This is a genomic window from Streptomyces sp. NPDC029152, from assembly GCF_055564355.1.
Window position 1 is genome coordinate 64,624 of the sequence record NZ_JBVHWR010000013.1, and the last position, 57,152, is coordinate 121,775.

The 57,152-nt window shown below is 72.8% G+C and carries 47 protein-coding genes, 1 tRNA gene and 1 riboswitch (1 of these 49 running past the window's edge); of the genes, 15 read left to right on the top strand and 33 right to left on the bottom strand.

The features are described 5' to 3' along the window. Positions 1–301: 301 nt before the first annotated feature. Entirely contained in the window at positions 302–1,690 is a 1,389-nt protein-coding gene (locus ACZ4V6_RS25855) for a cystathionine beta-synthase (protein ID WP_467831734.1), read from the bottom strand. Positions 1,691–1,858: 168 nt separating this feature from the next. On the opposite strand from ACZ4V6_RS25855, the gene ACZ4V6_RS25860 reads away from it, so the two are divergent. The 3 genes from ACZ4V6_RS25860 (at position 1,859) to ACZ4V6_RS25870 (ending at position 5,484) form a co-directional block, all read left to right on the top strand. Further along, complete coding sequence (locus ACZ4V6_RS25860; RefSeq protein ID WP_467831737.1) at positions 1,859–2,884, top strand: SGNH/GDSL hydrolase family protein; 1,026 nt, start codon at positions 1,859–1,861, stop codon at positions 2,882–2,884. 305 nt (positions 2,885–3,189) lie between these two features. Then, on the top strand, positions 3,190–4,410 hold the full coding sequence (locus ACZ4V6_RS25865; RefSeq protein WP_467831740.1) for an acetyl-CoA C-acetyltransferase: 1,221 nt from the start codon (positions 3,190–3,192) through the stop codon (positions 4,408–4,410). Positions 4,411–4,704: 294 nt separating this feature from the next. Next, a complete protein-coding gene (locus ACZ4V6_RS25870; RefSeq protein WP_467831743.1) occupies positions 4,705–5,484 on the top strand; it encodes a hypothetical protein in 780 nt (259 codons plus the stop codon). Positions 5,485–5,521: 37 nt separating this feature from the next. On the opposite strand, the gene ACZ4V6_RS25875 is transcribed toward ACZ4V6_RS25870, so the two are convergent. Continuing rightward, positions 5,522–5,833, bottom strand: a complete 312-nt coding sequence (locus tag ACZ4V6_RS25875; protein WP_467831746.1) for a hypothetical protein — start codon at positions 5,831–5,833, stop codon at positions 5,522–5,524. Between the two features lie 104 nt (positions 5,834–5,937). Between ACZ4V6_RS25875 and ACZ4V6_RS25880 the strand changes: the two genes are divergently transcribed. Next, the gene (locus ACZ4V6_RS25880) at positions 5,938–6,165 is read left to right on the top strand and encodes a DUF4287 domain-containing protein (protein ID WP_467831748.1); all 228 of its coding nucleotides are present in this window, start codon (positions 5,938–5,940) and stop codon (positions 6,163–6,165) included. A gap of 100 nt (positions 6,166–6,265) precedes the next feature. On the opposite strand, the gene ACZ4V6_RS25885 is transcribed toward ACZ4V6_RS25880, so the two are convergent. The 3 genes from ACZ4V6_RS25885 to ACZ4V6_RS25895 all read right to left on the bottom strand — a co-directional run bounded on the left by ACZ4V6_RS25885 (position 6,266) and on the right by ACZ4V6_RS25895 (position 9,463). Beyond that, entirely contained in the window at positions 6,266–7,177 is a 912-nt protein-coding gene (locus tag ACZ4V6_RS25885) for a Bax inhibitor-1/YccA family protein (protein WP_467831751.1), read from the bottom strand. Between the two features lie 158 nt (positions 7,178–7,335). After that, complete coding sequence (locus tag ACZ4V6_RS25890; protein ID WP_467831753.1) at positions 7,336–8,520, bottom strand: 4-hydroxybenzoate 3-monooxygenase; 1,185 nt, start codon at positions 8,518–8,520, stop codon at positions 7,336–7,338. Between the two features lie 859 nt (positions 8,521–9,379). Beyond that, positions 9,380–9,463 (bottom strand) — tRNA-Leu (locus ACZ4V6_RS25895). Positions 9,464–9,891: 428 nt separating this feature from the next. On the opposite strand from ACZ4V6_RS25895, the gene ACZ4V6_RS25900 reads away from it, so the two are divergent. Beyond that, positions 9,892–10,662 (top strand): ABC transporter ATP-binding protein, encoded by a 771-nt coding sequence (locus tag ACZ4V6_RS25900; RefSeq protein ID WP_467831756.1) that lies wholly within the window; start codon positions 9,892–9,894, stop codon positions 10,660–10,662. A gap of 74 nt (positions 10,663–10,736) precedes the next feature. Continuing rightward, positions 10,737–13,268 (top strand): ABC transporter permease, encoded by a 2,532-nt coding sequence (locus ACZ4V6_RS25905; RefSeq protein ID WP_467831759.1) that lies wholly within the window; start codon positions 10,737–10,739, stop codon positions 13,266–13,268. Between the two features lie 76 nt (positions 13,269–13,344). Here ACZ4V6_RS25905 and ACZ4V6_RS25910 read toward each other — a convergent pair whose 3' ends face one another. From ACZ4V6_RS25910 to ACZ4V6_RS25975, 14 genes are all read right to left on the bottom strand, one after another. Beyond that, positions 13,345–14,661: a class I SAM-dependent methyltransferase gene (locus tag ACZ4V6_RS25910; protein ID WP_467831761.1), complete on the bottom strand. Its 1,317-nt coding sequence runs from the start codon at positions 14,659–14,661 to the stop codon at positions 13,345–13,347. A gap of 240 nt (positions 14,662–14,901) precedes the next feature. Next, positions 14,902–16,305 carry an NAD(P)/FAD-dependent oxidoreductase gene (locus ACZ4V6_RS25915; protein ID WP_467831763.1) on the bottom strand — a complete coding sequence of 468 codons (1,404 nt, stop codon included), beginning with the start codon at positions 16,303–16,305 and terminating at the stop codon, positions 14,902–14,904. Between the two features lie 418 nt (positions 16,306–16,723). After that, on the bottom strand, positions 16,724–17,665 hold the full coding sequence (locus ACZ4V6_RS25920; RefSeq protein ID WP_467831766.1) for a Ppx/GppA phosphatase family protein: 942 nt from the start codon (positions 17,663–17,665) through the stop codon (positions 16,724–16,726). Next, positions 17,662–18,201, bottom strand: coding sequence for a DUF501 domain-containing protein (locus ACZ4V6_RS25925; protein WP_467831768.1), 540 nt, complete (start codon positions 18,199–18,201; stop codon positions 17,662–17,664). Before ACZ4V6_RS25925 ends, ACZ4V6_RS25920 begins: the two co-directional genes overlap by 4 nt. 29 nt (positions 18,202–18,230) lie before the next feature. Next, positions 18,231–18,713 (bottom strand): FtsB family cell division protein, encoded by a 483-nt coding sequence (locus ACZ4V6_RS25930; protein WP_467831771.1) that lies wholly within the window; start codon positions 18,711–18,713, stop codon positions 18,231–18,233. Between the two features lie 122 nt (positions 18,714–18,835). Beyond that, a complete protein-coding gene (gene eno, locus ACZ4V6_RS25935; protein ID WP_467831774.1) occupies positions 18,836–20,125 on the bottom strand; it encodes a phosphopyruvate hydratase in 1,290 nt (429 codons plus the stop codon). 265 nt (positions 20,126–20,390) lie between these two features. Next, entirely contained in the window at positions 20,391–21,146 is a 756-nt protein-coding gene (locus ACZ4V6_RS25940; RefSeq protein WP_467831777.1) for a transglycosylase family protein, read from the bottom strand. Between the two features lie 3 nt (positions 21,147–21,149). After that, positions 21,150–21,315, bottom strand: a riboswitch (cyclic di-AMP (ydaO/yuaA leader). Positions 21,316–21,492: 177 nt separating this feature from the next. Further along, entirely contained in the window at positions 21,493–22,542 is a 1,050-nt protein-coding gene (locus ACZ4V6_RS25945; RefSeq protein WP_467831780.1) for a transglycosylase family protein, read from the bottom strand. Positions 22,543–22,686: 144 nt separating this feature from the next. Continuing rightward, on the bottom strand, positions 22,687–23,997 hold the full coding sequence (locus ACZ4V6_RS25950) for a cytochrome P450 family protein (protein WP_467831781.1): 1,311 nt from the start codon (positions 23,995–23,997) through the stop codon (positions 22,687–22,689). After that, positions 23,994–24,980, bottom strand: coding sequence for a nucleoside triphosphate pyrophosphohydrolase (locus ACZ4V6_RS25955; protein ID WP_467831783.1), 987 nt, complete (start codon positions 24,978–24,980; stop codon positions 23,994–23,996). The genes ACZ4V6_RS25950 and ACZ4V6_RS25955 overlap by 4 nt, the downstream gene beginning before the upstream one ends. Before the next feature lie 70 nt (positions 24,981–25,050). Next, positions 25,051–25,698 (bottom strand): SurA N-terminal domain-containing protein, encoded by a 648-nt coding sequence (locus ACZ4V6_RS25960; RefSeq protein ID WP_467831785.1) that lies wholly within the window; start codon positions 25,696–25,698, stop codon positions 25,051–25,053. Positions 25,699–25,901: 203 nt separating this feature from the next. Continuing rightward, positions 25,902–27,392 carry a serine/threonine protein kinase PkaE gene (gene pkaE / locus ACZ4V6_RS25965; protein ID WP_467832015.1) on the bottom strand — a complete coding sequence of 497 codons (1,491 nt, stop codon included), beginning with the start codon at positions 27,390–27,392 and terminating at the stop codon, positions 25,902–25,904. A gap of 38 nt (positions 27,393–27,430) precedes the next feature. Then, positions 27,431–28,090 carry a hypothetical protein gene (locus tag ACZ4V6_RS25970; RefSeq protein ID WP_467831788.1) on the bottom strand — a complete coding sequence of 220 codons (660 nt, stop codon included), beginning with the start codon at positions 28,088–28,090 and terminating at the stop codon, positions 27,431–27,433. A 124-nt stretch (positions 28,091–28,214) separates the two neighbouring features. Beyond that, positions 28,215–30,248, bottom strand: coding sequence for an N-6 DNA methylase (locus ACZ4V6_RS25975; protein WP_467831791.1), 2,034 nt, complete (start codon positions 30,246–30,248; stop codon positions 28,215–28,217). 189 nt (positions 30,249–30,437) lie between these two features. Here ACZ4V6_RS25975 and ACZ4V6_RS25980 point away from each other — a divergent pair, with 189 nt between their 5' ends. Both ACZ4V6_RS25980 and ACZ4V6_RS25985 read left to right on the top strand, forming a co-directional pair. Then, positions 30,438–31,115, top strand: a complete 678-nt coding sequence (locus ACZ4V6_RS25980) for a hypothetical protein (RefSeq protein ID WP_467831794.1) — start codon at positions 30,438–30,440, stop codon at positions 31,113–31,115. 143 nt (positions 31,116–31,258) lie between these two features. Next, positions 31,259–32,053, top strand: a complete 795-nt coding sequence (locus tag ACZ4V6_RS25985; RefSeq protein WP_467831796.1) for a hypothetical protein — start codon at positions 31,259–31,261, stop codon at positions 32,051–32,053. Between the two features lie 31 nt (positions 32,054–32,084). Here the strand turns inward: ACZ4V6_RS25985 and ACZ4V6_RS25990 are convergent, their stop codons facing one another. Continuing rightward, positions 32,085–32,828, bottom strand: coding sequence for an N-acetyltransferase (locus ACZ4V6_RS25990; RefSeq protein WP_467831799.1), 744 nt, complete (start codon positions 32,826–32,828; stop codon positions 32,085–32,087). Between the two features lie 70 nt (positions 32,829–32,898). Further along, complete coding sequence (locus tag ACZ4V6_RS25995; protein ID WP_467831802.1) at positions 32,899–33,687, bottom strand: HNH endonuclease family protein; 789 nt, start codon at positions 33,685–33,687, stop codon at positions 32,899–32,901. Between the two features lie 133 nt (positions 33,688–33,820). On the opposite strand from ACZ4V6_RS25995, the gene ACZ4V6_RS26000 reads away from it, so the two are divergent. Next, positions 33,821–34,018 (top strand): antitoxin, encoded by a 198-nt coding sequence (locus ACZ4V6_RS26000; RefSeq protein ID WP_467831804.1) that lies wholly within the window; start codon positions 33,821–33,823, stop codon positions 34,016–34,018. A gap of 93 nt (positions 34,019–34,111) precedes the next feature. Here ACZ4V6_RS26000 and mfd read toward each other — a convergent pair whose 3' ends face one another. Then, the gene (mfd, locus tag ACZ4V6_RS26005) at positions 34,112–37,645 is read right to left on the bottom strand and encodes a transcription-repair coupling factor (protein WP_467831807.1); all 3,534 of its coding nucleotides are present in this window, start codon (positions 37,643–37,645) and stop codon (positions 34,112–34,114) included. A 457-nt stretch (positions 37,646–38,102) separates the two neighbouring features. Between mfd and ACZ4V6_RS26010 the strand changes: the two genes are divergently transcribed. From ACZ4V6_RS26010 to ACZ4V6_RS26020, 3 genes are all read left to right on the top strand, one after another. Then, on the top strand, positions 38,103–38,864 hold the full coding sequence (locus ACZ4V6_RS26010) for a DeoR/GlpR family DNA-binding transcription regulator (protein WP_467831809.1): 762 nt from the start codon (positions 38,103–38,105) through the stop codon (positions 38,862–38,864). Further along, positions 38,861–39,808: a 1-phosphofructokinase gene (gene pfkB / locus ACZ4V6_RS26015; protein WP_467831811.1), complete on the top strand. Its 948-nt coding sequence runs from the start codon at positions 38,861–38,863 to the stop codon at positions 39,806–39,808. The genes ACZ4V6_RS26010 and pfkB overlap by 4 nt, the downstream gene beginning before the upstream one ends. A gap of 292 nt (positions 39,809–40,100) precedes the next feature. Next, on the top strand, positions 40,101–42,170 hold the full coding sequence (locus ACZ4V6_RS26020; RefSeq protein WP_467831813.1) for a PTS fructose transporter subunit IIABC: 2,070 nt from the start codon (positions 40,101–40,103) through the stop codon (positions 42,168–42,170). 73 nt (positions 42,171–42,243) lie between these two features. Here ACZ4V6_RS26020 and ACZ4V6_RS26025 read toward each other — a convergent pair whose 3' ends face one another. From ACZ4V6_RS26025 to ACZ4V6_RS26040, 4 genes are all read right to left on the bottom strand, one after another. Continuing rightward, positions 42,244–42,990 carry a DUF6227 family protein gene (locus ACZ4V6_RS26025; protein ID WP_467831816.1) on the bottom strand — a complete coding sequence of 249 codons (747 nt, stop codon included), beginning with the start codon at positions 42,988–42,990 and terminating at the stop codon, positions 42,244–42,246. A 187-nt stretch (positions 42,991–43,177) separates the two neighbouring features. Next, positions 43,178–44,407 carry a L,D-transpeptidase gene (locus tag ACZ4V6_RS26030; RefSeq protein ID WP_467831818.1) on the bottom strand — a complete coding sequence of 410 codons (1,230 nt, stop codon included), beginning with the start codon at positions 44,405–44,407 and terminating at the stop codon, positions 43,178–43,180. A 181-nt stretch (positions 44,408–44,588) separates the two neighbouring features. Continuing rightward, positions 44,589–45,632 (bottom strand): P1 family peptidase, encoded by a 1,044-nt coding sequence (locus tag ACZ4V6_RS26035; protein ID WP_467831819.1) that lies wholly within the window; start codon positions 45,630–45,632, stop codon positions 44,589–44,591. Positions 45,633–45,726: 94 nt separating this feature from the next. Then, the gene (locus ACZ4V6_RS26040; RefSeq protein ID WP_467831821.1) at positions 45,727–46,959 is read right to left on the bottom strand and encodes a low temperature requirement protein A; all 1,233 of its coding nucleotides are present in this window, start codon (positions 46,957–46,959) and stop codon (positions 45,727–45,729) included. 63 nt (positions 46,960–47,022) lie between these two features. Here ACZ4V6_RS26040 and ACZ4V6_RS26045 point away from each other — a divergent pair, with 63 nt between their 5' ends. Further along, entirely contained in the window at positions 47,023–47,199 is a 177-nt protein-coding gene (locus ACZ4V6_RS26045; protein WP_077800077.1) for a hypothetical protein, read from the top strand. Between the two features lie 40 nt (positions 47,200–47,239). Here ACZ4V6_RS26045 and mscL read toward each other — a convergent pair whose 3' ends face one another. The 6 genes from mscL to ACZ4V6_RS26075 all read right to left on the bottom strand — a co-directional run bounded on the left by mscL (position 47,240) and on the right by ACZ4V6_RS26075 (position 53,065). After that, entirely contained in the window at positions 47,240–47,710 is a 471-nt protein-coding gene (mscL, locus tag ACZ4V6_RS26050) for a large conductance mechanosensitive channel protein MscL (protein WP_467831824.1), read from the bottom strand. A gap of 111 nt (positions 47,711–47,821) precedes the next feature. Beyond that, positions 47,822–48,328, bottom strand: coding sequence for an RcpC/CpaB family pilus assembly protein (locus ACZ4V6_RS26055; RefSeq protein ID WP_467832017.1), 507 nt, complete (start codon positions 48,326–48,328; stop codon positions 47,822–47,824). 302 nt (positions 48,329–48,630) lie between these two features. Next, a complete protein-coding gene (locus ACZ4V6_RS26060; RefSeq protein WP_467831826.1) occupies positions 48,631–49,473 on the bottom strand; it encodes an S-methyl-5'-thioadenosine phosphorylase in 843 nt (280 codons plus the stop codon). Positions 49,474–49,559: 86 nt separating this feature from the next. After that, positions 49,560–49,883, bottom strand: a complete 324-nt coding sequence (locus ACZ4V6_RS26065) for an FmdB family zinc ribbon protein (RefSeq protein WP_467831829.1) — start codon at positions 49,881–49,883, stop codon at positions 49,560–49,562. Positions 49,884–49,950: 67 nt separating this feature from the next. Next, on the bottom strand, positions 49,951–51,261 hold the full coding sequence (locus ACZ4V6_RS26070) for an MFS transporter (RefSeq protein WP_467831831.1): 1,311 nt from the start codon (positions 51,259–51,261) through the stop codon (positions 49,951–49,953). 244 nt (positions 51,262–51,505) lie between these two features. Beyond that, on the bottom strand, positions 51,506–53,065 hold the full coding sequence (locus ACZ4V6_RS26075) for a potassium/proton antiporter (RefSeq protein ID WP_467831834.1): 1,560 nt from the start codon (positions 53,063–53,065) through the stop codon (positions 51,506–51,508). Positions 53,066–53,287: 222 nt separating this feature from the next. Here ACZ4V6_RS26075 and ACZ4V6_RS26080 point away from each other — a divergent pair, with 222 nt between their 5' ends. Then, the gene (locus ACZ4V6_RS26080) at positions 53,288–56,065 is read left to right on the top strand and encodes a penicillin acylase family protein (RefSeq protein ID WP_467831837.1); all 2,778 of its coding nucleotides are present in this window, start codon (positions 53,288–53,290) and stop codon (positions 56,063–56,065) included. Positions 56,066–56,137: 72 nt separating this feature from the next. Here the strand turns inward: ACZ4V6_RS26080 and ACZ4V6_RS26085 are convergent, their stop codons facing one another. Further along, the gene (locus ACZ4V6_RS26085) at positions 56,138–56,692 is read right to left on the bottom strand and encodes a 5-formyltetrahydrofolate cyclo-ligase (protein WP_467831841.1); all 555 of its coding nucleotides are present in this window, start codon (positions 56,690–56,692) and stop codon (positions 56,138–56,140) included. Between the two features lie 152 nt (positions 56,693–56,844). Here ACZ4V6_RS26085 and galU point away from each other — a divergent pair, with 152 nt between their 5' ends. Then, positions 56,845–57,152, top strand: the start of a protein-coding gene (gene galU / locus ACZ4V6_RS26090) for a UTP--glucose-1-phosphate uridylyltransferase GalU (RefSeq protein ID WP_467831843.1). Its footprint extends 595 nt past the window's final position; only the first 308 of its 903 coding nucleotides appear in the window; its start codon is at positions 56,845–56,847; its stop codon lies off the right edge, out of view.

Genomic DNA, 57,152 nt, shown 5'->3' on the forward strand with positions numbered 1-57,152 from the left:
CAAACCCCCACCCCCCCGTAATGGGGGGGAAAAACAAAGATGCCCCGCGTACACCCCCCCCCCCCCCCCCCCCCCCCCCCCCCGCGTCCGTGGCGTCCGTGGAGGTCCGGGAGCCGCTCCGGAAGGTCCTCGACGCCGTTCGGTGCCGGCCGGGGCGGGAAGCCTCCCCCAGTGCTCAGCGCCTGGGAGGCACCCCCACCGCCCTTGCCGACACCCCTTACTGTGCCGACCTCGTGTTAAGGGTGTGCTGCGCGGACGTGACGCGCGCGTACCACTTCCGCGAAGACCGGACGGAACCCTTCTACTTGCCCCCCTTGGCGAGGAAGGCCAGCAGGTCCTGACGGCTCACCACGCCCGTGGGCTTGCCCTCGACCAGGACGATCGCCGCGTCCGCCCTGCCGAGCACGGACATGAGGTCGGCGACCGGCTCGCCGGAGCCGACCTGCGGCAGCGGGGACGACATGTGCTTCTCCAGCGGGTCCTGGAGCGAGGCGCGCTTGGCGAACAGGGCGTCCAGCAGCTCGCGCTCCACGACCGAGCCGACGACCTCGGCGGCCATCACGTCCGGGTGGCCGGCGCCGGGCTTGACGATCGGCATCTGCGAGACGCCGTACTCGCGCAGCACCTCGATGGCCTGGCCGACGGTCTCGTCCGGGTGCATGTGGACGAGGGAGGGGATGGAGCCGCCCTCCTTGTCGTTCAGGACGTCGGCGACGCGGGCGCTGGGGCCGGCGTCCTCCAGGAAGCCGTAGTCGGCCATCCACTCGTCGTTGAAGATCTTGCTGAGGTAGCCCTTGCCGCTGTCCGGCAGCAGGACGACGACGACGTCGTCCTCGCCGAGCCGCTGGGCCACCTCCAGCGCCGCGACGACGGCCATGCCGCAGGAGCCGCCCACCAGCAGGCCCTCCTCCTTGGCGAGGCGGCGGGTCATCTGGAAGGAGTCCTTGTCGGAGACGGCGACGATCTCGTCCGCGACGTCGCGGTCGTAGGCCGTGGGCCAGAAGTCCTCGCCGACGCCCTCCACGAGGTACGGGCGTCCGGAGCCGCCGGAGTAGACGGACCCCTCGGGGTCGGCGCCGATCACCTTCACCCGGCCCTCACTGGCCTCCTTCAGGTAGCGCCCGGTGCCGGAGATGGTGCCGCCGGTGCCGACGCCGGCGACGAAGTGGGTGATCCTCCCCTCCGTCTGCTCCCACAGCTCGGGGCCGGTCGAGTGGTAGTGGGAGAGCGGGTTGTGCGGGTTGGAGTACTGGTCCGGCTTCCAGGCGCCCGGCGTCTCGCGGACCAGGCGGTCGGAGACGTTGTAGTAGGAGTCCGGGTGCTCGGGGTCGACCGCCGTCGGGCAGACGACGACCTCGGCGCCGTACGCGCGCAGCACGTTGATCTTGTCCGTGGACACCTTGTCGGGGCAGACGAAGATGCACTTGTAGCCCTTCTGCTGGGCCACGATGGCGAGGCCGACGCCCGTGTTGCCGCTGGTCGGCTCGACGATGGTGCCGCCGGGCTTCAGCTCCCCGCTCTGCTCGGCGGCCTCGATCATGCGCAGGGCGATGCGGTCCTTCACCGAGCCGCCCGGGTTGAAGTACTCCACCTTGGCCAGGACGGTCGCCCTGATGCCCTTGGTCACGCTGTTGAGCCGCACCAGCGGGGTGTTGCCGACGAGGCTGATCATCGAGTCGTGGAAATGCACCGTGGTCTCCGGATGCCGCAAAAGATGTGGTCGTGATTGGTTCCGCCAGCCTAGGGCCTGCCGGGCCGCCGATGTCCTGCGTACGTCGTTCACTCCCCGTCGAGATTGGGCGACCGTCCGTACGGGGCAAGCAGTGGGTGTACGGCTCGATGGAGGTGGCGGCGACGTATGACGAGCATGTCGAGGGCGAGGGTGGCCCGGCGGATCGCGGCCGGCGCGGCGTACGGCGGCGGCGGGATCGGAGTGGCCGGTGCGGCCGCGGTCGGTCTGCTGCTGGCGGAGGTGCAGCTGGCCAGGCGCCGGGTGGGCATCGGCACGCCCGACCGGGTGCCGAACGCGGCGGGACTGTACGGCGGCACCCTCACGACGGCCGGTGAGGCGCCGCTGCGGCTGGTGATGCTGGGCGACTCCACGGCCGCCGGGCAGGGCGTGCACCGGGCCGGCCAGACGCCGGGCGCGCTGCTGGCGTCGGGGCTCGCGGCGGTGGCCGAGCGGCCGGTGGAGCTGGCCTCGGTCGCGGTGCCGGGGGCGCGTTCGGACGACCTGGACCGGCAGGTGTCGCTGGTGCTCGCCGATCCGGGCCGGGTGCCCGACATCTGCGTGATCATGGTCGGCGCGAACGACGTCACCCACCGCATGCCGGCCACCCGCTCGGTGCGGCACCTGTCGACGGCGGTACGGCGGCTGCGCACGGCCGGCGCGGAGGTGGTGGTCGGCACCTGCCCGGACCTGGGCACGATCGAGCCGGTGCCGCAGCCGCTGCGCTGGCTGGCCCGGCGGACCTCGCGGCAGCTGGCGGCGGCGCAGACGATCGGCGTCGTGGAGCAGGGCGGGCGCACGGTGTCGCTGGGCGACCTGCTGGGCCCGGAGTTCGCCGAGAACCCGCGGGAGCTGTTCGGCCCCGACAACTACCACCCGTCCGCGGAGGGCTACGCCACGGCGGCGATGGCGGTCCTGCCGTCGGTCTGCGCGGCGCTCGGCCTGTGGCCGGCGGAGGAGGAGCGTCCCGACGTCGCACGCCGGGAGGGCTTCCTGCCGGTGGCCCGGGCGGCGGCCGAGGCCGCGGACGAGGCCGGCACGGAGGTCGCGGCGGCGACGCCCGCGGGCCCGCGGGGCCCCTGGGCCCTGCTCAAGCGCCGGCGGCGCCGGAGGGTGACGGAGGCGGAGCCGGTGACGTCGGCGCAGCCGAGGTAGGCCGGGGCGTGCCGCCCGGGGGGTGCTCCCGAGGCGTTCGGACACCGGGGGCCCGCCCGCCCGCGGCCGCACCGGCGGCGTCGTGCCCCGAGGGGGCGCGGGGAACCGCGCGACCAGCCGCACGCGCCCCGCACCCGGCCACGGCCGCACCGCCCCGCCGCACCGTGTCCGCGGAACCGCCACAGGCCCAAGCAAGCGCTTAGAAAGTTGCGGTCCATGTCACACCGCCGCACCCGTGACCCGGGCCATACGTCCGGGTAACTTCCCAACCAGCCGCCCGTTCCCGCGACGCCCCTGGAGCCGTGATGCCCGAAGCCGTGATCGTCTCAGCCGCCCGCTCCCCCATCGGCCGCGCCTTCAAGGGCTCCCTGAAGGACCTGCGCCCCGACGACCTGGCCGCCACGATCATCCAGGCCGCCCTCGCCAAGGTCCCCGAGCTGGACCCGAGGGACATCGACGACCTGATGCTCGGCTGCGGCCTGCCCGGCGGCGAGCAGGGCAACAACCTCGGCCGGATCGTCGCCGTCGAGATGGGCATGGACCACCTGCCCGGCTGCACCGTCACCCGGTACTGCTCGTCGTCCCTGCAGACCTCCCGCATGGCCCTGCACGCCATCAAGGCCGGCGAGGGCGACGTCTTCGTCTCGGCGGGCGTCGAGATGGTCTCCCGGTTCGCCAAGGGCAACTCCGACAGCCTGCCGGACACCCGCAACCCCCTCTTCGCCGAGGCCGAGGCCCGTACCGCCGAGGTCGCGCAGCAGGAGGGCACCACCTGGCACGACCCGCGCGAGGACGGCCTCGTCCCCGACCCCTACATCGCGATGGGCCAGACCGCCGAGAACCTCGCCCGCTGGAAGGGCGTCACCCGTCAGGAGATGGACGAGTTCGGCGTCCGCTCCCAGAACCTCGCCGAGGAGGCCATCAAGAACGGCTTCTGGGAGCGCGAGATCACCCCGGTCACCCTCCCCGACGGCACCGTCGTGTCCAAGGACGACGGCCCGCGCGCCGGCGTCACCCTGGAGGGCGTGGCGGGCCTCAAGCCCGTCTTCCGCCCCGACGGCCTGGTCACCGCCGGCAACTGCTGCCCGCTCAACGACGGCGCCGCCGCCCTCGTGATCATGAGTGACACCAAGGCCCGCGAGCTGGGCCTGACGCCGCTCGCCCGCATCGTCTCCACCGGCGTCTCCGGCCTCTCCCCCGAGATCATGGGCCTCGGCCCGGTCGAGGCGAGCAAGCAGGCGCTGTCCCGCGCCGGCCTGACCATCGACGACATCGACCTCGTCGAGATCAACGAGGCCTTCGCCGCGCAGGTCATCCCCTCCTACCGGGACCTGGGCATCCCGCTGGAGAAGCTGAACGTCAACGGCGGCGCCATCGCCGTCGGCCACCCCTTCGGCATGACCGGCGCCCGCATCACCGGCACGCTCATCAACTCCCTCCAGTGGCACGACAAGCAGTTCGGCCTGGAGACGATGTGCGTCGGCGGCGGCCAGGGCATGGCCATGGTCATCGAGCGCCTCAGCTGAACCGGGAACGGCCGCCGGGAAGCGGTCGGTAGCCCCCCGGAGACCCAGCGTCACCTCTCGGCCCGGAACCCCGCGGACAGCGGGGCTCCGGGCCGTTTCGTGACCCAAACTCCCCCAGGATGTGACCTACCTCTCCCGCCACCCCGGTCTACGCAGGTCAGGCCATTCCCACCGGCACCTCGCGGGTCCAAAGTCCTGCCCGTTTCGTGACGTTACGCACTGACAGACGGACAGGGCGCCCTTCAAGCTGAGGTAGGAAGTCCGGGGGTCTGACTTTGAACCGGGAGTACGTCCGTGAGCGCCATGCCGATCGCCCTGCTGCTCACCACGGCCGCCACCGGCGCCGTGGGCGTCGCCGTCCTGCGCGCCGTCCTCGTGCTGCGCCGCCAGGTCGCGGCCCTGCGCACCGAGCTGGCCGAGAGCCGCGCCGCCGCGCGGAGCCGGGTCCCGGCCGCCCGCACCACCAGCGACGCCGAGGAGATACGCGCCGCCGTCGCCGAGGCGCTCGCCGAGGAGCGCGAGCGGGAGCTGGCCGAGGCGCGTGCCTTCTGGGCCGCCCAGGAGTCCCGCGACGCCTCCGACGCCCCCCTGCTGCTCGGCCTGTCCGACAGCGAGCTGTTCCTGCCCCGGCAGGCCGACCTCGTGGGCCTGGAGCCGGTGGCCGAGCCGGGCGCGGACGCCGACGAACCGGCCGGGGAGTCCGCCGAGCTGGCCGCGGCCCGGCGCCGGCACCCCTCGCACCCGGACTTCGTGCCGAACCCGGCGCCGGCCGTGAACGACCACGAGCGCACCGTCGCCGCGCTGGAGGAGCTGGCCGCCTCGCACGTCGCGCTGGCGGACGTCCGCCCGGGTCCGCTCGGCACGCTCGACGTGTACGTCTTCGCCGACGGCACCACCCTGTGCATGACGCCGGGCCACCGCGAGACCGCGGAGCGCCTGGCCGCCGCCCTGCACGCGGGGCGGACACCGTACCTCCTGGGCGGCTCGGGCATCTCCGGCGCCTACACGCTGACCTTCGCGTGCGGCGAGGAGAACGTCTACATCCTGGCGGACCGGGTCATCGCGTCCCTGTAGTCCCGGTGGCCCCTGCGGCCCGGTGCTCCCGCCGTCCTCACACCCCGGCCCGCTTGCGGGCCTCCTCCACCAGCAGCACCGCCTCCCGGACCTGCTCCGGGTCCGTCAGGACGACGGCCAGGTCGTGCGCGGCGACGGCGATCTGGTCGGCGGCGGCGAACATCCCCGCGTCCGGCATCCGGCGCGGCTCGGCGTCCGGTTCCTCGGCGAGCTGGGCGCGCCGGGACAGTTCCCTGGCCAGCTCCAGCGCCTCGGCGGCGGCCCCGCGTTGCAGTCTGCTCTGCGGGGCGGCCCGCAACCGGTCGGCGAAGTCGTCCACGGCACGGGTCAAAGGCGTCGTATCAACCACGGCGCGAGCGTACGCGGCGCTCCGGGACCGTCGCCAACGGGCGGACGCTCAGGCACGGTGACCCGAAGGACCGGCTCCGCGTCCCCTTCCGCCCAAAGGCGCCGATGTCCCGCGTCTCCTCCGAGGAGACCCGTCGCCATCCGCTCGTCCGCGCCCCCCACTGCACCGGCCGCGCGATCTCCGACCGGCTGCGCACCGTCGAGGACGGACCCGCTCCCCGCCTCGAGGAGAGGGCCGGCCGGCTCCGTCGCGAACAGGGCCTCGCCCACGGTCACGCCGAGGCGGTCATCCGCGAGTACGGACCGAGGAGGGCCGCGCGCCGGCTGCCGTGAGCGTGCGCCGTCCCGTCGGCGGTGACGACGAAGGGGCCCCGGGCACGGTGCCCGGGGCCCCTTCACGCGGCGCTCCGACGTGCGGTGCGCGGCGGCCGCGTCAGTCGCTGCTGTTGAGGATCGAGATGAGCCGCAGGAACTCCATGTAGATCCACACCAGCGTCAGCGTGAGGCCGAAGGCGGCGAGCCAGGCCTCCTCGCGCGGGGCACCGTAGGCGATGCCGTCCTCGACCTGCTTGAAGTCCAGGGCGAGGAAGCAGGCGCCGAGGATGACGCCGATGACGCCGAAGACGACACCGAGGGCGCCGCTGCGGAAGCCGAGGCCGTCGCCGCCGCCGAAGACGGCGAACAGCACGTTCACCAGCATCAGGAAGACGAAGCCGAGCGTGGCCGCCATCACGAAGCCGTAGAAGCGCCGGTTGACGCGGATCCAGCCGGCCTTGTAGGCGATCAGCACACCGGCGAAGACCGCCATCGTGCCGATCACGGCCTGCATGGCCGCGCCGTCGGCGATGCGGTTGTCGACGACGCTGGAGACGACGCCGAGGAACACGCCCTCGAACGCCGCGTAGGCCAGGATCAGCGCGGGCGACGCCTTGCGCTTGAAGGACTGCACGAACGCCAGCACCATGCCGATCAGCGCGGCGCCGATGCCGATGCCGTACGACCGGGTGATGTGGGCGTCGTCGACCGGCAGCAGCGCCCAGGCGAGCGCGGCGGTGACGATGAGGACACCGAGCGTGGATCCGGTGCGGACGACGACGTCGTCGATCGTCATCCGGCCGGTGGTCGCCGGCGCCTGCGGCGGCGCGCCGTACTGCTGGCCCTGCTGTGCGTACGGGTTCTGCGCGTAGGGGTTGCCGGCGGGCTGGGCGTACGGGGTGCCCTGCGCGTACGGGTTGCCCTGCGTGGCGACGGCGGGACCCCCGGCCTGCGGCGCGGCGTCGAAGCCCGCGTAGCCGTTGTCGCGGCTGAACCCCCGTCGCGAGAAGACCGGGTTTCTGCTCCTCATTTCACTCCTCCATGGCCACACTGCGCAGCCTTGGCCTAAGAGTAATAGAACGGCAAAGGATTGACCCTACTGCTTGGGGAGGATCTTTCCCTCGTCCTGTCGCGCAACACGCCAAGGAGAACGGTGATTCCCCTCACGGGCGGGGCCGCACCCGGGATTCACCCGATCGGGAAGCCGGTGTAGGCCTCGGCCAGGTCGGTCTCGGCGGCGCGGGAGGAGGCGATCCGGTCCAGGCGCGCCACCTGGAGGCGGTCGTCGAAGGGCGTGGCGTCGGGGGCGCGGTGCAGGAGGGTCGTCATGTCGTACGAGAACCGCTCGGCCTGCCACACCCGGCGCAGGCAGGTGGCGGAGTAGGCGTCGAGCAGCTCGGCGGAGCCCGTCTCCCGCTGGTGCGTCAGGGCGCGGGCGAAGGTGACGACGTCGCCGACGGCGAGGTTGAGGCCCTTGGCGCCGGTGGGCGGCACGATGTGCGCGGCGTCGCCGGCCAGGAAGAGGCGGCCGTGCCGCATGGGCTCGTGGACGTAGGAGCGCATGGGGGTGACGGACTTCTGGGTGATGGGGCCGCGCCGCAGCGTCCAGTCGTCGTCCGTCTCGAAGCGGCGTTCCAGCTCGTCCCAGATCTCCTCGTCGCCCCACGCCTCGGCGTCGGTGCCCTCGGGCACCTGGAGGTAGAGGCGGGAGACGGACGGGGAGCGCATGGACAGCAGGGCGAAGCCGCGGTCGTGGCGGGCGTAGACCAGCTCGTCGTGGGAGGGGGCCACGTCGGCGAGGACGCCGAGCCAGCCGAAGGGGTACGTCCGCTCGAAGGCGCGGCCCCGTCCGGCCGGGACCGCCTGGCGGGCCACGCCCCAGAAGCCGTCGCAGCCGACGACGTAGTCGCACTCCAGGACGTCCTGCGCGCCGTCCGCGCCGCCGTGCCGGAAGCGGACGCGCGGGTGGTCGGTGGCGGCGTCCTCGACGGCCAGCGCCTCCGTCTCGAACAGCAGCGGGCCGCCCTCCTCCAGCTGGAGCGCGATGAGGTCCTTGCAGACCTCGGTCTGGGCGTAGACCATCACGGACCGGCCGCCGGTGAGGGCGGGGAAGTCGACGCGGTGGCGCCGCTTGTCGAAACGCAGCTCGATGCCGTCGTGGCGCAGCCCCTCGCGGTCCATCCGCTCCGCCGCGCCGGCCGCGCGCAGGACGTCCACCGTGCCCTGCTCCAGGATCCCGGCGCGCTGACGCCGCTCGACGTAGGCGCGGTCGCGGCTCTCCAGGACGACCGAGTCGATCCCGGCGTTGTGGAGCAGCCGGGCGAGCAGGAGTCCGGCGGGGCCGGCCCCGATGATGCCGACGGTGGTGCGCATCGGTCGTTCCCTTCGATTGGCGTCGTCGCGGGGGCTGTTCGCATGTTGTTCGCGTGGTGAAAATTCCTTCACGGATTTCCGCGCTGAGTCTCGACCCCCCGCCGCCCGCTGTCAACGGTTGCGGACCGGTTCACGCGGAAGACCCCGTCACCGCGGGCTGCCGCCCCCGCCTCGACCGACGCCGGCGGCAGCCCGGTGCCCTCCGGTGTCATCGCCGGGGGACCGCCCTCCCGGCGGCGTTCACCCCGGGCGTCGCCCGCTCCCGCGGCGTCCCGGCCGACCGCTCGGCGCCCGCCTCCGGCGCCCGCGGTCTCGACGGTCTCCACCCGGCGCCCTCGCCGCCCGCGGCGCTGCGGGCGGCGGCCCGGAACCGGCCACGGGCGTGCCGGGCGCCACGACGGCCGCCCACTCGCGGCGCTCGCCCCCCGCCGTGTACGTCACCGGGCGCGACGACGAGGCGCCGCGCCGCGGACTGCCGCGGCGGGCGTGACCGTGTCCGGCCCGGTCGAAGTGATCCCTCCGGCGCACCGGCTGCGGGTCTGCGCCGTGCTCGCGGCGGTCGCCCTCCTGGAGCCCTCCGCGGCCGTGACGCCCTCGAAGTCAGCGGCTCCGTTCCGGGCAAGCAGGCCGAGGTGCCGCAGGCGGCCGGTTACGCGACCGTGCGCAGAACCTCCGTGAACTCCCGCGTCCGCGCCTGGCTCGCCCTGACCGGGACCGGCCGGCAGGCGCTCGCCGGTCACCTCGCGCAACCGCGCCGCGAAGCCGTCCTCGCCGGCCCGGCCGCACGACGGTGACGTCCCGGTGTCCGGCGTGACCGCCCCCACCAATCCCCTCGCCGGGGATGCGGCATCAAGGTGAGTGCCCGGAGCCGGACTTGAACCGGCACGCCCGCGAAGGGGCAGCGAGGTTTAAGCTCGCCGTGTCTGCATTCCACCATCCGGGCAGGCCATGGGCACCGCGTCGAGTGTCCCGACCCTATCGGGACGCACCCCTCCGGCAGTGGTCGGGCGGACCGATGTTGTCTTATTTTATTGGCGCCTGAGGGGGCATCAGCTCTGTGGGCAGGCCATCCGCACTTGCCAGCAGCCTTGCGCGCGACGGCCGGCCGCACGTGCGGAATGACGGAATTTCACCGTCTCTACAAGGACGCCCGCCCTGTTCTCGCGCCCACGTGCGACGACGGGCCGCCGGGGCCCCGCCGGAAGCGCCCGTCAGGGTGGCCCGTCATCCGCAGGTATGACACCGGCCGCGGCCGTCCGACCTCAGTCGCCCCCCGAAACCGGAACAGCGGCTGACTACACGGCGGCCCCCGGCCGGGACGATGGATGACGTCCCCGAGCACATCGCCGTACCGACAGGAGCACCCTCCCCGTGACCACCGCACCCACCGCCGACCGGTCCACCACCGTGGCCGCGCGCGCCACGGAGCTTTCCAAGATCTACGGCCAGGGCGAGACCCAGGTGGTCGCCCTCGACCGTGTCTCCGTCGACTTCCGGCAGGCCGAGTTCACCGCGATCATGGGCCCCTCCGGCTCCGGCAAGTCCACGCTGATGCACTGCGTCGCCGGGCTGGACACCTTCTCCTCCGGTTCGGTGCGCATCGGTGACACCGAGCTGGGCTCGCTGAAGGACAAGCAGCTCACCAAGTTGCGCCGGGACAAGATCGGCTTCATCTTCCAGGCGTTCAACCTGCTGCCGACGCTGACCGCGCTGGAGAACATCACCCTCCCGATGGACATCGCGGGCCGCAAGCCGGACAAGCAGTGGCTGGACTCCGTGATCCAGATGGTCGGCCTGTCCGGCCGGCTCGGCCACCGTCCCTCCCAGCTCTCCGGCGGCCAGCAGCAGCGTGTCGCCGTGGCCCGGGCACTGGCCTCCCGGCCGGAGATCATCTTCGGTGACGAGCCGACCGGGAACCTCGACTCCCGCTCGGGCGCCGAGGTGCTGGGCTTCCTGCGCAACTCCGTGCGGCAGATGGGGCAGACGGTCGTGATGGTCACCCACGACCCGGTGGCCGCCGCCTACGCGGACCGGGTGGTCTTCCTGGCCGACGGGCGCATCGTCGACGAGCTGTACGGGCCGACGGCCGACTCGGTGCTGGACCGCATGAAGCGGTTCGACGCCAAGGGCCGCACCAGCTGACACCCGGCTCCGCGCACCGCGCCGGCTGACGCCCCACCGCCTCCCACTTCCGTACGTCTGGACGAAGTAGACCCATGTTCCGTACCGCCTTGCGCAACGTCTTCGCGCACAAGGCCAGGCTGTTGATGACCGTGCTCGCCGTGATGCTCGGCGTGGCGTTCGTCTCCGGCACCCTGGTCTTCGCCGACACCCTCTCCAACGCCTTCCGCAACCAGTCGGCGAAGAGCTACGACGACGTCGCCGTCGCCGTCACCTCGTACGCCGACGCGGACGCCTCCGAGGAGGAGTACGGCCTCTCCGGCGAGGTCCTCGAACGGATCTCCGCCGTCGACGGCGTCGCCGGGGTGTACGGCCGCGTCGAGGGCTTCGCCGGGGTCGCCGACCCCGACGGGAAGCTGATCGGCGTCGGCTGGTCCAACAAGGGATCCAACTTCGCGCCCGGCAAGGACGGCAAGGACGCCGCCTACACCTTCACCGACGGCTCCGGCCCGGTGAGGGACGACCAGATCGCCCTGGACGAGGACTCCGCCGCCAAGGGCGAGTACGAGGTCGGCGACCGGGTGCGCGTGGCGACCAACGGCCCGGTGAAGGAGTACACCCTCAGCGGCGTGTTCACCACCGAGGACGGCGCCGTCAACGCCGGCGGCAGCCTCGTCCTCTTCGACACCGCCGTCGCCCAGAAGCAGTACCTCCGGCCGGGCTACTTCGAGAGCGCCACCGTCACCGCCGCGCCCGGCGCCGACGACGCGAAGATCCTGGACGCGGTCGAGCCGCTGCTGCCCGGCTCGGCCGAGGCCCGGACCGGCGCGGCGCTCGCCGACGAGCAGGCCGAGCAGATCGAACGGGGCCTGGGCAACCTCAAGCAGGTCCTGCTCGGCTTCGCGGGCATCGCGCTCTTCGTCGGGATCTTCCTGATCTCCAACACGTTCACGATGCTGGTCGCCCAGCGCACCAAGGAGATCGCCCTGATGCGCGCCGTCGGCGCGTCCCGCCGGCAGATCACCCGCTCGGTGCTCGCCGAGGCCTCGCTGGTGGGTCTGGTCGCCTCGGCCGTCGGCTTCGTCCTCGGCGTCGGTCTGGCCGTCGGGCTGCGCTCCGGCATGACCGCGTTCGACATGAAGATGCCGAACGGTCCGCTGGTCCTGTCCGCCACGCCGGTGGTCGCGGCGTTCGCGGTGGGCGTGCTGATCACGGTGTTCGCCGCCTGGCTGCCCGGCCGCCGGGCCGCGAAGATCCCGCCGGTGGCGGCCATGAACAGCGTCCACGCGGTGGCCACCACCAAGTCGCTGGTGGTGCGCAACTCCATCGGCGCCGCCGTCACCGCCCTCGGCGCGGCGTTGATCGTGGCGGGTGCCTCGACCGGCGGCGACGACGGCCGGATGTACATCGGGGCGGGCGCGTTCCTCGCGCTGATCGGCGTGATCGTCCTGATCCCGCTGCTGTCCCGGCCCGTGATCGCGCTCGTCCGCCCGCTGCTCGTCGGCCCGTTCGGGGTGGCGGGCAAGCTGGCCGGCCAGAACGCGGTCCGCAACCCGCGCCGCACCGGGGCCACCGCCTCGGCGCTGGCGATCGGCCTGACGCTGGTGACCGGCCTGTCGGTGCTCGGCGTCACGGTCGGCGCGGCCATCGACAAGATGACCACCGACAACATCAGGGCCGACTACATGGTCACGATGGCCAACGGCGGTGACCTCGACCGGTCCGCGCTGACGGCGCTGGAGAAGGCCCGGGGCGTGTCCGCGGTCTCGCCGCAGCAGGACACCTACTTCCGGATCGACGGCGACTTCGTGTCCGCCTCGGCGGTCACCCCCGGCGACATCGAGAAGGTCCTCAGCGTCGACGTCGTCAGCGGCAGCGCGGGCTCGCTCGCCCAGGGCCGGATCGCGGTCGCCGAGAAGACGGCGAAGAGCAGGGGCTGGAAGACCGGCGACACCGTCCCCGTCACCTTCGACGACGACGAGAAGGCCACGCTGACGGTCGGCGCCGTCTACAAGGACAGCGAGTTCCTCTCCCCCGTCCTCGTCGACCGGAGGATCGCGGACCTGCACGAGACGAAGCCGTCCATCCGGCAGATCTTCGTGAAGGTCGACGGCGGTCAGTCCGCGGCGAACGAGAAGGTCCTCGTCGACGCGCTGGGCGACAACCCCGCGATCACCGTGATGGACCGGCAGGACATCCGCGACGAGTTCGGCGGCGCCATCAACACCCTGCTGAACGTCATGTACGGCCTGCTGGCGATGGCCCTGATCATCGCGGTGCTGGGCGTCGTCAACACCCTCGCCATGTCCGTCTTCGAACGGCAGCAGGAGATCGGCATGCTGCGCGCCATCGGCCTGGACCGGCGCCGGGTGAAGCGGATGGTCCGGCTGGAGGCCGTCGTCATCTCGGTGTTCGGCGCGGTGGTCGGCATCGGCCTCGGCACGTTCCTCGGCTGGGCGATCGGCGAGACGATCGCCGACCAGATCCCGGGGTACGCGCTGGTCCTGCCCTGGGACCGGATCGGGATCTTCCTGGTGCTGGCCGGTCTGGTGGGCGTCCTGGCCGCGATGTGGCCGGCCCGCAACGCCGCCCGGCTGAACATGCTGAACGCGATCAAGGCGGAGTGACCTCGCCGCGCCGCGGCACACCGGAGGGCCGGACTCCCCCGCGGCGGGGAGCCCGGCCCTCCGGGTCGTGTCCGGGTCAGGCGCGGCCGGGCGCGCCCCACACACGGGCCCGCAACGGCATCCCGGAGGCGCCCGAGTCCGGCGTGCGGACGGCGAGGACCTGGTTGACGCCGATGCGGTTGCGCTCGAAGGCGAGCGCGGAGGCGGCCATGTACAGGCGCCAGACGCGGGCCCGGCCGGGGGTGACCAGCCGGGTGGCCTCCTCCCACCCGGACTCCAGGTTGGCGACCCAGCGGCGCAGGGTGAGCGCGTAGTGCTCGCGGATCGACTCCACGTCGCGCACCTCGAACCCGGCGCGCTCCAGCTGGGTGACGGTGGTGCCGACGGGGGCCAGCTCGCCGTCGGGGAAGACGTAGGAGTCGATGAACTCGTCCACGCTGTAGGCGGACTCGTCCTGCTGGGGGCGGCGGGCGATCTGGTGGTTCAGCAGCCGTCCGCCGGGCTTGAGGAGCCGGTACAGGTCGACGGCGTACTCCAGGTACCGCTCGGCGCCGACGTGCTCGGCCATGCCGATGGACGAGATCGCGTCGTACGGCCCGTCGGCGACGTCCCGGTAGTCCTGGACGCGGATCTCCACCCGGTCGGTGAGCCCCTCGTCGGCGACCCGCTTGCGCGCGTAGGCGGCCTGTTCCTGCGACAGCGTCACCCCGACGACGCTCACGCCGTGCTCGCGGGCGGCGTGGACGGCCATGGAGCCCCAGCCGCAGCCGACGTCGAGGAGGCGCTGACCGGCCGCGAGGCCGAGCTTGCGGCAGACGAGTTCGAGCTTGTCGCGCTGGGCGGTCTCCAGGGTGCCGCCCTCGGCCTCGGGGGCGGACCAGTAGGCGCAGGAGTACACCATGGACGGGCCGAGGACGAGCTCGTAGAAGTCGTTGCCGACGTCGTAGTGGTGGCTGATGGCCCGCTTGTCGCTGCGCTTGGTGTGCAGGTGGCCGCGGGCCCTGCGGATCTCCTCCTGCGGCGGCGCGGGCGGCAGCGGCGGACCGGCGAGCCTCACGAGCCCGCGTACGGCGGACCGGACCTCGGGGTCGCGGAGGGAGGCGACCAGCCCCCGGGCGTCCTCGTCGCGCTCCCAGACGAGGCCGGCGAGCAGGTCGAGGACGGCGTAGAGGTCCCCCTCGATGTCGAGGTCCCCGGCCACCCAGGCCCGGGCCAGGCCCAGTTCGCCCGGCTTGAACAGCAGGCGGCGCAGTGCCCGGCGGCGACGGACGACGAGCGTCGGTGCACCCGGCGGCCCCGCCTGCGAACCGTCCCAGGCGCGAACGCGCACCGGGAGCGGCGCCCCCAGCAACTGTTCGAAGAGGTTCTGCAGCCGCAGCGCGGCGTCAGCCATGGCGTACCTCCGTGACGAGCGATCCCGGAATGTCCTGACACCACGTAAACACCTGGTGGCCCGACATACAGTCCCCGGCACGCGTTACGAACGGGCAAAATACGTGTACACGCCACGTTTTTGTCGCCCCGTCGGCGCAACGGCCGGGGACGGCGGCCCGGGCACGCCGAAGGGGCCGCCCGCACCACGGATGGCGGGCGGCCCCTTCGGGGAGCTGTCAGAACGGGGGGTGACCGGGGGTCAGGAGGCCTTGGCCTCGGTCTTCTCCGCCGGCTTCTCGCTCTTGTCGGCCTTCGGCGCGGCGGCCGGGGCCGGCTTGGCGGCCTCGTAGAACTCCTCGCGCGGGGTCTCGATCGCGCCGAGGGAGACGACCTCGCGCTTGAGGAACATCCCGAGCGTCCAGTCCGCGAACACGCGGATCTTCCGGTTCCAGGTCGGCATCGCGAGACCGTGGTATCCGCGGTGCATGTACCAGGCGAGACGTCCCTTGAGCTTGATCTTCATCTTGCCCATGACGATCATCGCGACGCCCTTGTGCAGGCCGAGGCCCGCCACCGCGCCCTTGTTGGCGTGGCTGTACTCCTTCTGCGGGAAGCCCCGCATGCCGGAGACCACGTTGTCGCCGAGGACCTTGGCCTGGCGCAGCGCGTGCTGGGCGTTCGGCGGGCACCAGGCGTTCTCGTTGCCCGCCTTGCGGCCGACCAGGTCCGGGACCTGGGCGTTGTCGCCCGCGGCCCAGATGTAGTCGGTGCCCTTGACCTGGAGGGTGGGCTCGCAGTCGACGTGACCGCGGGGGCCCAGCGGCAGGCCGAAGCGGGACAGGGCCGGGTTCGGCTTGACGCCGGCCGTCCACACGATGGTGTTGGAGTCGACCTCGAGGCCGTTCTTCAGCACCACGTGGCCGTCGACGCAGGAGTCCATGGAGGTGGACAGGTAGACCTCGACGCCGCGGCCCTCGAGGTGCTCCTTGCCGTACTGGCCGAGCTTCGGGCCGACCTCGGGAAGGATCTTGTCGGCGGCGTCGACGAGGATGAAGCGCATGTCCTCGCGGGACACGTTCTTGTAGTACTTGGCCGCGTCGCGGGCCATGTCCTCGACCTCACCGATGGTCTCCGCGCCGGCGAAGCCGCCGCCGATGAAGACGAAGGTGAGCGCCTTGCGGCGGATCTCCTCGTCGGTGGTGGAGTCGGCCTTGTCCAGCTGCTCCAGGACGTGGTTGCGCAGGCCGATGGACTCCTCGATGCCCTTCATGCCGATGCCCTGCTCGGCGAGGCCGGGGATCGGGAAGGTGCGGGAGACCGCGCCCATGGCGATGACCAGGTAGTCGAAGGGCAGCTCGTACGCCTCGCCCACCAGCGGGGCGATCGTGGCGACCTTGCGGTCCTGGTCGATGGTGGTGACCCGGCCGGTGAGGACCTCCGCCTTCGGAAGCACGCGTCGCAGGGGGACGACGACGTGCCGCGGGGAGATGTTGCCGGCGGCGGCTTCGGGGAGGAAGGGCTGGTAGGTCATGTACGACCGCGGGTCGACGACGGTGACGGTCGCCTCGCCGTAACGCATCTTCTTCTGGATGCGTCGAGCTGCGTACAGGCCTACGTACCCACCGCCTACTACGAGGATCCTGGGACGCTCCGTGGTGCTCATGGCATCGAGTATCCACCCGCCCCAGGGGGGTGGATCGTGCGCCCCTTCACAAGCTTCGGTGGAGGCTGTGCTACCATCCGCCGCCCACGTGACGGAGATCATGGCGCGGTCAGGAACCAGCGTGTAGGGCGCCCCGTTGTCAATGCCGCGTGAGCTGCCGCTCCGCGCCGCGGAGGGCGGTGGACCGGCCCTCGGCGGACCCCCTCCGGGGCCCCTTCGGAGCACCGTCCTGAACACGTTCAAAGGGCAGTTGAACCCCCAAAAGGGTCAACCGACGGACTTTCACCGCCCGACGGGCCCCAAATCCTTGTGAAGAACTTCACGAAGTTTCCCGACGGGATGTCGCCGGAGGCCCCTCACGGGGCCCCCGGACGCGCTCAAACGTCGTCCGGCCTGCTCAGGAAGCCACCGCGGACGCCTACGCCACCGACCACGCGATGCCGTCGAGGATGTCGTGCTCGCTCACGACGACCTCCTCCGCGCCCGTCCGTTCCATGATCGCCAGGAGCACCAGCGCCCCGGCCCCGATCACGTCGACGCGGCCCGGGTGCATCGAGGGCACCGCGGCGCGCTCGGCGTGGGTGGAGCGCAGCAGCCAGTCCGTGACCTCGCGGACCCGGTCCCGGGACACCCGGGAGTGGTGGATGGCGGCCGAGTCGTACTCCGGCAGCTCCTGCGCGATCGCCGACACCGTCGTCACCGAGCCGGCCAGCCCGACCAGCGTGCGCGCCTCGCGCAGCGGCACGGTCCGCTCGGCGAGGTCCAGGGCCGCCTCGACGTCGGCCCGTACGGCCGCGATCTGCTCCTCGGTGGGCGGGTCGGTCACCGCGCCGTCGCGGACCAGGTGCCGCTCCGTCATCCGGACGCAGCCGACGTCCACGGACCGGGCGGCCCGCACGCGGTCGTCGCCGACGACGAACTCGGTCGAGCCGCCGCCGATGTCCACGACCAGGTAGGGCCTGCCGAGGTCCGCGCGGCCGGTCAGCTCCTTCGTCGCGCCGGTGAAGGAGAACTCGGCCTCCTGGTCGCCGGAGATGACCTCCGGCTCCACGCCGAGGATGTCCAGCACCCCCTGCACGAACTCGTCCCGGTTCTCCGCGTCCCGGGAGGCGGAGGTCGCCACGAAGCGCAGCCGCTCGGCCTCGTGCTCCCTGATGACCTCCGCGTACTCGCGGCAGGCGGCGAACGTCCGCTCCAGCGCCTCGGGCGCCAGCCGCCCGGTGCGGTCGACGCCCTGCCCCAGCCGCACGATGGTCATGCGCCGGTCCAGTTCGGTCAGCTCGCCCGTCGCCGGGTCCGCGTCGGCCACCAGGAGCCGGATGGAGTTCGTACCGCAGTCGACGGCGGCGACACGGGTCACTTGCCGTCCTCCCCGCAGGTCTCGGGGACCGTCACGCACGGTCCCTTGCGCCACCACTGGGGCAGCATCGCGATCGCCTCGTCGCCCAGCGGGTTGACGCCGGGGCCGGCCGCCAGCGAGTGGGCCACCAGCACGTGCAGGCACTTCACCCGGTCCGGCATGCCGCCCGCGCTCGGGAAGCCGGTCAGCTCCTCGATCTCGTCGCGGCGCCGGATGTAGTCCTCGTGCGCGGCCCGGTAGGCGTCGGCCAGCTCCGGGTCGGCGGCGAGGCGCTCGGTCATCTCCTTCATCACGCCGTTCGCCTCCAGCGTGCCGATCGCGGAGGCCGCCCTCGGGCAGGTCAGGTAGTACAGCGTGGGGAAGGGCGTGCCGTCGGGCAGCCGCGGCGCCGTCTCCACGACGTCCGGCTGTCCGCACGGGCAGCGGTGCGCGATGGCGCGCAGGCCGCGCGGCGGACGCCCGAGCTGCTGCTTGAAGGCCTCCACGTCCGCGTCGCTGGGCTCGGTGCGCGGGGTGGTGGGCGGGGGAGTCTGCATGACTGTCTTCTGCTGGTCTTCCTGTTGAGTCACTGCCGGTGGGCGGCGGCGTCGGCCTTGTCGACCCCGTCCCACACGTTCCGGTACCAGGGACGGCCGGCCGCCCCGACGTCGGCGCGCGACTGCTCGGCCGCGTGCGGGTCGACGACGATGAACCCCGTCTCCCCCGGCATCACGTAGTGCAGCCGCAGGCGGATCTGCTGCTCGGCGTACGCGTCGTCCTGCCAGCGTGCCTTGAGGTCGCGCAGGTCCTCCACCCGCTGGCGGGTCCGTGCCTGCTCCTCGCGCAGGTCGGCGATCTCCGCGCGCTGGGCGACGTACTGCCGTATCGGGTAGGCGAGCGCCACGACGAGCGAGCACAGCACCATCGCGAGCAGCGCCGCCCGGCCGGTCAGGCGGGAACGGCGGGCCTGGCGCCTGGTCTGCGAGCGGTAGACCCGGGCCGCGGTCTGTTCCCCGATGATCCGGATCCTGGTCGCGGTGGAGAAACGGTCCCGGTCCTTCACCGCCATGTCCCCGCCTCCGCCTTCGTGGTCGTCATACGTGCGTACGTCCCCGCACACGGTACGGGACCGGGTACGGGGACGTACGTACGACGCTTCCTACAGGGGTGGCACTTCGGCCCCCGCCGTGCCTACTGGCCCGCGGACCGGAACCGCGGGAAGGCGCTGCGGCCGGCGTACACCGCGGCGTCGTCGAGGATCTCCTCGATGCGCAGCAGCTGGTTGTACTTGGCGACGCGCTCGGAGCGGGCCGGGGCACCGGTCTTGATCTGGCCGCAGTTGGTGGCGACGGCCAGGTCGGCGATGGTGACGTCCTCGGTCTCGCCCGAACGGTGGGACATCATGCACTTGAAGCCGTTGCGCTGGGCCAGCTCCACGGCGTCCAGGGTCTCGGTCAGCGAACCGATCTGGTTGACCTTGACCAGCAGGGCGTTGGCGGCGCCCTCCTCGATGCCGCGGGCCAGGCGCTCGGGGTTGGTGACGAACAGGTCGTCACCGACGAGCTGGACCTTGTCACCGAGCTTGTCGGTGATGGTCTTCCAGCCCTCCCAGTCGTCCTCGAACAGCGGGTCCTCGATGGAGACCAGCGGGTACGCCTCGACCAGCTCGGCGTAGTACTCGGTCATCTCGGCGGCCGAGCGCTGCTTGCCCTCGAAGGTGTAGGAGCCGTCCTTGTAGAACTCGGACGCGGCGACGTCGAGGGCGAGCGCGATCTGCTCGCCCGGGGTGTAGCCGGCCTCCTTGACGGCCTCGAGGATGAGGTCGAGGGCCTCGCGGTTGGAGCCGAGGTTCGGGGCGAAGCCGCCCTCGTCGCCGAGGCCGGTGGCCAGGCCCTTGCCCTTCAGCACCTTCTTGAGGGTGTGGTAGACCTCGGTGCCCCAGCGCAGCGCCTCGGAGAAGGACTCCGCGCCGATCGGGGCGATCATGAACTCCTGGATGTCCACGTTGGAGTCGGCGTGCGAGCCGCCGTTCAGGATGTTCATCATCGGCACCGGCAGCAGGTGCGCGTTCGGGCCGCCCAGGTAGCGGAAGAGCGGCAGGTCGCTGGCCTCGGAGGCGGCGTGGGCGACGGCGAGCGAGACGCCGAGGATGGCGTTGGCGCCCAGCGAGCCCTTGTTGTCGGTGGCGTCCAGGTCGAACATGGCCTGGTCGATCAGGCGCTGCTCGGTGGCGTCGTAGCCGACCAGCTCCGGGCCGATCTGCTCGATGACGGCGAGGACGGCCTTCTCGACGCCCTTGCCCTGGTAGCGGTTGGGGTCGCCGTCACGGAGCTCGATGGCCTCGAAGGCACCGGTGGAGGCACCGGACGGAACGGCGGCACGCCCCGTGCTGCCGTCGTCGAGGCCGACCTCGACCTCGACCGTGGGGTTGCCTCGGGAGTCCAGGATTTCCCGGGCTACGACGACGTCGATGGACGGCACGAGCATCTCCTTCTTCGATGTGACGCTTCGGTGTGACGCGGGTCCGCAGGACCGCAGCGGCTCTGCGGGACGAGCCTAACCGGCTCCGGGCGATCGGCCAGCCGGTCGCCCACCCGATGGACAGAACCGAGCGTAAATTGTTTCCGAACGGAACAAAGACCGTTCGCGGAAACCCGGGGAACCTTCCGGCCCCGGGACGCGAAAAACCCGCCCCGGTGCGTACGGGGGAACACGCACCGGGGCGGGAGCAGGGGCGGGCCGCCGCCTACTTGAGGTGCAGCTGCTGGCCCGGGTAGATCAGGTCGGCGTCGGCGACGATGTCGTCGTTCAGCTCGAACAGCTTCGCCCAGCCGCCCTCGACGTGCTGCTCCGTGGCGATCGAGCTGAGCGTGTCGCCCGTGACGACCTTGTACTCGCCGTCGCCCTTCTCGACCTTCTTGCCGGTCGGGGTGGTGACGGTCTTCTCCGTGGAGGCGGTCTTCTCCTCGGCCTGCTTCTCGGCGGCCGGACGCTCGGAGGAGCGGGAGGCCTTCTGCCCGGTGGAGCGCTCGGCCGTGGCACCGCCGCTCCGGCTCTGCGAGCTCTCGGAGCCGCCGGAGGACTGCGAGGAGCCGCCGTCCTGGCTCTCGCCGGAACCGCCGGTGTACGCGGCGCCCGACAGGCCGGTGCCGCAGACCGGCCAGGCACCCTTGCCCTGGCTCGCGAGCACCTTCTCGGCGACCGCGATCTGCTGCGACTTGCCGGCCTGGTCGGCGGTCGCGGCGTACTGCGTACCGCCGTAGGCGGCCCAGGTGGAGGCCGAGAACTGCAGGCCGCCGTAGTAGCCGTTGCCGGTGTTGATGGACCAGTTGCCGCCGGACTCGCACTGGGCGACGGCGTCCCACTCGGACGCGGTGGCGGCGGAGGCGTTGCCGGCCGCCATCAGCGGGGCGGCGACGGCGGCACCGGTGACGCCGGCGACGGCGATGACACGGGTGGCCTTGGACGGACGACGGTGCTTGCCCTTGCCGGAAAACAGCATGGTTGATCCCCTCACCGACGCCTGCGAGGTGAGCTGTCGGGTTCGGGCCGGTTGAGTTGCCCGGCCGGGTCCCTCACGGAACTCGGCTTCACCCCTAGCCGCTCCGGACCGACTGTCCGGTGCGGCACCTACCTGGGTCCCCCGCTCCTGCCTGCGGCGCTCGACGCGACGACTGTTCCCGTACCTCCGCTGGCAGGATTCGGCGTTGCGGCGGTCGGGGCCCGCGGTGGCGAGCGATCACGACCGTAGGCACGCGCTCCGCGGATTTTCAAAGACGATCACGGCTTCTGAGACCTATCTCTCACGTGATCCAAAACGGACATAAAGCCTCTAACCGTGACGCGAACTAGCCCTGGTTCTGGCCCGGTTCGTCCGTGACGGTGAGCGTCTGACCGGGCAGGATGTGGTCCGGGTCGGCACCGACGACGTCCTTGTTGTCGGTGTAGAGGGAGTGCCATCCGCCGTCGAGCTCAAGGGAGTCGGCGATGCCCCAGAGGCTGTCGCCCGAACGGACGGTGTACGAGCCGTCCGTGAGGCCGCGGGCGCCGCTCCCGTCGCGCGAGGCGTGCCGCCCCGACGACTCCGCCGCACGGCCGTCCGGCGCGCCCTCTTCGGCACTGCCCCCGCGGTGCCGGCCGGTCGCGGGGTCCTCGGTGCCGACGAGCCCCGAAACGGCGTCGTTCCGCCCCGACTTGTCCGGCTCGTCGCCTTCCGGAGCGGAGACTTCCCCCCTGCCGGACACCTGGGCGTCACCATCGGCCGGGACGCCGGACGGGGATGAAGTGTCGGACTTGGCCGTTTTCTCCCCAGGGTCCGACGCGGCATCGGTCGTGGCCGAGGCGGACGGCGAAGGGGACTGGGACCGGGACGGGGAGGGGGTCGCCGAAGGGGACGATTCAGGGACGGACGTGGCGGAATCGGTCAGGCCGGACGGCTCGGACGTACCCGGCGCGCCCGTTCCGCCCTTCCCCGCCGACGCCCCGTCACCCGAGGCCCCGGTGCCGCCGGTCGCGGTCCCCGGGCCGTTGCCCAGGCCCGCGAGCAGTCCGCAGGTCGGCCAGGCGGCGATGCCCTGGTCCGCGAGCAGCTTCTCGGCGACGGCTATCTGCTGCGAGCGGCTCGCCTGGTCGGCGCTGGACGCGTACCCCAGGCCGCCGTACCGCTCCCAGACGTCCTGGGACAGCTGCAGGCCGCCGTAGTAGCCGTTGCCGCTGTTCTGGCTCCAGGCGCCGCCCGTCTCGCACTCGGCGACCCGGTCCCAGTTCGTTCCGTCGGCCGCGTGGGCGCCGGTGGCCCCCAGGAGCGGGATCGCGATGGCGGAGCCGGTGACTCCGGCAGCGACGACCAGGGCGGGAGCCTGGCGGGGGCGACGGTGACGACCGTTCCCGGAGAGCATGCGACGACCTTTCACGAGACAGCAGGGACGGCGCGGCGGAAGACGCTCGGCCGCCACGCTGATCCGTGAAGGTATAGGGAGATGATCGCTTGTCACAAGTTCATGCCGCGCAGATCACGTGAAGATCACAGAAGTGAGCGCGTGTCATGTTTGCGTCGGCGACGGGCCGTGCCCCGGCGGCGGGGGCGCCGGTGTGAACGACACCGGGAGGGTGCGCAGTCCCCGCATGATGAGCCCGCCGCGCCAGCGCAGTTCGGCCGGGTCCGCGGCGAGGGCCAGGTCCGGGAGGCGGGTGAGGAGCGTGGCGAGCGCGGTCTGCCCCTCCAGCCGGGCGAGCGGGGCGCCGAGGCAGTAGTGGATGCCGTGGCCGTAACCCAGGTGCTGGCTGTCCCGGCGGGAGAGGTCCAGGGTGTCCGGGTCCGTGAAGCGCTCCGGGTCCCGGTCGGCGGCGGCCAGGACGACGAGGACCGGGTCCCCGGGGGCGATGTCCTGCCCGCCGATGGTGAGCGCCTCGGTGGCGAAGCGCCAGGTGGCCAGCTCGACCGGGCCGTCGTAGCGCAGGAGTTCCTCGACGCCGGTCTCCAGCAGGCCGCGTTCGCCGGCGGCGAGGGACGCCTGCAGGCGGGCCCGCTGGCCGGGGTGGGTGAGCAGGGCGTACGTGCCGTTGCCGATGAGGTTGACCGTGGTCTCGAACCCCGCGAACAACAGGATGAACGCCATCGCCGCGGCCTCGTTCTCGGTGAGGTGCTCACCGTGGTCGGAGGCGCGGATGAGACCGGAGATCAGGTCCTCGCCGGGACCGGGCTCGGCCGGCAGCGCGGCGCGCTTGCGGTGGATGAGGTCGGCGAGGTAGCCCCGCATCTTCTTCACCGACCGTGCGACACCGCCCCGGGGGCCGCCGCCGTGGCGGATCATCATGCCCGCCCAGTCCCGGAAGTCGTCCTGGTCCTCGCGGGGGACGCCGAGCAGGTCGCAGATGGCGTGGATGGGGAGCGGGAACGCGAACTCGTGGATGAGGTCGGCGGAGCCGGTGGCGGCGAACCGGTCGATCAGGTCGTCGGCGAGCTCCTGCACCCGTGGCGCGAACTCGGCGACGCGCCGCGGTGTGAACGCCTTGCTCACCAGCCGGCGCAGTCTGGTGTGGTCCGGCGGGTCGATGTTGAGCAGGTGCGTCATCAGCTCGGCCTTGCGCTCGCCCGGGATGCCGGTCTTGCCCTTGGCGTGCGCGGGCTCGTCGTGGTGCGCCGGGTTCTTGGACAGCCGCTGGTCGGCGAGGGCCTGCCGGGCGTCGGCGTACCGGGTGACCAGCCAGGCCTCCACACCGCTGGGCAGCGTCGTGCGGTGCACGGGGGCGTGCTCGCGCAGCCAGGCGTAGGCGGGGTAGGGGTCGCTCGCGAACTCCCAGGTGAACAGCTCGGGGGCCGGGCCGCCGGGGGCGGCCGGGCGGCCGGTCATGCCTCGACCTCCCTGATCGCGTCCCGGTAGGCCCGGGCCGCCGCCCGCAGGGCCGCTTCCGGGTCCGTGCCCTCGGACTCGGCCCGGGCCGCGAGGGCGAGGAGTTCGTAGCCGATGCCCTCGCCCGCGGGGAGCGGCACCTCCAGGCCCGCCGTGCGCACCCGGGAGGCCAGCTTGGCGGCGAGGGCCAGACCGGGCTGGCCGAGGGGGACGCCCTCGGTGACCGAGGTGCGCCGCTTCTCCACCGCCTTGGTGCGCAGCCAGTGCTCCCTGACCTCTTCCGGCGTGGACGCCGTCTCCTCACCGAAGACGTGCGGGTGGCGGTGGACGAGCTTGGCGACGATGCCGGCCGCGACGTCGTCGACCGAGAACGGCGCCTCCGTGTCCTCCTCGGCGATGCGGGCGTGGAAGACGACCTGGAGGAGGACGTCGCCGAGCTCCTCGCGCAGTTCGTCGCGGTCGCCGTCCTCGATGGCCTCGACGAGTTCGTAGGCCTCCTCGATGGCGTACTTGGCCAGGCCCTCGTGGGTCCGCTGCGAGGACCAGGGGCATTCCAGACGGATGCGGTCCATGACCTGGACGAGGTCCAGGAGGCGGGCGCCGGGCAGGTCGTAGGAGGCGGGGAGCAGCTCCAGCTCGGGCATGGAGACCCTGCCGGAGCCGGCGAGGCGGGCCAGGCCGTCGGTGAGGGCCGGCTCGCCCTCGCCGGTCGCGACGACGACCACCGTGCGGCCCCCGGCGCAGGCGCCGACCAGTTCCTCGGCGGCCGGGGACGCCTCGTCGACCCGTACGCCCGCCTCGCGCAGGTAGGGCAGCTGCGGGTGCGCGGCGTCGGCGCACAGCACGCGGTCGGCCGTGCGCAGCGCCTGCCATGCGGGCCAGGACAGCAGGCCGGGGGCGACGCGGTGGCTGGTGGTGAGAAGGACGATGCGGCCCGGGTCGGGGGCGGTGCCGGGGGCGGGGTCGGCGGTGGTTGCGTTCACGATCCGAACGTAACGCACGGTGCGGGCCGGGCCGCGGGTCGTCCCCGGAGGCCGGCCCGCGCGGGGACCGTTACGCGGGCTGCTGGTTCCCGGCCGCGGTGACCTCCCGCACCCACGGCGTCCCGGCGTCGACGCGGCTGCTCTTCTGGACGTCCCAGGTGCCGTAGCGGGGGTTGAGGTCGACGCCGAGCTGCCGGGACGCCTCGGAGAGGGCCTGCCAGAACTCGGGGCGGCTGGTGTCGGTGCCGAGGTGCTCGGCGAGCTTCTGCGCCTCCAGCTGGATGCGGAGGTTCTCGTCGAGGCGCTCGGGGGCGACGCCGTACTGCTGCAGCCAGGCGATCTCCAGCTGCTCGGCGCCGCCGGCCTGCTGCTCCAGGCCGGTGCGCATCTGCTGGACCTCCTTGCGGGTGACGGTCACGCCCGCGTCCTGGACGGCGCGCTGCAGCACCCGGTCGAGGACCATGCCGTGCAGGGTGTCGCGGGTGAGGGTGCCGGTGCGGGCGACGACCTGCTGGTACTGCGTGTCGTCCGGGACGGCGGCCCGCTGTGCGTCGCGCACCTCGTCGACCCGGTTCTCCAGCTGGGCGACGGTGATCCGCTGGTCGCCGACGACGGCGGCCGCGCCGGGGTGCGCGTCGCTCCCGCAGGCGGTGAGCAGGGGCGCCGCGGCGGCGATCGCGGCGGTGAGGAGGAGCGCGGTGCGACGGCGGCGGTGCAAGTGAACCTCCCGGTGGAGATTGTGCGACGGTGCACAAAGTCTTGCGGTGATCGATGGTAGGCAGTGGCCCGGCTTTGGCCAACCCATTCGACCAACGATTCACGGGGACTTCGGGCACCGCCGCGCCGCCGAAGGTGTCGGGCGGGCCGGTGCGGCTCTCGGGGACGCGCGGGTCTCCCCGGCGCGGAAAGAGGCGGTGAGAACTAGCCGCGCACCTGTCCGAGCCACTGGAGGGTGCGCCGGACCTCGGCCGCGAGGGGGTGGCCGGGGCCGTGGGCGCGTTCCAGGTCGTGCAGGAGGCGGGCCAGGGTCTCGTGGGCGGCGGCACGGTCGCCGAGGGCGAGGAGGAGGTGGCCGATGCGGCGGCGGACGTCGTGGGCGAGGTCGGGGTCCCCGGCGACGTACTGGTTCTCGTAGTACGGCAGCAGGGCGCGGTACTCGGCGAGGGCGGCGGCCGGTTCGCCGAGCTGTTCCAGGCACTGGGCGGCGTCGTAGCGGTGGCGCAGGGACTGCGGGTCTGCCTGGCCCGCCTCGGCGGCGCGTTCGTCGGCGAGGCGGCGCAGTTCGGGCAGGGCGCGGCGGTACTGGCCGTCGTCCATGAGGGTGGCGGCGTACTGCTTGCGCAGGGTGCGCACGACCGGGGAGCGCTCGCCGTGCTGTTCGGCGGCGGCGGGCAGGATCGCGCCGAGGATGTCGACGGCCTGGGTGATGCGGCCCTCGCCGAGCAGGCGCTTGACGTCGTCGACGGCGCGGGCGACGTCCGGTTTCCCGGCCTCGGCGACGGGTGGGGCCGGGGCGGGCTGGGGCGCGGGGGTGCGGGCACGGTCGGGCCAGGGGGCGTGCGGGCGCACGAAGGGGCGGGTGGGGTCCAGGGGGCCGCCGGTGGGCATGCCGCGCGCGGGCAGCAGCAGCGCGAGGTGCTCGTACACCTCCTGGGCGGAGGCGGGGCGGTGCTGCGGGTCCTTGGCGAGCAGGCGCAGGACGAGCGCTTCGAGCGCTTCGGGGACCTCGGGGCGGACGCGGCGCACGGGCAGCGGCGGTTCGTACAGGTGCCGGTGGAGCACGCCGAGGGCGGTGGAGCCGGCGAAGGGCACGTCGCCGCTGAGGAGTTCGTGCAGGAGGACGCCGAGTGCGTACAGGTCGGTGTAGGGGCCGACCGCGCCCCCCATCGCCTGCTCGGGGGCCATGTAGGCGGGCGAGCCTATGGGGGTGCCGGTGTGGGTGAGGCGGGTGGTGTCGGCGTCCATGACGGAGGCGACGCCGAGGTCGAGGACGGTGACGGTGCCGTCCTGCTTCACCATCACGTTGCGCGGCTTGAGGTCGCGGTGGACGATCGGCACGGCGTGCACGGCGCTGAGGACGGCGCACAGCTGGGCGGCGACCGCGACCGCCCACTGCCACGGGTAGGGGTCGTGCTCGGCGAGGTGGTCGGAGAGGTCGGCGCCGTCGACGTACTGCATGACGAGGAACAGCTCCTCGCCCTCGCTGCCCGCGTCGTGCACGGTGACGAGGCCGGGGTGGTCGACCTGTGCGGTCACCCGGCACTCGCGCACGAAACGGCGGCGCAGTTCGTCGGCCTCCTGGCCGGCCACCTTGTCGGGGCGCAGCAGCTTCACCGCGACGCGCCGGTCGAGCCGCTGGTCGTAGGCCGTCCAGACCTGGCCCATGCCGCCCTGTCCGATGAGCGTGGACAGCTCGTAGCGGCCGGCGACGACCCGTCCTGTCGCCACGGTCACCTCGCGCCCTCGTGGCTGCCGCCGCCGTTGCCGTCGTGCCTGCGGAGGTAGTCGCTGAGCTCGTCGAGTTCGGCGCGGACCTGGTCGATGCGGGCGGGGGCGGGGGTGTGCGGCGGGACGGGGGCCGGCGCGGGGGCCTGGGCCGGCGGCGTCGGTACCGGCGGCATCGGGGGCGGGGTGTGCAGGGGGTGGGGCGCGATCGGCTGACGGGCCGCCTGCGGGACGGTGGTGGCGGTGTACGGCGCAGCCGGGGGCTGCGGGTAGCCGTACCCCGGCGCCGGGACCGGCCCGGGCGCGTGACCGGTCCCGTAGCGGAGCTGGTGGAAGTGGCGGACGTCGGCCGCCAGGTAGTACGCCATGGCCGCCACGAGCGTGCCGAACAGCAGGGCCATGCCCGTCCAGCCGCCCGCGGTGTGGATCTCGTCGCCGGGTTCGGTGCCGATCAGGAAGAGCGCGAGCACGTCCGCGGCGATCGCGGCCACGAACAGGCCCCAGTCCAGCGCCTTGCGCGTGACGATGGCCAGCCGCAGCAGCATCGACCAGGCCAGCATGCCGAGGCTGAGGACCGAGACGGCCACGAACAGCACGCGCAGGAGGACCAGCCAGCCCGTCGGGGGTGGCTGCTTCACCGGCTGCGGGTAGCCGTGGCCATGCATGGCTGCTCCTGGTACCTGGGACGGGGACCGACGTTGTCGGCATCGAGCGTATAGGCCGACACGGACAACCGGCCCCGGGTTGTACCGAACCGTTGTCGTGCTGGTCACTTCCCGCCTCCGGGGCTCAGTCGGGGGCGACCGTGCCGTCCGTCAGGCCGTCGTACATGCCGCGTACGAGCTGCTCGCCGAGGCGGCCCGCCTGCCTGAGCGCCCGCTCGAAGTCGTCGAGGGCGCGGAAGCGGGCGCCGTAGCGGCGCTGCGCGTCGAGCGGGAGCCGGGGGAGCTGGAGGCGGCGCACGTCGAGGCGGGTGGCGGTGGAGGCGTAGCTGCTGGCCTGGCGGTTGTTGGCGGTGCCGCGCAGGAACCCGGCGAGGAACCAGGGGTCCAGCGCGGCCGGGTCGGGGCGCAGCAGGACGAGGTGGCGTCCCAGGGCGGCGCCCGCGGTGGCGTCGTCGATCACGCGGGCGACGGAGCCGCCGCCGAGGACCGGCAGGACGACGTCCCCGGGCTCGGTGAGCACGGGTTCCTCGTCGCCCTCCGGGAGGGTGCCGGAGGGGGCGGTGCCGGCGAGGACGTCGAGGTCGGTGAGGACGGGCACGCGCGCGTGGCCGCCGTTGGTGCCGGTGCGCATCTTCAGGGCGCCGCCGCGGGCGAGTTCACCGACGGTGGTGAGGGGCCAGCGGGGCGCGGCCGGTGCGGTGCCGACGGGCGGCGGGGTGAGGCCGGCGGCCAGGCGCAGGGTCTCGCCGAGGCGTTCGCGCACGTCCGTGAGCTGTTCGGCGCCGTCGGCGGCCGCGGGCGGCGGCAGGTGGCGGGCCGGGGCGAGGTCGACGTCGTCGTCGAGGAGTTCGATGACGGGCAGGGAACGGGCCAGGCCCGGGCGTTCGTCGAGGTGTCCGGCGCGGTCGAAGTCCCGCCACGCGTCGAGCACGGCCTCCCGCACGGCCCGCCAGTCCGGTCCGCCGCGCCCCTCGCCGGCGAACTGCCCCGTGTCGGCGAGCAGTACCTCCGGCTGTGCGGGCGCCTTCTCGGGCCGGCGCAGCACCCACAGGTGGAGCGGGATGTTGTGCGGGGGTGCCGCGCCGACCGGCAGGGCGACGACGGCGCGCAGCGCGCCCCGGCGCAGCAGGCCGGCGCGGATGCGGCGGCCGGAGCGGCGGGAGGCGGCGGCGGGCGGCATGAGGAGGACGGCCGTGCCGCCGTCCGTCAGGCGGGCCAGCGCGTGCTGCACCCAGGCCAGTTCGGACTCGGTGCGGGCCGGGAAGCCGTACTCCCAGCGGGTGTCGTAGGCGAGTTCGCCGTGTCCCCAGTTGCGCTCGTTGAACGGCGGGTGGCACAGGACGGCGTCGGCGCGCAGCTCGGGGAAGGCGTCCGCGCGCAGGGTGTCGCCGGCGGCGATGCGCACGGCGGCCGTCGTGCTCAGGGCGAGCCGCAGTCCGGTGAGGGCGGCGAGCTCGGCGGCGCTGTCCTGGCCGTACAGCCGCTGGTCGGGGCGGGGGTCGGCGGCGCGCAGCAGGGCGCCGGCGCCGCAGGCGGGGTCGAGCACCGTCCGGGCGGGGCCGGTGAGTTCGGCCATCAGCTCGGCGAGGGGCGTGGGGGTGAGCGTGTACTGGCGCGGGTTGGCGTCGAGGTGGCGGCCGAGCAGGAACTCGTAGGTCTGGCGGGCGCCCTGGCCCGCGGCGAGTTCGGCGGCGCCGCGCAGCAGCGGTACGGAGGGCAGCAGCCGGGGGGCGACCGGCGTGGCGACGGTGCGGCCCGGGTCGGCGCCGAAGCGCCGGGCGAGCACCTGGTCGAGGGCGGCGGGCAGCAGGGCGACGAGGCGCTCGTCGGAGCCTGCGCTCATGTCCAGCCAGTCGGTGGGGCGGTCGTGGATGAGCAGGAGGACGCAGCCGGCGTGGGTGAGGGCCGTGACCGGTCCTTCGGGGTGGCCGGCGAGTTGCTGCCAGACGCGCTCGCGCAGGGGGACCTCGGCGAGTTTGCCCTGGGCGCGCAGCCACTCCTCGACCTCGGCGAGGGCGAAGGAGGGGCTGGTCTCGGTGCCGCCGACGGGTTTGGGGAAGTCCGCGTGCCGACGGCGCCAGTTGCTCACGGCGGCCCTGCCGACGCCGGCCAGCCGCGCGATTCCGGCGGCGGTCACTTCTGTCGCGTTGTCCTGCACCCGCGCGGCTCCCCTCGTCCCGTGTGTGGCGACTGAGCATACCGAGACCGCCCGGAGAAGCGCGTTCACGGTTGTGCACCCGCTTTCCTCCGTGAACACGGTTGACTCGGTTCACAAGCTCTGGTCTCATTGACCTCGCCAACGGACGACCGCGTCAGGAAGCGGTCGCCTCAGGGAGGGGACTCAGTCATGGGTATGAAGGGCAAGGTCGCGCTCGGCGCCGTCGTGGGGATCGCCGTCATCGCCGCCGTCTCGGCGAACTCCGGCGGCGACGGGGACGGCGGCTCCGACGGCAAGGGGTCCTCGGCCTCCGCGGAGCAGCAGTCCGGCGGCAAGAAGGACGCGGGTTCGGCGAAGGCCGAGAAGAAGGCCGCGTTCGAGGGGGACGGCGACTTCGAGGTCGGCTCGGACGTCAAGCCCGGCACCTACCGCACCACCGGCAACACGGACGGCATGTGCTACTGGGAACGCGCCAAGGACGCCTCGGGCGAGCTGGACTCGCTGCTGGCCAACGACAACGTGACCGGCACCGGTTACGTCACCGTCAAGGCCACCGACAAGTTCTTCAAGACGAACGGCTGCGGCGACTGGGAGACCGTCGACCCGAAGGCGCAGGGCACTCCCGCCTCGAAGATGTCCGGGAACGGCGGCATGTTCGCGGTCGGTGCCGACATCGCCCCCGGCACCTACAAGTCCACGGGCAACACCGACGACATGTGCTACTGGGAGCGCGCCAAGGACGCCGACCACTCGCTCGAGTCGATCATCGCGAACGACAACGTGTCCGGTACGGCGGTCGTGCGGATCAGCGCCTCGGACGCCTACTTCAAGACGGTCGGCTGCTCGGACTGGCAGAAGACCGGCTGACCCGCCGCAGCACCGCACCCGCCGGCCCGCCGATCCGCTGCCCCACCGGACCACCGAACCACCGGACCACCGAACCACCGGACCGTCGTACGTCGTACCCGCCGTACCGCCGAGTCCACTCGTCACCCCCTCAAGGAGCCCTCATGCGGCGCACCACGCTCGTCGCCCTCTGCCTCCTGGCGACGGCCACCGCAGGCCTCACCGGCTGCCAGTCCGGCCAGGACGGGAAAGGCGCCCCCGCCACGCCGGCCTCCACACCCGCGGCCAGGGCGGCGTCCACGCCCGCCGAGCCGTTCGCCGGGCTGACCGGCGACGAGATCTCCGACCGGGCCCTGGAGGCCACCACCGGGGCGCGTTCGCTGCGTCTGAAGGGCGACGTCCCCGACGACGAGAGCGGCGGCACCATACGGATCGACATGGCCCTGGACCGGCAGGGCGAGTGCGCCGGCACGATGAGCCTGGACGGGCAGGGCGAGGCCGAGCTGATCAAGACCGGCGACACGCTCTACATGAAGTACGACGAGCGCTTCCTGCGGGCGCAGAGCGAGGGCGAGCCGAAGGCCGACACCGACGCGGCCGTGGCGCTGCTGGCCGGACGGTGGACCAAGATGTCCGCGACCGGCCAGGACGCCAAGGACGTGACGGCCTTCTGCGACCTGGACACGATGCTGGACGAGGCCGAGGACTCCAGGAGCACGGACGTGACCCGCGGCGGGACCACCACCGTCGACGGCACGCCCGCGATCGTCCTGCACGAGAAGGACGGCGCGGACCGCAACACGCTGTACGTCGCCACCGAGGGCAAGCCCTACCTGCTGCGCTTCGAGAGCTCGTCCGAGGAGGACCCCGGCTCCCTCGCCTTCGGCGACTACGACGAGCCGGTGGACGCCGAGGCACCCGCCGGGGAGGTCCTCGACCTGGACGCGCTGACCGGCTGAGCCGCCGGCCGCCGCCCGGGAGGGGCCGCGTTCACAGCCGGTGCCGCATCCAGACGTTGGGCTCGACGTACACCGCGTAGCCGCGCTCCGGTTCGCAGCGCACCGGGACCAGGGCGCCGGGCACCTCGACGTCCCCGGCGGCGTCGAAGGGCAGCCCGGTCCAGCCGCGCCACTGCTCCAGTGACGCGGCGACGGTCATCGAGGCCGGTGCCACCGAGTCGAAGGCGGCGCCGGCCCTGGCGTGCACGCGCAGCCAGGGGTCGTGCGGCAGACCGTCGGGGCGCAGGCGGCGCGCGTACTCCTCGACGGGGGTGCGCGGTTCGAGGTGCTTGGCGCTGGGGCGCACCGGGGCGACGACCTCGCGAAAGCCCCGGGCGCGGGCGTTGTCGCGCAGGGCCGTGAGCATCCTGGCGGACAGCCCGCCGCCCTGGGCGTGCGGGGCGACGACGACCGAGACCGCGCTGACGGTGTCGGGCGCGACGCCGTGCCGCAGGTCGCAGAAGGCCCAGGTGAGGACCTCGTCCCAGCCCCGGGCGGGCAGCGTGCCGCGTCCCTCGGCGTGGAGGGCGAAGGGCACGCTGTGCGCGTGGGCGACGACCTCACCGTGCTCGTCCTCGGCGAACTGCACGTACTCGGGGAGTTCGGCGGCGATCCGCGGGTAGTGGGCGTTGCCCGCCAGGTCGTTGACCACGAAGGCCGGCCAGCTGTCGGCCATGCCGAGGACGCGCTCCGCCATGCCGGGACGGTCGGCGAGGTTCGAAACGGTCAGCTCCATGGGCTCACCGTAGGCGGGGCGGCGCGCCCGGCACACCGGTTTTCCCGGCGGGCCGTGCGTGCGGCCCGGTTCAGCCGCCGCACTGGCGCAGCATCGCCTCCCGGTCCGGTGCGGTCACCGCCAGCTCGTACTTGTCGGCGACCTGGGCGAACCGGACGGCGTACGCGCACCGGACGCCCTTGCTCGGGGGGAGCCAGGTGGCGGGCCCGGAGTCGCTCTTGGCGGAGTTGGCCCGGCCCTCGACGGGGATGAGGTTGAGCGGGTCGTTCGCGAGTTGCCGGCGCTTGCTCTCCGGCCAGCGCGAGGAGCCCAGCTGCCAGCTGTACGACAGCGGCACGACGTGGTCGATCTGGACCTCGCTCGCCTTCTGCTTGCGCCACTCGATCGTCGTGCCGGTGTACGGGTCGTGCAGCGTCATGGCGACGACCACGCAGTTCGAGCCGGACCGGAAGCGCACGTCCTCGCCGTCGCGCCGCAGCACGTCGTTGCGGGTGTCGCAGCCGTTCCTCGCCAGCGGCACCCCGTCGGCGGTGTCCATCCACGCGTAACCGAACTCGTCCCGGTCGTAACCGGTCCTGGGGCCGCGCCCCTTGGTCTTCAGGCCCTCGATGAGCTTGCGGGCCGCGGACCGGTCGGCGTCGCCCGTGACCGGGGCGAGTCCGGGTCCCGTGCCGTCGGGGTTGCGCAGCGGACTGACGGCGTGCCCCGCGGCCGGTGCCCCGGTACCGCTGTCCGACGACTCCGACGACCCCGACGACGAGGTCCCGCCGTCCTCCAGGCTCTCGCATCCGGTGACCAGGGCCAGGGTCAGCGCCGCGACCGCGGCCCCTGCGGTACGGATCCTGCTGCGCCGCCTCATGCGCACCCCTCTCCTTGCTGTTCGCCCACCACCGTAGCGAGGCAGAGGTTCAGACCATAGGGGGCCTTACTGGGCATGCGGGACATACCTGTCGTACGGTCGAGAGTGAGTCACGTCTCGGAAGGAGCGCCGCATGGGCTTCCTCGACAAGATGAAGAGCATGGCGGGCAAGGACAAGGACCGTTCCCGGAAGATGTCCGACACCGCCGAACGCCAGGTCAACCAGAGGACCGGCGGCAAGTACGAGAAGCAGGTCGACGCCGCGCAGCAGAAGACCGAGGACCAGCTCGGTTTCGGGCGTGAGCGGGGCGGTGACCGGCCGGAGCGCTAGAGCCCCCCTTCGCCTCAAAGACGACGAGGCCGTCCACGGGCCCGTACCCGTGGACGGCCTCCTCGACGTGCCGCAGCGGCACCGGGAGCGCGGCTACGACCCCAGGATCGAGGTCAGGAACTCGCCCGCCCACGCCAGCAGTTCCCGGCCGACGAGCGGCTTGCCGCCCACCTTCGCGGTCTTCGGACGCGGCACCAGCGCCTGGTGGGCGGTGGCCTTGACGACCGTGCCCGGGTACAGCCGCTTGAGGCGCAGCTCCTGCGACTCGCGCAACTCCACCGGCGCGAAGCGGATGTTGTTGCCCTGGAGCACGATCTCGCCGACCCCGCAGGCCCGCGCGAGCATGCGCAGCCCCGCGACCAGCAGCAGGTTCTCCACCGGCTCCGGCAACTTGCCGTAGCGGTCGACGAGTTCCTCCCGTACGGCCTTGATGTCCTCCTCGCTGTCGGCGGAGGCGATGGACCGGTACGCCTGGAGCCGCAGCCGCTCGCCGGGGGCGTAGTCGTGGGGGACGTGCGCGTCGACCGGCAGCTCGATCTTGACCTCGAGCGGCGGCTCCTCCTCCACGCCGCCCTCCAGGGAGGCCCGGTAGTCGGCGACGGCCTCGCCGACCATCCGTACGTACAGGTCGAAACCGACGCCCGCGATGTGGCCGGACTGCTCGCCGCCGAGCAGGTTGCCCGCGCCGCGGATCTCCAGGTCCTTCATGGCCACGTACATGCCCGCGCCCATCTCGGTGTGCTGGGCGATGGTCGCGAGCCGCTCGTGCGCGGTCTCCGTCAGCGGCTTCTCCGGCGGGTAGAGGAAGTAGGCGTAGCCGCGCTCGCGGCCGCGCCCGACCCGGCCGCGCAGCTGGTGGAGCTGGCTGAGGCCGAAGTTGTCGCCGCGCTCCACGATGAGGGTGTTGGCGTTGGAGATGTCGATGCCGGACTCGACGATGGTCGTGGAGACCAGCACGTCGAACTTCTTCTCCCAGAAGTCGACGACGACCTGTTCCAGGGCCTGTTCCGACATCTGGCCGTGGGCGGTGGCGATGCGCGCCTCGGGGACGATCTCGCGCAGCTTGGCCGCCGCGCGGTCGATGGACTCGACGCGGTTGTGGATGTAGAAGACCTGGCCCTCGCGCAGCAGTTCGCGGCGGATCGCGGCGCCGATCTGCTTCTCCTCGTAGGGGCCGACGAAGGTCAGGACCGGGTGACGCTCCTCGGGCGGGGTGGTGATCGTGGACATCTCGCGGATGCCGGTGACCGCCATCTCCAGGGTGCGCGGGATGGGGGTCGCGGACATGGTCAGGACGTCGACGTTGGCGCGGAGCTTCTTCAGCTGCTCCTTGTGCTCGACGCCGAAGCGCTGTTCCTCGTCGACGATGACCAGGCCGAGGTCCTTGAACCTGGTCTCGGAGGAGAACAGGCGGTGGGTGCCGATGACGACGTCCACCGAGCCTTCGCGCAGGCCCTCCAGGACGGCCTTGGCCTCGGTGTCGGTCTGGAAGCGGGACAGCGCCTTCACGTTGACCGGGAACTGGGCGTACCGCTCGCTGAACGTCCCGAAGTGCTGCTGCACCAGCAGGGTCGTCGGCACGAGGACGGCGACCTGCTTGCCGTCCTGGACGGCCTTGAAGGCGGCGCGGACCGCGATCTCGGTCTTGCCGTAGCCGACGTCGCCGCAGATCAGGCGGTCCATGGGGACCGTCTTCTCCATGTCCTCCTTGACCTCGGCGATGGTGGTGAGCTGGTCGGGGGTCTCCGCGTAGGGGAAGGCGTCCTCCAGCTCGCGCTGCCAGGGGGTGTCCGCGCCGAACGCGTGTCCCGGCGCCGCCATGCGGGCGCTGTAGAGCTTGATCAGGTCGGCGGCGATCTCCTTGACCGCCTTCTTGGCGCGCGCCTTGGTCTTGGTCCAGTCGGCCCCGCCGAGGCGGTGCAGGGTGGGGGCCTCGCCGCCGACGTACTTGGTGATCTGCTCCAGCTGGTCGGTGGGGATGTAGAGCCGGTCGCCGGGCTGGCCGCGCTTGGCGGGGGCGTACTCCACGACCAGGTACTCGCGGGTGGCGCCCTGCACGGTGCGCTGGACCATCTCGATGTAGCGGCCGACGCCGTGCTGCTCGTGGACGATGTGGTCGCCCGCCTCCAGGGTGAGCGGGTCGATGGTCTTGCGGCGCCGGGCCGGCATCCGGGCGCCCTCGCGGCCGGCGGCCTTCTGGCCGGTCAGGTCGGTCTCGGTGAGCACGGCGAGCTTGAGCGCCGGGTCGACGAAGCCGTGGTCGACCGAGCCGCAGGAGACGTGCACGACCGAGGGGGACAGTTCGTCCAGGTCGTTGTCGAGGCGGGCGGCGATGCCCTCTCCGCCGAGGACCTCGACGGTGCGGGCGGCCGGACCGTGGCCCTCGGTGAGGTAGACGGCGCGCCAGCCGTCGGACAGCCAGCCCTTGGTGTCGGCCAGCGCCCTGGCGGTGTCGCCGCGGTAGGTCTCGGGGGCGTGCATGCCGAGCTTGAGGGTGTCGGCCTCCTCGAGCACGTCGTCGGCGGCGAACGGCGACACCGACCACCACATCATGTCCAGCTCGCGGGCCCGGTCCCGGACGTCCGCGATGGACCACAGGGACGCCGCGTCGACGTCGATCGGCGCCTCGCCGCCGCCCGCGGTGGCGGCCCAGGACGCCTGGAGGAACTCCTGGCTGGTCGCGACCAGGTCGGCGGCGCGGGTCCGCACGCGCTCGGGGTCGCAGACGACCGCCATGGCGCCCTTGGGCAGCACGTCGAGCAGCAGCTCCATGTCGTCCACGAGGACCGGCGCCAGGGACTCCATGCCCTCCACCGCGATGCCCTCGGCGATCTTGCCGAGCAGCTCGCCCAGCTCGGGGTGCTCCTCGGCGAGGGCGGCGGCCCGCTCGCGGACCTCGGGCGTCAGCAGCAGCTCGCGGCAGGGCGGGGCCCACAGGCCGTGCTCGGCGACCTCCAGGGAACGCTGGTCGGCGACCTTGAAGTAGCGGATCTCCTCGACGTCGTCGCCCCAGAACTCGACGCGCAGCGGGTGTTCCTCGGTGGGCGGGAAGACGTCGAGGATGCCGCCGCGCACGGCGAACTCGCCGCGCTTCTCGACCAGCTCCACACGGGAGTACGCGGCGGCGGCGAGGGCCTCGACGACCTCGTCCAGGTCGGCGTTCTGCCCGGTCCGCAGGGACACGGGCTCCAGGTCGCCCAAGCCCTTGACCTGGGGCTGGAGCACGGAGCGCACGGGTGCGACGACGACCGAGACCGGGCCGGTCTCCGGGTCGTCGGGGCGCGGGTGGGTCAGCCGGCGCAGGACCGCGAGGCGGCGGCCGACGGTGTCGCTGCGCGGGCTGAGCCGCTCGTGGGGCAGGGTCTCCCAGGAGGGGTACTCGACGACGCCCTCGGGCGGCAGCAGCGAGCGCAGGGCGGCGGCCAGGTCCTCCGCCTCGCGTCCCGTCGCCGTCACCGCCAGGACGGGGCGGCCCGTCTCGCGGGCCAGCGCGGCGACCGTGAAGGGGCGGGCCGCGGGAGGACCGACCAGGTCGACGTGCATGCGGTTGCCGTCGGCGGCCGCGGTGATCGCTTCCGCGAGGGCGGCGTCCTTGACGACGGCGTCGAGCAGACCGTGCAGGCTCATTCGGGGCGCTTTCCGTCCGGGGATGTACAACACGACGGGCCCGACGCGCGCTGCGGGCCGGGGGTATCCCAGCGTACGTCGCTGCGCGGGCGGGCGTCGGGGGCTGTGGACGACGCCCCCGTCCGTGTACGGGTGCCCCGGCGTCGTGGCCCGGTACCAGGGGGTTCCGCCCCGGGCCCCGGGCCTGTGCCCGCCCACCGTCCGTCCCGGCCGGCCGGGAGGCGGGCGACGGAAGGGGCCCGGGGGGGGGGGGGGGGGGGGGGGGGGTCCCCCCCTCTCCCCCCCCCCCCCCCCCCCCCGCCCCGCTTCGGCCCCTCCACGGGCAGCCGCCGCCAGAGTGTGCCCGTTCGTGCCCGGTTACGTCTGTTCACTTCCGCTTGGCGGTTTACTTTCCGGAAAACCGGGCGTAGCCTCCGGTGAAACCACACGTTCGGGCACAAGGCGGAGGCGAACAGGCATGTACGCACCGGAGCGGCAGCAGGAGATCCTCCGGCTCGCCCGGGACGGCGGCCGGGTGGACGTCGTGTCGTTGGCCGAGGAGTTCCGGGTGACGGCGGAGACCATCCGCCGCGACCTCAAGGCCCTCGACCGCGCCGGCCTGCTCCGCCGGGTGCACGGGGGCGCGATCCCCGCCGGGCGCCTCGACTTCGAGCCGGACCTCGCCGAGCGGGAGTCCACGGCGGCCGGCGAGAAGGAGCGCATCGCCAAGGCGGCCCTCGCGGAACTGCCCGCCGAGGGCACCGTCGTCCTCGACGCCGGTTCGACGGTGGCCGGCCTGGCCGCCGTCCTCCCGCCGGAGACCCGGCTGACCGTCGTCACCCACAGCCTGCCCATCGCGGCCCGCCTCGCCGACCACCCCGGCATCCAGCTCCACCTGGTCGGAGGACGCGTGCGGCACCGTACGCGCGCCGCCGTGGACGCCTGGGCGCTGCGCGCGTACGGCGAGATCCGCGCCGACGTGGCCCTGGTGGCGGCCAACGGCTTCTCCGCCGAGCACGGCCTGACCACCCCCGACCTCGCCGAGGCCGCCGTCAAGCGGGCCGCCGTCGCCGCGGCCCGGCGCGTGGTGCTGCTCGCCGACTCCTCCAAGCACGGCCAGGAACACTTCGCCCGCTTCGGCGCCCTGAGCGACGTGGACCTGCTGATCACCGACAGCGGGCTGAGCCCCGACGACGCCACCGCCATCGAGCGCGACGGCACGGAAGTGGTACGCGCATGATCCTCACCGTCACCCCCAACCCGTCGCTGGACCGCACCTACGAGGTCCCCTCCCTGGACCGCGGCGAGGTCGTCCGCGCCACCGGCGAGCGGGTCGACCCGGGCGGCAAGGGCGTGAACGTCTCGCGCGCGGTCACCGCGTCCGGGCGGCGCACCGTCGCGGTGCTGCCCCTCGGCGGCGCACCCGGCGCGCTCGTCGCCGACCTGCTCGACGCCCAGGGCATCGAGGTCGCGCCGGTGCCGATCGCCGGGGCCACCCGCTCCAACATCGCGCTCGCCGAGGCCGACGGGATCCTGACGAAGATCAACGCCCCCGGCCCCGAACTGTCGGCGGCCGAACAGGAACTGCTCCTGGAGACCGTACGGCGGCAGTCGCGCGGCGCCGACTGGATCGCCTGCTGCGGCAGCCTGCCCCGTGGTCTGGCTCCCTCCTGGTACGCCGCCCTGGTCGCCCGGGCGCACGCCGCCGGGGTCCGCATCGCCCTGGACGCCTCCGGTCCCGCCCTGCGCGAGGCGCTGCGCGAGCGGCCCGACGTGGTCAAGCCCAACGCCGAGGAGCTCGCCGGGGTCGTCGGGCGCCCCCTGGTCACCGTCGGCGACGCCCTGAAGGCCGCCGAGGAGCTGCGGGAGCTGGGCGCGCGTGCCGTGCTCGCCAGTCTGGGCGCCGACGGACAGCTGCTCGTGGACGACGCGGGCACCTGGTTCGGCAGCGCCCGCGTGGACGCCGTACGCAGCAACGTCGGCGCCGGTGACTCCTCGCTCGCCGGATTCCTCCTCGCCGGCGGCGGCGGACCCCGGGCCCTCGCCTCCGCCGTCGCGCACGGCGCCGCGGCCGTCCGGCTCCCCGGCAGCGTCATGCCGGCACCGGCCGACCTGGACCCGGCCGCGGTGACGGTCACGGCCGAGGTGCCGGTGGACCTGGCGCTGAGGGAGCCGGTGTCATGACAGGCCCGCGCGGCCCCGGCGCGCTCACCGGCACCCACCCAGGCACCCCCGTCCCCCGAAGTCCCCGCAGCATCTCCGGCCGACCTGGGCCCGGCCGCGGTGACGGTCACGGCCGAGGTGCCGGTGGACCTGGCGCTGAGGGAGCCGGTGTCATGACCGGCCCGCGCGGCCCCGGCGCGCTCACCGGCACCCACCCAGGCACCCCCGTCCCCCGAAGTCCCCGCAGCACCTCCGTCCCCACCCTCGCCCACCACACCGCGTTCCGGGCGATACGCGAGCTAAGGAGCCCGCGATGAGCGACATGATCACCGCGGACCTGGTCGACCTCGACCTGTCCGCCGACACCAAGGAAGCGGCGGCGCGCGCCCTCGCCGAACGCATGGTGGCCCAGGGCCGGGTGACCGACCTGGAGGGCTTCCTCGCCGACGTGGCCGCCCGCGAGGCACAGATGCCGACCGGCCTGGACGGCGGCATCGGCATCCCGCACTGCCGCAGCGCGCACGTCACCGAGCCGACCCTCGCCTTCGGCCGCAGCGCGCTCGGCGTCGACTTCGGCGCGGCGGACGGCCCGGCCGACCTGATCTTCCTGATCGCCGCGCCGGCGGGCGCCGACGACGCCCACCTGACGATCCTCTCCTCCCTGGCGCGGCAGCTGATGAACGCCGAGTTCACCGCCGCGCTCCGCTCGGCGGGCGACGCCGCGACCGCCGCGGCGCTGATCCGCGGGGAGGAACCGGCCGCCTCCGACGGCGACGAGGACTCCGTGGCGGTCTCGGCGGCGGCCTCCGCCGAGGCCGCCACGGACAGCACGGCGAGCGGCGCCGAGAGCGACGGGGCGCCGGCGGCGGAGCCCGGGCGGCCCTTCCGCATCGTCGCCGTCACCTCCTGCCCCACCGGCATCGCGCACACCTACATGGCGGCCGAGTCGCTGGAGAACGCGGCCCGCGAGGCGGGCGTCGAGATCGCCGTCGAGACTCAGGGGTCGGCCGGCTTCACCCGGCTCGGCCCGGCGGTGATCGAGGCGGCGGACGGCGTGATCTTCGCCCACGACGTGCCCGTGCGCGACAAGGACCGCTTCGCCGGGAAGGCCACCGTCGACACCGGCGTCAAGGCGGCCATCAACCGCCCCGGCGAGCTGATCGGCGAGGTCCGCGGCAAGGCGGCCCGCGGCGAGGTCACCTCCGCGTCCCCGGGCGCGACGCCCGTCGAACGCGGCGGCGAGCCCGGCGAGGGCTACGGCACCAAGCTGCGCAAGTGGCTGATGTCCGGCGTCAGTTACATGGTCCCGTTCGTCGCGGCGGGCGGCCTGCTCATCGCCCTCGGCTTCGCGATCGGCGGCTACGGGATCAACAAGGCGCCGTCGGTGATGGACCACTTCGTGTGGACGCAGGCCGACAGCTGGGCGGCGCTGCTGTTCCAGATCGGCGGCGTGGCGTTCGGCTTCCTGGTACCGGTCCTGGCCGGTTACATCGCCTACGGCATGGCCGACCGGCCCGGCCTCGTACCCGGCTTCGTCGGCGGCTCGATCGCGCTGACCGTCAACGCGGGCTTCCTCGGCGGCCTGGCGGCCGGTCTGATCTCCGGTGCCGTGGTGATGGCGATCCAGCGGGTGCGGATCCCGGCGGCGCTGCGCGGCATCATGCCGGTGGTGGTGATCCCGCTGATCTCCTCGGCGGTCGTCGGCTTCCTGATGTTCGTGGTGATCGGCAAGCCCATCGCGTCCGCGCAGAAGGCGATGACCGACTGGCTGAGCGGACTGTCCGGTGCCAACGCCGTCCTGCTCGGCGCGCTGCTCGGCCTGATGATGTGCTTCGACCTCGGCGGCCCGGTCAACAAGGTCGCCTACGCCTTCGCCACGGCCGGCATCGCGGTCAGCGACCCCAGCGACTCGGCGATGAAGATCATGGCGGCGGTGATGGCGGCCGGCATGGTCCCGCCGCTGTCGATGGCCCTGGCCACGACCGTGCGCGGCCGGCTGTTCAACGCCACCGAGCGCGAGAACGGCAAGGCGGCCTGGGTGCTGGGCGCCTCCTTCATCTCCGAGGGCGCGATCCCGTTCGCCGCGGCCGACCCGCTGCGGGTCATCCCCTCCTCGATGGTGGGCGGCGCGCTCACCGGCGCCCTGTCGATGGCCTTCGGCGCGACGCTGCGCGCCCCGCACGGCGGCGTCTTCGTGGTCCCGCTGATCGGCAACCCGCTGCTCTACCTGGTCGCCATCGCGGCCGGCGTGTGCGTCACCACGGCCTTGGTGATCATCCTCAAGGGCCTGCGCAAGCAGGCGCCCGGAACGGCGGCGCCGGGAACCGACGACGCCGGCCCCTCGGCCTCGGCGACGGGGACGAAGCAGCCGGTGGCGGCCTGAGGCACCGTGGGAGCCGGGCCGGGTCCCACGAGGGCCCGGCCCGGCCGTCGTGCGGCCGGCCGGTGACGGCGGTTCAGGAAACCTGCGCCGCCCGGAGCTCCATGGCCCTGCGGGCCGCGTCCTCGCTGACGTACACCTCGCACATGTGCCGCCCGTCGGGCGTGGCCGTGTGCTCGACCTCCCACAGGGAGACCTCGGTGCCGTCCTGGAGCAGGAAGGCGTGCTCGTAGAGCGAGAAGCCGATCGCGGCGCGGCGCGTGCGGCCGGGGCCGCCGAAGGCCTGCGTGATCTGGTGCGCGGACGCCGTGGCCAGCAGGGCGGCGGTGTCCGCGCCGGGCCGGTCCGCGTTCTCCGCGCGGCGCAGCAGCCGGCGCGCGTGGTCCGCGGCACCGTCCTGGGCGTAGACGTGCCGCGGGGCGGGGACCGGCGGAAGCTGCACCGGCACCGGCAGTTCGAAGTCCGGTGTGTCCGGCGGCAGCGCCAGCCGGGCGGTGGCGGCGCGCAGCTCCTCCTCGTCGACGTACACCTCGTGCTGCGCCTCACCGCCCGGAGCGGTGTTGTGGACGAGCTCCCAGAGGGTGAGCGCCGAGCCGTCGGCGAGCAGCCACGTGTGCCGGTACGTCTCGCGGTGCAGCCCCGCGCTGTGGTGCGCGGAGTGCAGCGAACCGTCGTGCGCCAGCGCGCAGTCCAGTTGCCGTATCGTCTCGTCGGGCAGCTCGAACGAGTTCAGGCTGCGGCCGAGCAGTCGCATGAGGTGCTCCTCCGGAGACTCGGGCGACTCGGCTGGTTCGTACGCTGCCGTGTCGTACGGAACGCTCAAGGTTTCTCCCGGCGTCGCTGCATGTCACCTGGTGGGTGCATACCGTAGCCCCTCGGTAGGACATCGTGTTCGGGATCCGGGAAAACATACGCGCGAAAAACGCGCGGGTCGCGCGAGAAGTTCCCGCGAGACCCGGCGGATCGTCAGAAAACGCTGCTCGGAGGCCGGTCGGCCGGTGCCGGCGGGATCAGACGGCGCTGCCCGCGACCCACTCGCTCCAGCCCATGTTCCAGCCGTTGAGGCCGTTGTCGGGCGCGATCGTGTCGTCCGGGGAGTTCTCGACGACGACGACGTCCCCGATGAGCGAGTGGTCGTAGAACCACTTGCTCGGCGTGTCGCCCTGGCCGCCCCGCACGTCCCGCAGCCCCACGCAGCCGTGGCTGGTGCCCTGGCGGCCGAAGGGCGGATTGCCCGGCAGGTACCAGTAGTTGCCGTGGATGAACGTGCCGCTGGTGCTCAGCCGCATCGCGTGCGGCACGTCCGGGATGTCGTACTCGCCGCCGAAGCCGACCGTCGAGCCGTCCATGTGCGTCTGGAGGGACTTCTCGGAGATCACCATCTTGCCGTTGTACGTCGGGTTCTCGGCGCTGCCCGCGGAGATCGGGATCGACTTGACCGTCGCGCCGTCGCGCACCACCGTCATGGTCTGCGTGTTCACGTCGACCGTGGAGACCTGCGAGCGGCCCACGGTGAAGGTGACGGTCTTCTTCTGCACGCCGAAGACGCCGTTCGCGCCCTCCACCCCGTCCAGGTCGATCTTCATCGTGACCTTGGAGCCGGCCTTCCAGTAGTCGTCGGGCCGGAAGTCGAGCCGCTGCGAGCCGAACCAGTGCCCGACCACCTCCTGCCCGCTGCTGGAGGTGACCGAGATGTGCGACTGCACGGCCTTCTTGTCGTCGATCTCCTTGTCGAACGTGAACGACACCGGCATGCCCACCCCCACCGTGGCACCCCCGTCCGGGGTGTAGGTGCCGATGAAGCTGTTGTCCGAGGAGACGGTGGTGAAGGTGGAGTCGGCCGCGGCCGGCAGACCGTTCGCGTCCTTCGCGGTCGCGCTGATCCGGTACTTCGTGCCGCGCTCCAGCCGCTCCTTCGGCTTCCAGCTCGTGCCGTCGGCGGACACCGAGCCCGGTACGGCCGTCCCCGTCCCCGCCACCGTCATCCTCACGTCGGTCAGCCTGCCGTCGCTGACCTTCACGCCGGTCGCGTTGACCGACGCGCCGGTCGACCCGTCCTTCGCGGAGATCACGACCTTCGCCTCGGAGGTCTTGACCGAACCGGTGCCGTCCTTGCCGTCGCCGCCGCTCCCGCCGTCGGCGCCGGCACTGCCGCCGCAGGCGGTGAGGGTCAGGGCGCCGGCCACGAGGGCGGCACAGGCCACCAGTGCACGACGCGCTGATATGTCCTGCGTTATCACGGGATGCTCCAGGTTCGGGTGATGTGCCTATCCGCTTCGGCCCTGAAGAGCGGACCGGCGGCCGACGGGGTTCCCGCCGATCGTCGGAAAAGCCGATCAGTGACAGAACCGCGACAATCAGCCCCGCGCACCCGGCACTTGCCCCCGCCCGGACGCCCGCTCCCCCCGGGCACCCGTCCCGCTACGGCACTTCGCGCGGGCTCCCGTACAACTCGCCGTACGAGGGCCACGGTCCGCCCGGCCCGTCCACCGGACCGGCGGCGCGTACCGCGCGCACGATCGCCCGCGTCACCACGTCCGCGCCCGCCGCCAGCACCTCGTTCAGCGCGAGCGGCCGCGCCGCGTCGAGCGGGCGCCCGCCGGTGGCCAGGGCGAACACCGTGTCCCCGTCGTTGAGCAGGTGCACCGGCCGCACGGCACGCGCGATGCCGTCGTGCGCCGTGCCGGCCAGCTTCTGCGCCTGGGCCTTGGACAGCCCCGCGTCGGTGGCGACCACGGCGAGCGTGGTGTTGAGCGGAGGCGGTGCGTCGCGCGCCGCGACCTCGGCCAGGCGCCGCCGCGCCGCCTCGTGCACGTCCGCCGCCGGGTACTCCACGCGCCGTCCCCGGAACAGCTCCCCGTACAGCACCCCCGTCTCCGGGTCCATGGCCGAGCCCGCGGCGTTGGCCACCACCAGCGCGGCCACCGTGACGCCCGAGTCCAGCAGGGTGCTCGCGGTGCCGACCCCGCCCTTCAGGAGCCCCACCACGGCTCCCGTGCCAGCCCCGACGCCCCCCTCGGCCACCCGCGCACCCGGTGCGCTCGCGTCCGCCGCCTCGACGGCCGCCCGGCCGGTGGCCGCGTCCGGCCTGGCCCGGAAGTCGCCGCCGCGCCCCAGGTCGAAGACGCAGGCGGCGGGCACCACCGGCACCACGTGCGCCGGATCGGGTCCGACGCGCACCCCGCGTCCCCGCTCCTCCAGCCAGGCCATCACCCCGGACGCCGCGTCGAGTCCGTAGGCGCTGCCACCGGTCAGCACCACCGCCTCGACCCTCTGCACCACGTTGCGCGGATCGAGCGCGTCGGTCTCCTTGGTGCCGGGACCGCCGCCGCGCACCTCCACGGCGGCGACCGCCCCGCCCTCCGGCGCGAGCACCACCGTCGTACCCGTGAGCCACCCGTCGCCGATGCGTGTCGCGTGCCCCACCCGCACTCCGGCGACGTCCGTCAATGCGTCCACTGTCATGCCCCCAGTGTCGGCCGGGTCCCCGGCGGGACGGCGGCGGCGGGCGGGCCCGGCGGGACGGCGGCCGGAACCGGGCGGCGGCCGGCGGGAGGACTCAGGAGGCCGGGGCCGTCGTCCCCCGCTCCGGCACGTCCGCGCGGGCCGTCAGCGCCACCCCGGTCGCCACCGTCAACGCCAGCACGACACCCGCCACGAGCACCGCCGCGTCCGCGAGGAACGTGCAGCCGACCACCAGCACCGCGGCGACCGGCAGCACCAGTTGCTGCGCGATGCCCACCTTGAAGTGACGCGCGTGCAGCACCCAGACCGTGAGCAGGAACACCGCCGTCGGCAGGGTCACCGCGGCGGACGCCGCGAGGGTGGAGATGTGCGCCTTGCCGACCGCCTGTTCCACCGCCACCTCCAGCCCCGCCCCGATCGCCGCCGCCGAGGCGAAGACCAGGTAGTGGCCGTAACCCCACACGAACGCCTGCCTGCTGGAGCGCAGGTGCCCGTGGACGGGCACCACGAAGTAGATCCACCAGGCGGCGAAGACGATCAGCAGCCCGCCCACCGCGATCGGCAGCAGCTCGTCCAGCGCGTCGTTCTCGTCGATGCCCGACTTCACCGCCACCGTGGCCGCGGCGATGGTCTCGCCGAGCACGATGATCGTGAACAGCCCGTACCGCTCGGAGATGTGGTGCGGGTGCCAGGACGACTGGTGCTCCCTCTCCGCGAGCATCGGCACGCACAGCTCCAGCACCGCCATCACCAGGAACACCCACGCCCGGCCGGCGTCCGGCACGAACAGCAGCCCCACCCAGCCGATCTGGCAGAGCAGCACGCCGGCGGCGTACCTCAGGGTCATCGTCCGCTCCGCCGGCCCGGCACCGCGCGACGCCCGCAGCCACTGGACCGTCATGGCGAGCCGCATGATCACATAGCCCACGACGATGACCAGGAAGTCGTGGTCCTCGAAGGCCCGGGAGACTCCGGCGGCGAGGACCAGGACTCCGGCGATCTGCACCAGGGTGACGATCCGGTAGAGCACGTCGTCGTTGTCGTAGGCGGAGGCGAACCAGGTGAAGTTCATCCACGCCCACCAGATGGCGAAGAAGACCATCGCGTAGTCGAGGACCCCCTGGCCGGCGTGCCCCTCCGCGACGGCGTGCACCAGCTGGACGCCCGCCTGGGCGACGGCCACGACGAAGCACAGGTCGAAGAAGAGCTCCAGCGACGAGGCGACGCGATGGGACTCGTGACGGGACCGGGCCGTGAGCCTGCGCAGCGGCCGGGGGCCGGCGGGCGGGGCGGAGGGCCCGGACGGGGGAGTGGGACTGGACATCATGGGTCCCAGCACAGCAGAGACGAGACGGGAGTGCTCACGCGGGGCGGGCCGTACCCTGGAGCCATGAGCACCGCCCCCGAACCCGAGCCGCGCGCGCCGAAGCCCGCGCTGGTCTTCGACGACCCGCTCGACCAGCAGTCCTCCGACGACACCGACCGGGGATGGGGCGAGCGGCCCGAGGCCGACAGCGCGGCCGACCTGAAGCGTTTCCTCGACGAGAAGCCGCCCCACCACCTGTGAGCCGCGCGGGCGGACGCCCGCCGCCGGCGGCCCGTCCCCGCTACGTGCGATCGTGGTCCGGCCCGCGCTGCGCGACCAGGGCGTCGCGGATCTCCTTGAGCACCTCCAGCTCGGACACCTCGACGACCTCCTGCGTGCCCTCCCGGGCCTTGCGGCGAGCCTCCTGGTGGGCCAGGTACCTGGACATCGGCAGGACCATCAGGAAGTAGACGACGGCCGCCGTGATCAGGAACGTGAGGGTGGCGCCGAGCACCGAACCCCACAGGATCCGCACGCCGGTCGCGCTGTCGCCCGTACCGGTGCACGGGCCCTTGAGGCAGGAGCTGTAACTGTCCAGGTTCTGCGTGCCGAACGCGCCGACCAGCGGATTGATGATTCCCTTCACCACCGAGTTGACGATGTTGGTGAAGGCGGCGCCGATGACCACCGCGACCGCCAGATCGACGACGTTCCCGCGCATCAGGAAGGCCTTGAAGCCCTGCCAGACGCCCGGATCCTTCTTCGCGCTCACCTCGGGGACACTCCTCACACGACCAGGTTGTAGAACAAAACGCTCCGCAACCTACGCCGACGCCCGGCGGGGCTGTCCAGCTCGCCCCCTCGAACGAGGGACTCGACGGGCTCAGCACACCGTCACCGCCAGCCGCGCCCGGACCCCCGCGCCGACCAGCCGGTGCGCGGTGGCGGGCGGCACCGACAGCACGATCAGCGCCCCGGTCCCCGGGCCCTCGGCGTCCGGCGCACCGGTCTTCGGCGCCCCGGCGACCGACTCCGGCACCTTCAGCACCCGTGCCCCCCGCGCGATCACGGAGGCTCCGCCCGCGCCCTCCTCGGACGCGACGACGTCGACCCGGTCGCCCGGCGCCAGCAGTCGCACCGTAGCGGCGTCGGCGATCCGCACGGGCGCCGCCACCGGCCGCGTCGCCGGCCGCTCGCGCGCCCGGTCGGTCACCGGATGCCCGCGCGCCCGGCCGCCGTCCTGCGCCCCGCCGCCCGGATGCGGGCCCGCCGCCACCAGCGCCGCGGCGGCGACCGCGAGACCGGCGGACACGGCACGCCGGCGGTGCCGTACGAGCCGGTGCAGCTGGTGACGTCCGCCGCGCACCCGCACGGGAGCGAAGTGCGGCACCTCGCGGAGGGGAGGGGCGTCGGCGCCGAGCGGCTGGGGGAAGGGAACGGCGGAACGGGACACGGTGACCACCACCTGTGACGAGGGACCGGCTTGCGGACCCACGATGAGGCCTCTCGCCGTCTCCCGCCGGAGCCCGTGGACCACCGGCCGGTTGTGGAAAAACCCCTCACCCGATCCGGCCGTTCCGCCTGCGTGCCCCCGACCCCGGCCCCAGACCCCAGGCCCACCCCCCCAGCCCCGACCCCCGGCCGCCTACGCGCCCCCGGGCCCCAGGCCCCAGGCCCCGGTCCCCGGAACCCCTAGGGCAGCGCGATCCCCGGGTCCATCCCGCCCAGCGCCTGCCCGCACCGGCAGTCCCGCTCCCCGGCCGCCGGCAGCGCCGCCACCGCGTCGAACAGCACGCCCCGCAGCCGGTCCACGTTCGCGGCGAACACCCGCAGCACCTCCTCGTGCGAGACGCCCTCACCGCTCTCGGCCCCGGCGTCGAGATCGGTGACGAGCGTCAGCGAGGTGTAGCAGAGCTCCAGTTCACGGGCGAGCGCCGCCTCCGGGTGGCCGGTCATGCCGACCACCGACCAGCCCTGCGCCCGGTGCCACGACGACTCCGCACGGGTCCCGAAGCGGGGCCCCTCGACCACGACCAGGGTGCCGCCGTCCACCGGCTCCCAGTCCCGCCCCCGCGCCGCCTTCAGCGCGGCCGCCCGCCCGGCGGGGCAGTACGGGTCGGCCAGCGACACGTGCACCACGTTGGGCACCGTGCCGTCGGGCAGCGGCGTCCCGTCGAAGTACGTCGACGGGCGGGACCGCGTCCGGTCGACGAACTGGTCCGGCACCAGCAGCGTGCCCGGCCCGTACTCGGGGCGCAGTCCGCCCACCGCGCACGGACCGAGGACCTGGCGCACGCCGACCGAGCGCAGCGCCCACAGGTTGGCCCGGTAGTTGATCCGGTGAGGCGGCAGATGGTGGCCGCGCCCGTGCCGGGGGAGGAAGGCGACCCGCCGGCCGGCGACCTCGCCGAGGAAGAGGGATTCGCTGGGCGGCCCGTACGGGGTGTCCACCCGGACCTCGGTCACGTCGTCGAGGAACGAGTAGAGACCGGAGCCGCCGATCACGCCGATCTCGGCGTGCGCCTTGTTCGCCATGCCCGCACCCTAACCGCCCCCGGACCCCGGGAGGGAACGCCGAAGACCCTGCCGTCGTCCGACGGCAGGGTCTTCGGTGACGAGCCCTATGCGGCGGTGGTGCTCGAGGAGGAGCTGCCGGAGCTCGACGACGAGGACGACGAACCGGCGCTCGAGGACGAGGACGAGTCCGAGGACGACGAGGAGGAGCTCGACGACTTCGAGGACGACGCCGGCGAGCTGCTGGACGAGCTGCCGCGGCTGTCGTTGCGGTAGAAGCCGGAGCCCTTGAAGACGATGCCGACCGCCGAGAACACCTTCTTCAGGCGCCCCTTGCAGTTCGGGCACTCGGTCAGGGCGTCGTCGGTGAACTTCTGCACCGCCTCGAGGCCCTCGCCGCACTCGGTGCACTGGTACTGGTACGTCGGCACTGTCTTCCTCCTGGCACTCTCACTCGATGAGTGCTAACGACGATCCATAGTGACGTATTCCGGGGGTTCAGTCCACTGCGGCGGGCGTGCGGTGACCGACGCCACGTGCGACCGTCCGGCCGCGGGGCGGTGCCGCGAGGCTCGAGCGCAGGGTCACCAGCACCGCCAGGGCGAGCACCGTGCCGCCCATCGGCACCAGGAACCCGGCGCCGTCCCGGAACCGGTCCTCCAGCTGTCCGGCGACCGTGACGGCCGCCGCCTGGCCGAGCGCCACGGCGCCGGTCAGCCAGGTGAAGGCCTCGGTGCGGGCGCCCGCCGGGACCAGGTCGTCCACCAGCGTGTAGCCGGTGACCAGGGCGGGCGCGATGCACATGCCGACGAGCAGGCCGAGGCCGGCCAGCACGAGCACCGAGTGCGCGGCCCACAGGCCGGAGGCGGCCAGCGCGAGGGCGGTGTAGCCGACGAGGAGGCGGCGCTGCGGGGCCGCCTTCCAGGCGATGGCGCCGCAGGCCAGGCCGGAGAGCATGTTGCCCGCGGCGAAGACGCCGTACAGGACGCCGTTCATGCCGGGCTCGCCGATCGACTCGGTGAACGCGGCCAGCGAGACCTGCATGCCGCCGAAGACCGAGCCGATGCCCAGGAAGATCACCGCCAGCACGCGCACGCCGGGCACGCGCAGCGCCGGGACGTGCTCCTCGCGCGCGTGGCCGCCGTCCCCGCCGCCGACCCGCGGCTGGGTGCCCTTCTGCGCGGCGAACAGCAGACCGCCCACCAGGGTCAGCGCGGACTCGGTGACCAGTCCGGCGGCCGGGCCCACGCCCGTGCACAGGGCGGTCGCCAGCAGCGGGCCGAGGACGAAGGTCAGCTCGTCCGTGACCGACTCGAAGGCCGCCGCCGTGCTCATCAGCGGGGAACCCCCCAGCTTCACGCCCCAGCGGGCGCGCACCATGGGCCCGATCTGCGGCACCGAGGCGCCGGTGGGCACGGCCGCCGCGAACAGCGCCCACAGGGGGGCGTCCGAGAGCGCGAGGAGGGTCAGGGTCAGACCGGACAGGGTGTGCACGAGCACGCCCGGCAACAGGACGGCGCGCTGCCCGAAACGGTCGGCGAGCCGGCCGCTGTAGGGGGCGAACAGGGCCATGGAGACGCCGGTGACGGCGGCGGCGGCGCCCGCGACGCCGTACGAGCCGGTGGTGTGCTGCACGAGCAGCACGATGGAGATCGTCAGCATGGCGAACGGCTGGCGGGCCGCGAAGCCGGGAAGCAGGAACGTCCAGGCGCCGCGGGTGCGCAGCAGTTGTCCGTATCCGGGGCGGGAGGGCGCGGTGTGCCGCGTCTCCTCCGGCGACTTCTTCGACGGGGTGACCGTGGATGCCACGGCCGTGCCTTTCTGCCGCCTGGTAGCGCCGGTCCCGCCTCGTGGCTGTCGCCGTGCGGGAGCGCCGAGAGCTGTCCTCTTGCGCGGACTGCGGTAGATACCGGAGCCCGGCTCGCGGGGCGTTCCGGCCGCCATACGGTCGCGCCAGCTCTGCGTCAGGCAGAGTTGGTTCGATCAGGTGCCGCCTTCATCCTACAGGGGCCAAGAGGGCCGGCACCTGTGAAAGCGAGCACCCGGACCTCGCTCACCTGCTCTTCGCGCCGGTCTCCGTGGTGCCGAGCCAGCCGGCGAGCTTGCCGCCGTGGCCGACCGCGCGCAGCCGCGCCTCGGCCGCGTCCCGGACGGGGTCGGTGGCGACCACGAGGAGTTCGTCCCCGCGCCGCAGCCCCGTCGCCGGCAGCGGCACGAACGACTTGCCGTCCCGCACGACCAGCGTGACGGCGGAGCCGGCCGGCAGCCGCAGCTCGCTGATCTCGACGCCGTGCATCCTGGAGCCCTCGGGGATCGTGACGGACAGCAGGTGTCCGCGCAGCCGCTCCAGGGGCGCCGACTCGATGCCGAGGTCGGCGGCCTCGTCGTCCTTGCCCAGGTGGAGCTTGCCGGCCAGCCAGGGCAGGGTCGGGCCCTGGACCAGGGTGTAGACGACGACCAGGACGAAGACGACGTTGAAGATCCGGCGGCTGCCCTCGACGCCCTCCACCATGGGGATGGTGGCGAGGATGATGGGCACGGCGCCGCGCAGCCCGGCCCAGGACATCAGGGCCTGTTCCTGCCAGGGCACCCGGAAGGGCAGCTGGCACAGCACGACGCTCAGCGGCCGGGCCACCATGGTCAGCACCAGTCCGATGACCAGGGCGGGGACGACGTCGTCACCGAGTTCGTGCGGGGTGACCAGCAGGCCGAGCAGGACGAACATGCCGATCTGGGCGAGCCAGCCGAGCCCGTCGGCGAAGCCGCGGGTGGCGGGCCAGTGCGGAAGCCGGGCGTTGCCCATGACCATCGAGGCCAGGTAGACGGCGAGGAAGCCGCTGCCGTGCGCCATGGCGCCGGCCGCGTAGGCGGTGACGGCGATGGCCATGACGGCGATCGGGTACAGGCCGGAGGCGGGCAGCGCCACGTGCCGCAGCCCCCACGAGCCCAGCCAGCCCACCGCGAGTCCGATGGCGGCGCCGATGGCCAGCTCCAGGGCGATCTCGCCGAGCAGCACGTACCAGTGCTCGATCGGTCCGGCCGTGGAGAAGGCGACGACGAGGATGACCACCGGGGCGTCGTTGAAGCCCGACTCGGCCTCCAGCGTGCCCGTTATGCGTGCGGGCAGGGGGATCCTGCGCAGGACCGAGAAGACCGCCGCCGCGTCCGTGGAGGACACCACCGCCCCGACGATCAGCGCCTGCCGCCACTCCAGCCCGGTCAGGTAGTGCGCGCCCGCGGCGGTCACGCCGACGCTCACCGCGACTCCGGCCAGCGCCAGCGCGGAGGCGGACGGCAGGACCGGTCTGATCTCCTTCCACTTCGTCCCCAGACCGCCCTCGGCCAGGATCACGACCAGGGCCGCGTACCCGATGACCTGCACCAGTTCGGCGTTGTCGAACTTGATGTGGCCGATGCCGTCCTGGCCCATGGCGATGCCGATGGCCAGGTAGACGAGCAGGCTGGGGAGTCCGCTGCGCGAGGAGATCCGGACCGCCGCGACGGCGATGAGCAGGACGAGCGAGCAGACGAGCAGGAGCTGGTTGAGGTGGTGGACAGTCAGCGGCCGTTCCCTTCCCTGGCGCACGGAGGAACCGCGCGCGTGAGCGCACATACATGGCACACGAGACCGCGGGAATCCGCGGCCGACTACTTCGTTACCTTACCTAACTCTTGACGATTTCTTGACGCTCGGCTTGGCAGGATCGAACGCCCGTGCGCGCCGGTACCCGACTCCGCGTCAAGGGGGAGTGGGCCCTGCGCCTACAGTTGCTCCAGCGTTCAGTACAAAGCACAGCCCGCCCCTGCCGCTCGTGTTAGGACAGCAAGGACAGCGATGCCCCCCACCAACACCGCCTCTTCGGGTCAGCAGCCCGGCAAGTCCGGAAGGAAGAAGGGGCGCAAAGCACGCCTTCTCGTCCTCGTGCTGGTGCTGGCCATCATCGGCGGCCTCGCCTACGGGGCGTACTGGTCCGTCAGCACCGTCCGCGCCTCCTTCCCGCAGACCAAGGGCTCCGCCACGCTGGAGGGCCTGGCGGGCCCGGTCGACGTCAAGCGCGACGGCTACGGGATCCCGCAGATCTACGCCTCCTCCGAGGAGGACCTGTTCATGGCGCAGGGCTACGTCCAGGCGCAGGACCGGTTCTACGAGATGGACGTGCGCCGCCACATGACCTCCGGGCGCCTGTCGGAGATGTTCGGCAAGAGCCAGGTCGACAACGACGAGTTCCTGCGCACCCTGGGCTGGGACCGGGTGGCGAAGAAGGAGTACGACGAGAAGCTGTCGGCCTCCACGAAGAAGTACCTCCAGGCGTATTCCAAGGGGGTCAACGCCTATCTGGCGGGCAAGGACGGCGCGGACATCTCGCTGGAGTACGCGGCGCTCGGCTTCACCAACGACTACAAGCCGCAGGAGTGGACCCCGGTCGACTCCGTCGCCTGGCTGAAGGCGATGGCCTGGGACCTGCGCGGCAACATGCAGGACGAGGTCGACCGCGCCCTGATGACCAGCCGCCTGGGCCCCAAGCAGATCGCCGACCTGTACCCGGCGTACCCGTACAGCCGGAACAAGGCCATCGTCCAGGAGGGCCGGTACGACGAGCTCACCGAGACGTTCGAGGGCGGCGGCGACGGCTCCGCGGACGGCACGGGCACCGGCACGTCCGGCTCGGACACCGGCACGTCCGGCACCGGCACCGGTGGCGGCGGCGCCCTGGAGAGCCAGCTCGCGAGCCTGCAGAACGTCCTGGACGATCTGCCCACCGCCGTCGGCGTGAACGGCAACGGCATCGGCTCCAACTCCTGGGTCGTCTCCGGGGACCACACCATCACCGGCAAGCCGCTGCTGGCCAACGACCCGCACCTGTCGCCCTCGCTGCCCTCCGTCTGGTACCAGATGGGCCTGCACTGCCGCACCGTCTCCGCCAAGTGCCAGTACGACGTCACCGGCTACACCTTCGCGGGCATGCCCGGCGTCGTCATCGGCCACAACCAGGACATCGCCTGGGGCCTGACCAACTCCGGCGTCGACGTCACCGACCTGTACCTGGAGAAGGTCACCGGCGACGGCTACCAGTACGACGGCAAGATCGTGCCCTTCGAGACCCGCGAGGAGACCATCAAGGTCGCCGGCGGCAGGCCGAAGAAGATCGTCGTCCGCGAGACCGGCAACGGCCCCCTCCTGTCCGACCGCGACGACGAGCTGGTGAAGGTCGGCAAGAAGGCCACCGTCGGCAGCGCCGCGCCCGACCGCGCCGACGGCTACGGCGTCTCCCTGCGCTGGACGGCACTGGACGCGGGCACCACGATGGACGCCGTCTTCGCGATCGACCGGGCCAAGGACTGGGACGGCTTCCGCGAGGCCGCGGCCCTGTTCGACGTGCCCTCCCAGAACCTGGTCTACGCCGACACCGAGGGCCACATCGGCTACACGCTGCCCGGCAAGATCCCGGTGCGCGCCGAGGGCCACGACGGCTCCGTCCCGGCGCCGGGCTGGGACCCCAAGTACCGCTGGACCGGCAAGTACATCGACCAGGACGAGCTGCCCCACGAGTTCGACCCCGACCGCGGCTACATCGTCACCGCCAACCAGGCCGTGATCGACGAGGACGATTACCCGTACACCCTGACCACGGACTGGGGTTACGGCACCCGCAGCCAGCGGATCACCGCCCTGATCGAGCAGAAGATCAAGGACGGCGGCAAGATCTCCACGGACGACATGCGGCAGATGCAGCTCGACAACAGCAGCGAGATGGCCAAGCTGCTCGTGCCCCAGCTGCTCAAGATCGACGTCGCCGACAAGGACGTGCGCGAGGCGCAGAAGCTGCTGGAGGGCTGGGACTACACCCAGGACGCCGACTCGGCAGCCGCCGCCTACTTCAACGCGGTCTGGCGCAACATCCTCAAGCTCGCCTTCGGCAACAAGCTGCCCAAGGAGCTGCGGGTCGAGGGCCAGTGCCTGTGGGTCGACCCGGTCAACAGCACCGGGCCCGCGGACGAGATCAGCAAGGTCTACGAGTGCGGTCAGCGCGCCGCCGACCAGGCGCAGCCGGACGGCGGCGACCGCTGGTTCGAGGTCGTCCGCACGCTGATGGACGACCCGAAGAGCGACTGGTGGACGACGCCCGCGAACGGCACCCGCAAGGGCGCCGACCACAACCGCGACGACCTGTTCAAGCGCGCCATGGCCGACGCCCGCTGGGAGCTGACCGCCGAACTCGGCAAGGACATCGACACCTGGAACTGGGGCCGGCTGCACCGCCTGTTCCTGGAGAACCAGACCCTCGGCACCGAGGGCCCCGGCTTCGTGAAGTACGTGCTGAACCGCGGCCCGTGGAAGCTCAGCGGCGGCGAGGCGGCGGTCAACGCCACCGGCTGGAACGCGGCCGGCGGCTACGGGGTGGTGTGGGTGCCGTCCATGCGGATGGTGGTCAACCTCGGCGACCTCGACAAGTCGCGGTGGATCAACCTCACCGGCGCCTCCGGCCACGCCTACAGCGCCCACTACACCGACCAGACGGACAAGTGGGCCGAGGGCGAACTGCTGCCGTGGTCCTTCTCCGCGAAGGCGGTCGACGACAGCACGAGCGACACCCTGGTGCTCAAGCCGTAGCGCCGCCGCCGGCACCGGGAACGGCCTCCACGCGTGCGTGGAGGCCGTTCTCCGTCTCCGGGGCGGGACGCGTCAGCGGAACCTGCGCACCCCCGACGGTGTCACCACCGCGTCCACCGGCCGGTCGTGCGGTTCCCCGGGGACGTGCGCGACGACCTCCCGGTCGTACAGCAGGACCAGCAGCGCGGGCCGCGCGCCCGCCCGTTCCAGGCGGGCGAGGACCCGGTCGTACGACCCGCCGCCGCGCCCCAGCCGCATGCCGCGTCCGTCGACCGCCAGGCCCGGCAGCAGCACGACGTCGGCGCCGGTCACCGCGTCCGGGCCGAGGCGCTCGCCGGCGGGTTCGTACAGGGCCATCCGCCCGCCGTGCCGCACGCGCGCGAGGGAGTCCTCCCCGGTGTAGACGCCCCAGTCCAGGTCGTTGTCGGGCAGCAGCGCCGGCAGCAGCACGCGCACGCCCCGCGCGCGCAGCGCGTCCAGCAGCGCGAGGGTGCCCGGTTCGGTGCCCACGGAGACGTACGCCGCCACGACGTCCGCCCCCGCGACCTCGGGCAGCGCGAGCGCACGTGAGGCCAGCGCGTCCGCGGCCTCGCGCACCTCGTCCGCCGTCAAACCGTCCCTCACCATGAGGAACTCCCGTCGCAGGGCCCGTTTGCCGGACCTGTCGGGATGTCCGCTGAACGTCAAAAGTCCCTCCTGTACCGTTCTCGTGTGCTCATATGAGCGCAGGCGATCCGGAGTTGCGGATTCTCCCGAAGTCACCGGATATGGTGGCGGGCATGACTCAGTCCCACTCCAGGATCAGCAAGGCTGTCATCCCCGCAGCCGGACTTGGTACCCGGTTCCTGCCGGCCACCAAGGCCACTCCCAAGGAGATGCTGCCGGTCGTCGACAAGCCGGCGATCCAGTACGTGGTCGAAGAGGCCGTCTCCGCGGGTCTCGGAGACGTCCTCATGGTCACGGGCCGCAACAAGCGCCCCCTCGAGGACCACTTCGACCGCAACTACGAGCTGGAGTCCGCCCTCCAGAAGAAGGGCGACGCCGGCCGGCTGGCCAAGGTCCAGGAGTCGAGCGACCTCGCCATGAT

Bases quoted from the DNA above. Each gene is read 5' to 3' on its own strand.
- ACZ4V6_RS25860 (WP_467831737.1), top strand. From the start codon at position 1,859: ATGACGAGCATGTCGAGGGCGAGGGTGGCCCGGCGGATCGCGGCCGGC.
- ACZ4V6_RS25865 (WP_467831740.1), top strand. From the start codon at position 3,190: ATGCCCGAAGCCGTGATCGTCTCAGCCGCCCGCTCCCCCATCGGCCGC.
- ACZ4V6_RS25880 (WP_467831748.1), top strand. From the start codon at position 5,938: ATGTCCCGCGTCTCCTCCGAGGAGACCCGTCGCCATCCGCTCGTCCGC.
- ACZ4V6_RS25885 (WP_467831751.1), bottom strand. From the start codon at position 7,177: ATGAGGAGCAGAAACCCGGTCTTCTCGCGACGGGGGTTCAGCCGCGAC.
- ACZ4V6_RS25890 (WP_467831753.1), bottom strand. From the start codon at position 8,520: ATGCGCACCACCGTCGGCATCATCGGGGCCGGCCCCGCCGGACTCCTG.
- ACZ4V6_RS25905 (WP_467831759.1), top strand. From the start codon at position 10,737: ATGTTCCGTACCGCCTTGCGCAACGTCTTCGCGCACAAGGCCAGGCTG.
- ACZ4V6_RS25910 (WP_467831761.1), bottom strand. From the start codon at position 14,661: ATGGCTGACGCCGCGCTGCGGCTGCAGAACCTCTTCGAACAGTTGCTG.
- ACZ4V6_RS25915 (WP_467831763.1), bottom strand. From the start codon at position 16,305: ATGAGCACCACGGAGCGTCCCAGGATCCTCGTAGTAGGCGGTGGGTAC.
- ACZ4V6_RS25925 (WP_467831768.1), bottom strand. From the start codon at position 18,201: ATGCAGACTCCCCCGCCCACCACCCCGCGCACCGAGCCCAGCGACGCG.
- ACZ4V6_RS25930 (WP_467831771.1), bottom strand. From the start codon at position 18,713: ATGGCGGTGAAGGACCGGGACCGTTTCTCCACCGCGACCAGGATCCGG.
- ACZ4V6_RS25940 (WP_467831777.1), bottom strand. From the start codon at position 21,146: ATGCTGTTTTCCGGCAAGGGCAAGCACCGTCGTCCGTCCAAGGCCACC.
- ACZ4V6_RS25945 (WP_467831780.1), bottom strand. From the start codon at position 22,542: ATGCTCTCCGGGAACGGTCGTCACCGTCGCCCCCGCCAGGCTCCCGCC.
- ACZ4V6_RS25950 (WP_467831781.1), bottom strand. From the start codon at position 23,997: ATGACCGGCCGCCCGGCCGCCCCCGGCGGCCCGGCCCCCGAGCTGTTC.
- ACZ4V6_RS25970 (WP_467831788.1), bottom strand. From the start codon at position 28,090: ATGCATGGCCACGGCTACCCGCAGCCGGTGAAGCAGCCACCCCCGACG.
- ACZ4V6_RS25980 (WP_467831794.1), top strand. From the start codon at position 30,438: ATGGGTATGAAGGGCAAGGTCGCGCTCGGCGCCGTCGTGGGGATCGCC.
- ACZ4V6_RS25985 (WP_467831796.1), top strand. From the start codon at position 31,259: ATGCGGCGCACCACGCTCGTCGCCCTCTGCCTCCTGGCGACGGCCACC.
- ACZ4V6_RS25990 (WP_467831799.1), bottom strand. From the start codon at position 32,828: ATGGAGCTGACCGTTTCGAACCTCGCCGACCGTCCCGGCATGGCGGAG.
- ACZ4V6_RS25995 (WP_467831802.1), bottom strand. From the start codon at position 33,687: ATGAGGCGGCGCAGCAGGATCCGTACCGCAGGGGCCGCGGTCGCGGCG.
- ACZ4V6_RS26000 (WP_467831804.1), top strand. From the start codon at position 33,821: ATGGGCTTCCTCGACAAGATGAAGAGCATGGCGGGCAAGGACAAGGAC.
- mfd (WP_467831807.1), bottom strand. From the start codon at position 37,645: ATGAGCCTGCACGGTCTGCTCGACGCCGTCGTCAAGGACGCCGCCCTC.
- ACZ4V6_RS26010 (WP_467831809.1), top strand. From the start codon at position 38,103: ATGTACGCACCGGAGCGGCAGCAGGAGATCCTCCGGCTCGCCCGGGAC.
- pfkB (WP_467831811.1), top strand. From the start codon at position 38,861: ATGATCCTCACCGTCACCCCCAACCCGTCGCTGGACCGCACCTACGAG.
- ACZ4V6_RS26020 (WP_467831813.1), top strand. From the start codon at position 40,101: ATGAGCGACATGATCACCGCGGACCTGGTCGACCTCGACCTGTCCGCC.
- ACZ4V6_RS26035 (WP_467831819.1), bottom strand. From the start codon at position 45,632: ATGACAGTGGACGCATTGACGGACGTCGCCGGAGTGCGGGTGGGGCAC.
- ACZ4V6_RS26040 (WP_467831821.1), bottom strand. From the start codon at position 46,959: ATGATGTCCAGTCCCACTCCCCCGTCCGGGCCCTCCGCCCCGCCCGCC.
- ACZ4V6_RS26045 (WP_077800077.1), top strand. From the start codon at position 47,023: ATGAGCACCGCCCCCGAACCCGAGCCGCGCGCGCCGAAGCCCGCGCTG.
- ACZ4V6_RS26060 (WP_467831826.1), bottom strand. From the start codon at position 49,473: ATGGCGAACAAGGCGCACGCCGAGATCGGCGTGATCGGCGGCTCCGGT.
- ACZ4V6_RS26075 (WP_467831834.1), bottom strand. From the start codon at position 53,065: ATGTGCGCTCACGCGCGCGGTTCCTCCGTGCGCCAGGGAAGGGAACGG.
- ACZ4V6_RS26080 (WP_467831837.1), top strand. From the start codon at position 53,288: ATGCCCCCCACCAACACCGCCTCTTCGGGTCAGCAGCCCGGCAAGTCC.
- ACZ4V6_RS26085 (WP_467831841.1), bottom strand. From the start codon at position 56,692: ATGGTGAGGGACGGTTTGACGGCGGACGAGGTGCGCGAGGCCGCGGAC.